At 40.1% G+C, this 40,832-nt stretch carries 27 protein-coding genes; 6 read left to right on the forward strand and 21 right to left on the reverse strand.

Annotated features, from left to right (window positions below; translation table 11 throughout):
• The 4 genes from B2V92_RS08215 to B2V92_RS08230 all read right to left on the reverse strand — a co-directional run.
• Nucleotides 1-976 (reverse strand): glycosyl hydrolase family 18 protein (locus B2V92_RS08215; protein ID WP_293306715.1); only part of this gene is annotated, 976 nt, incomplete at its 3' end.
• An 80-nt stretch (nt 977-1,056) separates the two neighbouring features.
• Nucleotides 1,057-2,685, reverse strand: coding sequence for a RagB/SusD family nutrient uptake outer membrane protein (locus B2V92_RS08220; protein ID WP_293306717.1), 1,629 nt, complete (start codon nt 2,683-2,685; stop codon nt 1,057-1,059).
• A gap of 30 nt (nt 2,686-2,715) precedes the next feature.
• Nucleotides 2,716-5,817, reverse strand: a complete 3,102-nt coding sequence (locus B2V92_RS08225; RefSeq protein WP_293306719.1) for a SusC/RagA family TonB-linked outer membrane protein — start codon at nt 5,815-5,817, stop codon at nt 2,716-2,718.
• 579 nt (nt 5,818-6,396) lie between these two features.
• Nucleotides 6,397-9,543: a GH92 family glycosyl hydrolase gene (locus tag B2V92_RS08230; RefSeq protein ID WP_293306721.1), complete on the reverse strand. Its 3,147-nt coding sequence runs from the start codon at nt 9,541-9,543 to the stop codon at nt 6,397-6,399.
• Between the two features lie 361 nt (nt 9,544-9,904).
• Between B2V92_RS08230 and B2V92_RS08235 the strand changes: the two genes are divergently transcribed.
• The gene (locus B2V92_RS08235; protein WP_293306723.1) at nt 9,905-11,197 is read left to right on the forward strand and encodes a GH36-type glycosyl hydrolase domain-containing protein; all 1,293 of its coding nucleotides are present in this window, start codon (nt 9,905-9,907) and stop codon (nt 11,195-11,197) included.
• Between the two features lie 119 nt (nt 11,198-11,316).
• On the opposite strand, the gene B2V92_RS08240 is transcribed toward B2V92_RS08235, so the two are convergent.
• On the reverse strand, nt 11,317-12,339 hold the full coding sequence (locus B2V92_RS08240; RefSeq protein ID WP_293306725.1) for an IS110 family transposase: 1,023 nt from the start codon (nt 12,337-12,339) through the stop codon (nt 11,317-11,319).
• A gap of 413 nt (nt 12,340-12,752) precedes the next feature.
• Here B2V92_RS08240 and B2V92_RS08245 point away from each other — a divergent pair, with 413 nt between their 5' ends.
• Genes B2V92_RS08245 through B2V92_RS08255 form a run of 3 tightly spaced genes read left to right on the forward strand, consistent with a single transcriptional unit; the run spans nt 12,753 to nt 13,956 of the window.
• Complete coding sequence (locus tag B2V92_RS08245) at nt 12,753-13,385, forward strand: peroxiredoxin (RefSeq protein WP_025141704.1); 633 nt, start codon at nt 12,753-12,755, stop codon at nt 13,383-13,385.
• Between the two features lie 14 nt (nt 13,386-13,399).
• On the forward strand, nt 13,400-13,708 hold the full coding sequence (locus B2V92_RS08250; RefSeq protein WP_293306740.1) for a thioredoxin family protein: 309 nt from the start codon (nt 13,400-13,402) through the stop codon (nt 13,706-13,708).
• Nucleotides 13,708-13,956 carry a DUF6952 family protein gene (locus B2V92_RS08255; RefSeq protein WP_010599336.1) on the forward strand — a complete coding sequence of 83 codons (249 nt, stop codon included), beginning with the start codon at nt 13,708-13,710 and terminating at the stop codon, nt 13,954-13,956. The genes B2V92_RS08250 and B2V92_RS08255 overlap by 1 nt, the downstream gene beginning before the upstream one ends.
• A gap of 633 nt (nt 13,957-14,589) precedes the next feature.
• On the opposite strand, the gene B2V92_RS08260 is transcribed toward B2V92_RS08255, so the two are convergent.
• The 5 genes from B2V92_RS08260 to B2V92_RS08280 all read right to left on the reverse strand — a co-directional run bounded on the left by B2V92_RS08260 (nt 14,590) and on the right by B2V92_RS08280 (nt 22,025).
• Nucleotides 14,590-17,175: a phosphoenolpyruvate carboxylase gene (locus B2V92_RS08260; protein WP_293306753.1), complete on the reverse strand. Its 2,586-nt coding sequence runs from the start codon at nt 17,173-17,175 to the stop codon at nt 14,590-14,592.
• A gap of 262 nt (nt 17,176-17,437) precedes the next feature.
• A complete protein-coding gene (locus B2V92_RS08265; RefSeq protein ID WP_293306755.1) occupies nt 17,438-18,985 on the reverse strand; it encodes a DHA2 family efflux MFS transporter permease subunit in 1,548 nt (515 codons plus the stop codon).
• Between the two features lie 9 nt (nt 18,986-18,994).
• On the reverse strand, nt 18,995-20,074 hold the full coding sequence (locus B2V92_RS08270; protein ID WP_293306757.1) for an HlyD family secretion protein: 1,080 nt from the start codon (nt 20,072-20,074) through the stop codon (nt 18,995-18,997).
• A gap of 8 nt (nt 20,075-20,082) precedes the next feature.
• Entirely contained in the window at nt 20,083-21,402 is a 1,320-nt protein-coding gene (locus B2V92_RS08275; RefSeq protein ID WP_293306759.1) for a TolC family protein, read from the reverse strand.
• The gene (locus B2V92_RS08280) at nt 21,399-22,025 is read right to left on the reverse strand and encodes a TetR/AcrR family transcriptional regulator (RefSeq protein ID WP_293306761.1); all 627 of its coding nucleotides are present in this window, start codon (nt 22,023-22,025) and stop codon (nt 21,399-21,401) included. Before B2V92_RS08280 ends, B2V92_RS08275 begins: the two co-directional genes overlap by 4 nt.
• A 338-nt stretch (nt 22,026-22,363) precedes the next feature.
• On the opposite strand from B2V92_RS08280, the gene B2V92_RS08285 reads away from it, so the two are divergent.
• Nucleotides 22,364-22,549 (forward strand): hypothetical protein, encoded by a 186-nt coding sequence (locus tag B2V92_RS08285; protein WP_293306763.1) that lies wholly within the window; start codon nt 22,364-22,366, stop codon nt 22,547-22,549.
• Nucleotides 22,550-22,662: 113 nt separating this feature from the next.
• On the forward strand, nt 22,663-23,232 hold the full coding sequence (locus B2V92_RS08290; protein WP_293306765.1) for a DUF2911 domain-containing protein: 570 nt from the start codon (nt 22,663-22,665) through the stop codon (nt 23,230-23,232).
• A gap of 51 nt (nt 23,233-23,283) precedes the next feature.
• Here B2V92_RS08290 and B2V92_RS08295 read toward each other — a convergent pair whose 3' ends face one another.
• From B2V92_RS08295 to B2V92_RS08345, 11 genes are all read right to left on the reverse strand, one after another.
• Nucleotides 23,284-23,754 (reverse strand): nuclear transport factor 2 family protein, encoded by a 471-nt coding sequence (locus tag B2V92_RS08295; RefSeq protein WP_293306767.1) that lies wholly within the window; start codon nt 23,752-23,754, stop codon nt 23,284-23,286.
• A 164-nt stretch (nt 23,755-23,918) separates the two neighbouring features.
• The gene (locus B2V92_RS08300; RefSeq protein WP_293306769.1) at nt 23,919-25,430 is read right to left on the reverse strand and encodes a RagB/SusD family nutrient uptake outer membrane protein; all 1,512 of its coding nucleotides are present in this window, start codon (nt 25,428-25,430) and stop codon (nt 23,919-23,921) included.
• A 10-nt stretch (nt 25,431-25,440) separates the two neighbouring features.
• Complete coding sequence (locus B2V92_RS08305; RefSeq protein WP_293306771.1) at nt 25,441-28,620, reverse strand: SusC/RagA family TonB-linked outer membrane protein; 3,180 nt, start codon at nt 28,618-28,620, stop codon at nt 25,441-25,443.
• A gap of 287 nt (nt 28,621-28,907) precedes the next feature.
• Entirely contained in the window at nt 28,908-29,774 is an 867-nt protein-coding gene (locus B2V92_RS08310) for a helix-turn-helix transcriptional regulator (RefSeq protein WP_293306773.1), read from the reverse strand.
• A 2-nt stretch (nt 29,775-29,776) separates the two neighbouring features.
• Entirely contained in the window at nt 29,777-30,109 is a 333-nt protein-coding gene (locus B2V92_RS08315; protein ID WP_293306775.1) for a VOC family protein, read from the reverse strand.
• Nucleotides 30,110-30,247: 138 nt separating this feature from the next.
• Nucleotides 30,248-30,874 carry a response regulator transcription factor gene (locus tag B2V92_RS08320; RefSeq protein ID WP_293306777.1) on the reverse strand — a complete coding sequence of 209 codons (627 nt, stop codon included), beginning with the start codon at nt 30,872-30,874 and terminating at the stop codon, nt 30,248-30,250.
• A 37-nt stretch (nt 30,875-30,911) separates the two neighbouring features.
• Nucleotides 30,912-33,782: a ligand-binding sensor domain-containing protein gene (locus tag B2V92_RS08325; protein WP_293306779.1), complete on the reverse strand. Its 2,871-nt coding sequence runs from the start codon at nt 33,780-33,782 to the stop codon at nt 30,912-30,914.
• A gap of 109 nt (nt 33,783-33,891) precedes the next feature.
• Entirely contained in the window at nt 33,892-36,261 is a 2,370-nt protein-coding gene (locus tag B2V92_RS08330) for a phosphocholine-specific phospholipase C (protein WP_293306781.1), read from the reverse strand.
• 514 nt (nt 36,262-36,775) lie between these two features.
• On the reverse strand, nt 36,776-38,281 hold the full coding sequence (locus tag B2V92_RS08335) for a glycerophosphodiester phosphodiesterase family protein (RefSeq protein ID WP_293306783.1): 1,506 nt from the start codon (nt 38,279-38,281) through the stop codon (nt 36,776-36,778).
• Between the two features lie 222 nt (nt 38,282-38,503).
• On the reverse strand, nt 38,504-39,628 hold the full coding sequence (locus tag B2V92_RS08340) for a thioredoxin family protein (RefSeq protein ID WP_293306785.1): 1,125 nt from the start codon (nt 39,626-39,628) through the stop codon (nt 38,504-38,506).
• 5 nt (nt 39,629-39,633) lie between these two features.
• On the reverse strand, nt 39,634-40,832 hold a 1,199-nt coding region (locus B2V92_RS08345; RefSeq protein WP_293306787.1), incomplete at its 5' end, for a retropepsin-like aspartic protease.

Below are 40,832 nucleotides of genomic sequence, written 5' to 3' on the forward strand. Positions count from 1 at the left end.
AGCGGTTTCCGGCAGGAGTTACGGTACCACCATTACCATCAATACAGTTTGGTTTTACGGCAGTGGCAGATCCATACAGTACGGTAGAAATATCAGACAGCTTACTTTGCGAATTGTTGGCTACATTATATACCATCGCACTAGCCAAGCCGTTGTTTTTTACATAATTGGCTACTGCAACCTGATCGTTATTTCCCAGATCGAAACCTAAACCTAATTTGCTTTTTGGTACACCAGCATTAATGTATGGTTGTAAACGGCCTGCGTAATTAGAAGAAAAGTAGGTTTGCTCAAATACATAGTCTAAAATATCACCTAATTTTTGATTGTTATAGGTCGAATTAAAATAATTTGCCTGATTAAAAGCTGCCATGGTAATCAATTTATCAGTACCCAACCTCGCCCTTAAAGCAGCTGCTGCGAGTACAAGCGAGCCATCGTTTGCTGTACAGGAAGAATATTCATCATCGATATCGATTCCATCCAAACCATATTGCTGTACTGCATTGGCACATTGAATAGCAAAGGCATCAGCTTGTGCGTAAGAGGTAAAACAGCCCCAACCTGCATTCTGATGGTTGCCCAAAACATCTAGCACCACTTTTATTCCCAACGATTTTAGGTAAGCTACTTTGCCAGAATTTAAGGTTTCCTGTACCTGTGGATTGAAAGAAAGGGTTGGGGTGCCATTTACAGAATTGATATTTGCCGCAAAAATTACAGAAACGCCAAATAACTGGGTTGCGGAAGCACCATAGGTGTAACAGCCAGGATTAACAAAATTGTTGCTGTTTACCTCTACATAGGCTGTCATAAATGGGCCTGTTAAGGCTAATGCAGAAGCGTTGGTAACGGCCCTTGCACTGCCTATGGTAGCTGATAAGTTGTTTTCTTTTTCGGAATTGGCTTTTTTACAAGCGTACAACAAGGCGAAAGCTGTTAACAGCAATACGCCGAAAACGGTTAGTTTTCTCATAGTTTAAATTTTGGTTAGAAATTGGTTAGATATAAAAAAGGTAGGATAACCTGCGCTATCCTACCTGGGGTATTTGTGTGTTAGAAATTTGCTTTATCTAAATCCCACCATAATCTGGTACCTCCGTTGTCTGGTCCTGATAACAATGAAACTGCTTTTTGTACTTCAGTACGGTTGGTGCTATATTCGTTCTGAGAAAATGGCAATCTCCTAATCTGAACCGTAGTTGAAATAGAACCTCCACTGTTATTTTTAACAACAGGCAATAATTTAGGATATCCTGTTCTGCGGAATTCACTCCATGCCTCTTGTCCTTCCGGGAAATTTGCTATCCATTTTTGGGTAATAATGCGTTCCAGTTTTTGTTCATTGCCTGCACTCTCGTCCCACTTAACAGTAATTGTTGATGGTACAGGTGCATTATTTGCAGCGTTTAAAGGGTCAACATAAGCCGCAGGTGTACTTGTTGCATCTGCCAAATATGCAGTTGCATTAACACCCCATTGTGCAAATGATGTTTGTACACCTTGCTCATAAAGGGCTTGAGCGGTACCATTCGTATTATTCCAGCCCCTTAACGCAGCTTCCGAACGTAAAAAATATACTTCGGCAGCAGTCATTAATACCGGCGCAGTTTTTAAAGTATACGATGGTGTTCCATCTTTAAAGTTAAGTGTAGAATATTTTTCATATTTGAAAGCACCCACATCAGATCCGATACGGATACCTTTATATTGACCGTTGGAAGCGTCATCAGTTGATTTATCCATGTATTTTGAAATGCGTGGATCGTTATACCCGCTCATGTAAGTTTGGATAGATGCACCGATGCAGATATTGGCCCAGTTTTGTGAGATAAAAACCAAAGGATTACTGAAGTTGCCATTTGGTACACTTACCCTAACAATTTGGTTATTATCGGTAATTACACCACCATTTGCCGGATCTAAAGCTTTTTCTCCCTGTGATTTAGCCAAGGCAGGATCTACTTTTACGATCCTTAAGGCTAATCTTAAACGAAGGGAATTTGCAAAACGTAGCCAGTTTTCGAATTCTGTACCTTTGTTCGTGCCATATACAAGATCCATTTTTGAAAAATCGAAAGGTAAAGATTTACCACCTGCTATAAATGTTTTTAGTGCTGCAGTGGCAGCATCTAAATCAGCAAAAAAGTTATTGTATACATCTTTTTGGCTATCGTAAGGTACACCGGTTGCACCATCTGTTAACGGACCAACTTTAGTGTATGGGATAGGGCCATAAATATCCGTTACACGGTGCATGCCCTCTACTTTTAAAATCTGCGCAATTGCCCAAATTCCAGGGTACTTGGTATTAACCTCTTGTCCCTTAAGAATATCAACATATCGCATAATATCCAGATAGCCCACTTTAAAAGGTTCAGTATTCCAACCTGATACTAAAGCATAATTTAAATTATTGTTACCGCTTGCAAAATTGATCTGGCTCATAAAATAGCCTGAATAGCAATCGGAGTTTAAATTTTGTTGCAATTGATAAGAATTGGGGTCGCCGCCACCAGAGAAATTGTAAACCCCCATTTGTATATGTTTAAATGTGGTTTCCATGTTGATATCTACAGCTAAATTGCTGGTGTTGTATTCTTCAAAATTCTTTTTACAGGAAGTAGCAAAAAGAATAAGCATCCCTGACAAGATATATTTGGATATGAAATTAATACGTTTCATGATTATTATTATGTTATGGTTAAAACCTGATTAAAAATTAGCGTTTAAGCTGATTCCGTAACTGCGTGTTGCCGGTGGCATAAATATATCTACACCCGAAAGGCCATTTCCTGTAGACATGGTCAACTCAGGATCATAAGGAGCTTTCTTGTAGAAATAAATTAGGTTTCTGCCTGTTAATGAAAGTTTCAGTGCACGTAAAAAACTATTTTTAATATCGAAAGTATAACCTAATGCAACTTCTCTTAAACGTACTGTTGTTGCACTGTACATATATTCGCCCGATACACCTTCTCTACCGCCTACAGTTTGATACCATTTATCCGCAGCAACAGTACTAACAGGTGTACCTGTAGGGCTCACACCGTTAACACTAACACCTCCAGCCAAACGGGCATCGCCACTGGCTTTCGAGACACCATAAGAATCTAACATCGATTCAGTTACCGACATTACTTTTCCACCAAATTTTCCATCAACTAAAAAAGATAGGTTTATTTGTTTATAGGTGAAATTGTTGTTCCAGCCCAATTGCCATTTTGGATTTGGATTTCCTAAGAACGTAAAGTCGCCACCCTGAACAATTGGTTTTCCATCAGCATCAATCATAATCCGGCCCTGAGCATCGCGCTGTAGCGTTTTACCATAAATATCACCAAATGATCCACCTACACTGGCAACTGATTGGTAGTTAGCACCCGATGCACCTGATAAAATTGCTTTATTTACAGTTGGCGACAATTCGATTACCTTATTTCTGTTCATTGCAAAGTTTACCGATGAATTCCATTTAAGGTTTTCACTATTAAGTATATTGTTTAGGCTAGCCACAAATTCGATACCCTGATTTTGGATATTTCCGGCATTTAAGTAGGCTGTACCATAAAATGAAGCTTCTGGCGCAGCGATCAGTAAGGTTTGATTATGTGTATTGGTTTTGTAGTAGGTAAAATCTAACCCTAATTTATTACCGAAAAATCTCCATTCTGTACCGATTTCGATAGATTTTGTTCTCTCAGGAGCTAAATCTGAGTATGGAGAAACCGATCCAAGCGGTGTTAAGCCCCCGGCTCCGATAGTTGCCAAAGGTTGTCTGCTTTGATAAGCCAGCGGTGCATTACCCACCTCAGCATATGAAGCACGTATTTTTGCAAAACTGATCGATTTTGGTAATTTGAATAATTGGCTAAGTATAGCATTTGCACCAACAGAAGGATAAAAATACGATACCCCTTTTTTAGTGAAGGCTAAAGGTGATGCCCAATCGTTTCTGGCAGTTACATCTAGATATAAGGCTTCGTTATATGCAAGGTTTGCACTGGCAAATATAGATTGGAATTGTGTATGGTTTTCTTCAAGATCTCCGGTTGAAGAAGGGTCGGTAATTAAGTTTTGAAGGGTAAAAACATTTGGATAAATTAGGCCGACATCACCTGATGAAGCAAAACGATTTCCCTCTGTTTTAGTATCTCTGATACTTGTACCAATTACTCCGGTTATTTTAAATTTTTCGCTGATAGATCCGTTAAAATTCGCCAATAAATCTGCGTATTTCTGAACATTTACACTATTCGAATAAGAATAACCGCCATTTGCCTTGGCAAGATACTGTGAAGTTCCGGCATACAATTTCTGATCGTAGATATCATTTATTCTATCAATACTTCCTCTTGCCTGAATATTAAACCATGAATTTACTTCGTATTTTAAATTTCCGTTTAATAAAATCCTATTTCTATTTAGGGTATTCAGGTTGCGGTTAACAATCCACCATGGATTTTGCTGTGTATCTTCGCTAAAGCTTTGAACACCGTTTGCACGACTCGTTGCAATCCAGTTTTGCTCGTTTAATAGCGTTAACGGATTTAAAGATTCGTATCCATTTTTGTACGGAGTAATATCTACACCTCTTGGAAATAGATACAAGCCGGTAAGTGGGTTAAAATAAAAACCTGCAAGCGGAGAATTTTCTATTTTCTGCGTTACATAATTTACACTTGCATCAGCCGTAAGTTTGTTATTGAAAAAATGACCGACTTCTTTAAAATTTAAATTATTACGGGTTAAATTATTATTCGGCTGAATACCACGCGCAGTAGTATTTGCATAAGAAATGTAAGTTTGTGCTAATTTTGAACCTGCAGACAAACTAATTGAATTTGTGTAATTTGTTCCGGTTTGGAAAAAACTCTTCAGGTTATCATTCGATCCTGTTGTTGCAGCACCCCAGCTTTTGTACTGATCTGAAACACCATAAGAATTTTGAAACTCGGGTTTAAAAGCAGCCTCATCAAATGAAGCACCCGACGAAAAATTAATTTCTGTTTTGCCTTCTTTCCCACTTTTTGTAGTTACAATAATAACCCCATTAGCTCCCTGACTACCGTAAAGTGCCGCAGCCGAAGCACCTTTTAATATCGAAATATTTTCGATATCGTCGGGATTGAGGTTAGAAATCGGATCACCACCATCATAAGAGTTGGTGCCTCCATATGCACTTCCCGGCTGATTGGTTACTGTATTATTCATTGGCACGCCATCAATTACGTATAATGCCTGATTGCTTCCAACCAATGATTTTGAACCCCTTAAAATTACTTTCGCCGAACCACCCACGCCTGAAGAACTGGAAGAAATGGTTAAACCGGCAACTTTACCGTTTAATGAGTTTGCAAGGTTTGTACTTTTAACTTTTGTTAATTCCTCTCCTTTTAATTGTTGCGTAGAATAAGTAACAGATTTTTCTGATCTTTTAATACCCAAAGCCGTTACTACAACAGTTTCCAGGTTTTTAGAATCAGTACCTAAAGTTACATCGAGTGTAGTTTGTGTACCAACTGTTACTTCCTTACTCTGGTAACCGATAAACGAAAACACCAAAACATCACCGGTTTTAGCTGCAATGCTGTATTGACCCGAATTATTGGATTGTGTTCCACCCTGGGCACCTTTTATGGTAATGGTTACGCCGGGAAGGGGGGCACCGGTTTCGTCTTTTACCGTTCCTTTAATCACATCCTGATAAACCGAATGGTAAGAAACTGCCCGTTTAAAATGATCTACTGGAGTAGCTGCATACAGACCTGCTGATGCGTAAAGCAATAAGCATGTGAGCTGTAGAGATTTTTTCATATTCATTATGAATAATTTTGAATAAGTATTTGGTTAATTGTTTGCCAACCTTTGGGATTTCCATCCATTAGGTTTATTGTTAAGAGTATTTTGCTTACAGAAATTGCCTACAAGGAAATTGAATTATTTTTATTTTTTTTTCATTGCGGTGTATAGAATCACGCAAAGGCAGAAAATGGCTTTTTTTTTAGCCACGGAGGCACGGAAAACAGTAGTATTTTTTATATGAAAGTTGTTATGCTGAGCGTAGCAAAGCATCTGTTAGTGATGAACCACTAGCACTGACAAAATGAGAATCCGTGACTAAACTTGTCAAAAGATCCTTCACTGCGTTCAGGATGACAGCATAAAAATTAATGGAATTAACTTAGATGCTCTCAGGTGGCTTAGGTGGTCAAAACAAAAATGAAAACTGAATTGTGTTCAGCTTAGAACAGTGTCAGATGGGAACATCTGACACCACGTAAGAACTTTTTTAAGCACAACTCGGCCTACGGCTTTTGGCCTTGGCACTAAGACTTGCGTTAGAGTATGTATTTTAATATTAGACGTCGGACGGGACATCTGACACCACAAAAACTAATTAACACCCCAGTTATAATTCGGTTCGCTTCCCATCACCAGGCTAAGTTTACCACCTTTTAACAATTCTGAACTTGGGAAAGAAAAAGTATTTAACGTTTTACCGTTTAATGTTGCACTTTGGATATATTTATTTGCCCTTGAGGCATTTTTAGCTTCGATGGTGAATGATTTTCCTCTGCCATATTGATTACCGAGATCGATAACGACCTTGCTGAATAAAGGACTTCCGATTTCATACTGTGGATTGGTACTGCAACCGCCATCGGTTTGGAAAAGTCCTAACGATACCATGATAAACCAGGCACTCATCTGTCCCTGATCTTCATCGCCGAGGTAGGCATTGGCAATATCAAAACCATAATACCTGTCGATAATTGCCCTGCTCCATTTTTGGGTGAGCCAAGGTTTTTGTACGAAGTTGAAAAGGAACGCAAAGTGCATCGATTGCTGGTTGCCCTGCATAATCGGATAATCCCAATAAGCATCGTTGGGGGCATTAAAACGCCATTTATAACTTTCGTTAAAACCCCAGTTTAATCTGTCGACAAATTTATCTTTTCCGATTATTCTGGCTAGCCCCTGTACATCCTGAGGAACAAAAAAGGTAAGCTGCCAGGCATTTCCCTCTACATAATGCTCGTTCGCACCAGATTTAAAAGGATCGAAATCCGGGAACCATGAACCATCTGATTTTCTCATACGGGCGAAACCCGAAACGGTATCGATCACGTTTTTCCACCAGTTGCCGCGATCTGAAAACTCGGTGTATTCTTTGTTTTTTCCAAGCGATTTGGCAAACTGGCCCACCGTCCAGTCATCGTAGGCATATTCTAAACTGTTGCTAAATCGCCCCTGATCATAAGGTACATACTTATGTTTCAGATAAGGTAACAGATCTTCATTACCGGCACGGCCGTTGCCAACTGTTGCTGCAGGTTGGGTCTGCATTTTGTAAACGGCCGAAAAAGCTTTCTGGGCATCATAATCACGGATTCCCATCTGATAAGCCCCAACAATAAGCGGGATTTCGTGCTCGGCAACCATTACCGGGATATATTCCATACCTGCCGGTCCTTTTGCCAGGTAACCATTGGCATCGTACATGGCCAATTGCGATTTAACCCATCTCGACGACCATTCAGGCGTTACCAGATTCCAGAACTGGTTTAAATTCCAAAAGGTGTTCCAAAAGGCATCACAGCCCAAAGCCACATCGTTAGCATTGGCAAATTTCCTTTTTTGCTCTGTTGCATCAATCCACGAGCCATCAGTATCGCTCCAGGTGTTCCGGCTGCATAAAGCACGGTACATATTATTGTAAAACCTGGTTTTTTCGCGGCTATCATCTGATGAAACAGCCACTCTATCCATTAATTTGTTCCAGGTAGCCACATGTGCAGCACGTACGGCTTCAAATTTCCAGCCGAAAGGTTTTTCTACCTCTTCGTTAAGGTTGCGCGATGCACCTTCAATACTCACCAACGAAATCCCTGAGCGTGCCTGTACTACATTATTCGTCCGTGTATCAAATTCTGCGTACATGCCGGCACCATCAACTGCTGTACCTGTTAGGTTGGTTCCGGTTACAGGTTTCCCATTAATCCATCCACCTATTTTTTTGATATCCTGATCAAATTCGATCACAAAATTGACGGTATAATCCTGATCTACGCCTCCAGACCATGCGTTGGCTGTATGCTGTACGCTATAACCTTCTATGCGGCGCTTGCTCACCTGGTTAATCTGAAAGCTTTTGATCTTATAGTCGTACTCTGCCGGAACTTTTAAATCGATCATTACCCTGCCATCTTTTGACCGTGGAAATGTATAACGCTGAAAGCCACACCTGGTTGTTGAAGTTAGTTCAGCCTTGATGCCATATTTTTTGAGCATCACTTTATAATATCCAACAGGTGCTTCCTCAGTACTTTTATCAATATCGGAGCGGTAGCCATCGTTTTGATTTTCCTGCGATCCGATCTGATATTTAATATCACCATTTACAGGCATCATGCCCAGGCCTGCCATCGTCCATTCGTGGATATGGCTAAAAGTACCTATGCTTTCAATTGTTGGGTCGTAACCGGCCATCCATCCGGGGTTTTGGTTATCGGGACTTAATTTAACCATGCTAAAAGGCATCCACGGACCAGGGGCAATCATCCATCTTGAGTGCGCTGTGCCGATTTTGGTATCAGCATATCCTGCACTTGTTTTCAGGGGTTGATCCGAAGCCATAGCCGTACCCTCAGCAATGATTTTACCTACAGATATTACCTGCCAGGCCATTTTTTTAGGCTGTTTGGCTACAGGCATAGGTGCTTCCAGTACATAACGACCGGTATCAATCTGGCTCGTAAGTACAGTTTTTCCATTGATTTTTATCGAAATGGAAGGTTTATTGTCCAGATGTTCAATATCCACCAATAAAGGCTGTATTTTATTACCATTTTTGGATAAGGTGTAATTGGCTGCTTTTACATTTCTAACATATAAATCCTGTGAGGCCAATGGATGTAATTCTGCTTTTCCCTCCAGTCTCACATCATCAAATACCAGCCACGAACCTTCCAGTATGGTTAATGTAATGGTATTGCCGCCCTGGTGTAACAAACCTTCCGGAATATCGATTTTATACACTTCTGCCTTTAAATCATTGGTATCTCCATAAATTCCCTTGTCTTTTTCGTTTGCTGGAAGGTGGAATTTAAAATCTTTTCCATTGATGATAACCTTAAATAAGGGTGGCTTTTTTCCATTGTATGCCAATATATCGGTAATGAACCGGAACTTCTCTGTAGGTTTAAATGGTTTTAGATCAAACAGTATATTGAGCTGGTGCGAGCGTATGCCCGAAGTAGGGCCGGTTCCGCCCCAGCCATCTGCCGTACCGGGCAGTACGTAAGGCCAATCGGTAGCAGGTTTTGATTTCCCTACCAGATAGTAACGGTCTTCCCAGCCAAAATCCTTTGCTAAAAACTGCTGATAATTTCCTGGTGCCAAAGCGAAGCCATCCGTTTTATTGTCTTTGTCGCCTATTTTCCATACCAGGTTATTTTGTGCGATGCTTAAAGCGGGAAAACTGATGGTGGCAAATACGGCGAATAAAAGCTTGGCAAAACGGACTTTAAATTTATTCATACTAATGGGGGATGATATCATGGGTTACGCTATAAAACGATTTAATATGTACAAACATATAAAGTGAAAAATTATAATCAAAATTAAAAACGTTAAAATGTATTTAAGCTGCTTTTATTCACTAATTTGACTGATAAATAGTTGATTTGTCAGACCATATGTACTAAATAAATTTTTTGTTACAGCTATTTGTAATTTAAATAAATGTGTATATGTTTGTACATATAAACTAGCCAATATTTTTCATCCTAGGGATACCATCTCACATGCCAGCACTTTATGCCCGGTTGCGCATGATAAATTTCGAACAGATAAAAAACAGCTATAAAACCAAATGATTAGATTTAATAATATCATCCATATGAAAAAAAATATTGCATTGGCAACGTTATTAGGACTTGCACTGCCCGGTATATCTTTTGCGCAGGAAAACCCTGGTACACAAAAGCAGGAAGTAAACATACAACCAGCGGTAATGGATAAAGTAAAAACCATGGCCGAAGAACTGATTAAAAGGGGTTTTACAGCAGGCGATGGCTATGGTGAGGTTTGGATCAGGGATTTAAATACCTTTATCGAACTGAGCTGTAAGGTGAACGATAAATCGCAGATCAGAAAACACCTGATTACATTTTTTCAGTTTCAGCAACCTGATGGGGCTATTTTGGACGGTTACATCCCTACAAGTAAAGCCACTATATACGGTAAGTTTTATAAATCTGAGTTGACAGATGAGTATCTCGGGCATAAAAATACTGTAGAAACTGATCAGGAGACTTCTTTAGTCCAGGCTGTTGCAAAGTACATTCGCAGTACGGGCGATAAAAGTATTTTAACCGATAAAGTTGCAGGTTTAACCGTCAAAAACCAGATGGGGCGTGCACTCGATTTCCTGTTGAAAAACAGGTTTGATGAAAAACACGGCTTACTTTGGGGTGCAACAACTGTTGATTGGGGCGATGTACAGCCTGAACATAGCTGGGGCGTTGTAATAGATGAAAATACGCATCGGGCAATCGACATTTATGATAATGCCATGTTTTTGATCGCTATAAAAGATTTTATTGCCATTGCTGATTTAAATGCCAGTGAAGCAGGTAAATGGAAGAAAGTGTACAATAACATCCGACAGAATATCAACAAATATTTATGGGATGAAAAAGCACAGCAGTACATCCCGCATATTTATTTAAACGGATCACCTTTTCCGGCATCGTTCGATGAATCAAAAATTTATTATCATGGCGGTACAGCTGTTGCCATCGAAGCTGGTTTGTTAACCAAAAAACAGGTGAAAGAAGCTTACCAGCGGATGCAAAAAAACGTGGCTGATGCCCATGCTGCAACAATTGGTCTTACCATTTATCCGGTTTATCCTTTGGGTACGTTCGAAAATAAGGGAATGGGACCGTATTCTTACCAAAATGGGGGCGATTGGACCTGGTTTGGAGGACGTATGGTTAGCCAGCTAATCCGCTATAACCTGCTGGCAGAAGCCAAAGAAGCTTTAACACCAATGTTGGATAGGGTAGTTAAAAACAATGGATTTTATGAGTGGTATACGCCAGATAATAAACCAATGGGTTCTTCGAGCTTCAGGGGAGAAGCCGGCGTATTGTGGACGGCGATAACAGAATTGGAGAAAAAGAAGTAGGTTATCCAAGTTCTCGTCATTTCGAGCGAAGTGCAACGCAGTCGAGAAATCTGTCTCGAGATAGATCTCTCCGTTTCGCTGCGCTTCAGTCGAGATGATTGTTATGATAAAAACAAATTTTAAGCAGCAATATTATAGTTGTTTTTATAGCTTTCTTGGTTTTTAATAACTGCTGCAATTCTGAGTGCTATTTTGTTCCTAATTGCATTAATTATGCTCATGCTATGCTTCCCTTCAGCTTTTTTTCTATCATAATATGCTCTGAATTCCTGATTGTGCTGTATCAATGATAATGCACACATATGGAGTAGCCTTTTGAGTTCTTTATTGGCCATGCGGTGCACCCTAGGTCTACCTTTAATACTTATACCACTGGTCTGTTCAAATGGAGCAACCCCTGCATAACATGCCAGTTCTTTTCCGCTAGGCTGCCCAACAAAATTCCCCGTACAGCCAATCAAATACACCGCTGTAACATGCCCTATACCGGGAATACTGATCAACAGTTTATAATTCTGCTTGAAATACTGATTTCCGTTAATGATTTTTTTGATCTGATCTTCGAGGTTTTTGATTGACTTGACTATACCATCAATTGCATTTTTAAGTGCTTTCTCAATTAGTCTCTGATGCTCTTTCCCATTAACATTACCCAGTTCCTTTACCGAGATGCTAATACCAGACTTTTGTTTTAGCAGTTTTGTCCTCGCTGATATGAGATCTTTCAACAGGATCAGCTCGGGATCCAAGGCCGCTGTAGCTCTTAGTTCATCCGCCTCCTTAAACGCATAATTGCATAAACGGATACTATCTATCTTATCGTTTTTGCCCCTGGCTATCCCAAAACTCCATTTGATATGGGCGGCATTGCCGATGTGAATGGGCAGGTTCCTACTACTGCAGAAAGTCCATAGCAAACGGTGATAGATCCCGGTATTTTCCATCACAACCAGACAATCCTCATTGAATGTAAGCCTGTGCGATTTCAGCCACTTCTCAAACAGTGTTATTCCTGATGCTGTGTTGTCAAAGCGTGCAGTTTCCATCTCCTGTTTCACATGGTTTACAACGGCCATCAATGCAACATCGAAGTGGGGTTTGGAAACATCGATCCCGATAAAAAATTTTGTAACGACAATCATCCTGTTATTTTTTATGTTTGCAATAGTTACCTAAATTTTTACCCCATCGATCCTAGTCCTTAATAATGGGAAATACCCTAATTGTTATCTGGTCACTAAGGGAAAAAACGGTAGCGGATTGCATCATCTCTTAGGCATAAAACCTTGACGACATTTTAATGTGCCGCTACCGATTTAGGTAATCTGATTAATAATTAAGCAAAATAAATAGTTATAATCCTTGAATAAAAGATCAAGACAAATCTAAAGGACGACCTTTTTATAAAAAATAGAACCCCGCTATATCTCATCCAAACAATATAGTTTTCATCTATATCGTTATCAATAAATACAATTAACAATTAGTGGATCGGGGTTGATTGACTCCTCTTTTAGCCTTACCTTTGTGCCAACAAAATTAAAGACAAAAAATTATGGCAATAGTAGGTAAAAAATTCCCAAGTGTTAGTATTGATGCAATGTCAGACATGGGTGATGACTTGAAAATCAATGTATTTGAAGAGGCTGTAAACAAAAATAGCAAAGTGTTATTGTTCTGGTATCCAAAAGATTTTACTTTCGTTTGCCCTACAGAATTACACGCTTTCCAAGCTGCTTTACCTGAATTCGAAAAAAGAAATACTATCGTAATCGGTGCATCTTGCGATACCAACGAAGTTCACTTCGCATGGTTAAATACACCAAAAGATAATGGCGGTATTGAAGGTGTTACTTATCCAATCTTAGCTGATACCCACAGACAATTATCTGGTATCCTTGATATTTTAGATCAGGAAGTTAACTACGATGAAGAAGGAAACGAGTCTTTCTCAGGTTCTAACGTGTCTTTCAGAGCGACTTATTTAATCGACGAAACTGGTAAGGTTTTCCACGAAAGTGTTAACGACATGCCGTTAGGTAGAAACGTTAAAGAATATTTACGTTTAATCGATGCTTATGCTCACGTTCAGAAACACGGCGAAGTTTGCCCTGCAAACTGGGAAGAAGGAAAAGAAGCAATGAACGCAAACAGAACTGGTGTAGCTGAATATTTAGCTGCTAACTAATAAAACAAAACGTTATGTTTTTAGAATTAACAGAAGATAATCTTCAACAATACCTGGCCGATAACTCGAAGGTGATGGTTCAGTACGCTGCGTCGTGGTGCGGAAACTGCAGGATCATGAAACCTAAGTTTAAAAAACTGGCTTCGGAAAATGGAGATGTAGCTTTCTTAATTGTTGATGCCGAAAAACTTCCAAACTCACGCAAATTTGCAAACGTTGATAATTTACCAACTTTCGCAGCTTTTGAAGGTGGCAGCTTGGTAGATCAGGTGCAAACCAACAAAGCAGAAGGTTTAATTGAACTATTTAACAAGATAAAGTAATGAAGATTCCGGTTATAAGACAATTGTTTCAAAATACCACTCCGGCACAACTGGAGACAACTTTAGAGGTGTTAGAAGCTTTCTGCGAATTTAGAGGCGTTAGCGAGCACGAAGTTGATGTGGCTGGCGAAATGATTACCAATATCTGCGGTGCCTTAGAAGTACACCAGATGGTAAGCGAGGGTGCTGCCGAAAAAGATGCATTAAATGCTTTCGGCCAAAAAGTGATGGGTTCGATTGATCGATAACTGTTTGAAGCTTTAATCCCGCTTTTTCGAAATATAGAATTCCCTGTAGATGAAAATCTGCAGGGAATTTTTTGTTTATAAACCATCTTTTTCGACTACTCGTCATGCTGTCCCGAAGATTCGGGATCAGCATCTTTCATGCAATTAAGATATAGTGTCTATTAATACCTCTGAATCATTTTTTTTGGAAAGCAAGGTTCGGTTTTCTATCGGCACCTGCAATCCTGCTTTACCTGCTGCCGATAGAAGAAATCGGCATTCGTTCAATCAGGTTTAGTTGGCAGGGCTTTGTCATTCTGAACGCAGTAAAAATCCATAAAAGAAAACCCTTCGTTTCTCGGCTGCGCTACGCTCGAATTGACGAGACTGCTGGTCGGGATTTTCAATCCCGTCCTCTGAGCTGTGGATTTAGAATCCACTCATAAGGATTCCAAATCCTTTACTCTTAAATCGGGATTGCAAATCCCGACTAACAAAAAAAGGTCTGTGCGGACACAGACCTTGAATAGATTATTTTAAACCTTCGCTAACGCTCCTTTCTAACGAGCGTTGAATAGTTTCTCGTTTACAAACGATAGAATCGTATTGCTATTTATGCACTCGTTTGGAAACGAGCGCAAACGTTTTTCGAGATTATGCCAAATTCCTTCCGGCGTTTACAATTCCGAATACCGTTCTTACCGCAAGTTTTTCTAAAGCATGCTGATCTTTTTCGTTCTGATCGTGCTGTAGTTTTTCTAAAGCGAAATGCTGGATCAATACCAAAGGCAGAATGATTTTCTCGCGGGTGGCGATCGATTTTTTATCTACCGGATAATTGGCCATTAAAGTTGGCTGTCCTGATAGTTTTAAAAGCATCTCTTTGGTTAATTTAAACTCATTGTGTAGTTGGGTCCAAAATGCTCCAAACTCTTTATCGTTAGCTAAATGGGCCGTAATTACAAAGTCCGATTTGCTCATACTCATCATACAGTTATCAACGATGGTTTTCAGGTAATCAGAATCTTCATAAACCTTAACCACTTTAGCCCAGTTGCCAGCCTTTTCCTGACTACTTAATGCTGTTCCCATGCCATAAAAACCAGGTACATTCTGTTTAAGCATGCTCCAGGCGGTTACAAAACTAATGGCTCTTAAATCTTCGAGTTTCATTTCGCCACCACCGTTTCTTTTTACCGGACGGCTACTGATATTGGCCTGCGATAATAATTTTAATGGAGATAGTTTCTCTAAATAACTTACAAATAATGGGTGTTCGCGCAGATCGACGAAAGCTTTATAACTTTCTTCGGCCATTTCATCAAGTACGGCTTTATTTTCAGGATCCAGAAGTACGTTATGTTTTTCTTTCAATCCGGAGGTTAAACCGGCGTTGATCAATTGTTCGATATTAAATTCGGCACTTTCTACCGAACCATATTGCGAACTGATGGTTTGCCCCTGAACGGTTAACTGCATGTTTTTATTGGCAATTTCTTTACCCATTGAGGCATAAAAACGGTGGGTTTTACCACCACCACGTGCAGGCGGACCGCCACGGCCATCGAAAAATGCCAATTGGATATTGTGTTTGGCCGAAACAGCAGAAAGTGACGTTTTACCGTTAAAAATAGACCAGTTTGCCATTAAATAACCACCATCTTTAGTACTATCAGAATAACCGAGCATAATATCCTGTTTATTACCACGGCTGGCCAAATGTGCTTTATAGAACGGATTACTATACAAAGTGTCCATAATCTCTGCAGCACCTTTTAAATCGTTAACGGTTTCGAAAAGTGGTACAAAATCAATGGTAAGCGAATCCTTGCTCCAACCGTTCCAAAGGAAAAGTTCGATCAGCTGTAAAATATCACTTGCCTGCTGGCAGTTACTGATAATAAAACGGTGACAGGCTTTTTCGCCATTGCGTTTCTGTATGCCTTTAATTTCTTTAATTACCTCAATGGTATCTTTTGTTAAGGCATCGGCCTCGCTTGCGTAAACAATTGTGGCTTCTTTAAACGAAATCAGTTTCAGTTTTTCAGCTTCCGATAGTTTGTCGTAATCAGCAGGGTATAATGAAGAAATAGGTTTATTTTCGCGGCAATAAGCATGTACATTTCTTAACACGCGGCTATCCTGACGGATATCCAGTGACGCAAAGTAATTGCCGTATAAATCTATCTTGCGGATCAGGTTGTTCACCAGATCAACAAACAAACCATCGTGTTCTGCCAATAAAGTATCTTTGATCCTGTTCAGGTTATCCCTTAATTCGTCAGAAATATCGTGCGGTTCGCAGGTCTGGTCAAAGGCATTCTGATAAAGCACATCGTGCAGTTTCGCAATATTTTCTTCAACACCCCTAAAGGTAATGCGGCGTTTAATTACCCTAAAATCGCGATAGTAGCAGCGGAAAAGGATCTGGCGCAGCATTTTAGAAACCTCCAAAGTGGTATCGGCGTGGATATTCGGGTTACCATCCCTATCGCCGCCCGGCCAGAAACCGAGCTCTAAAATTTTCTTGGTCTCCAGGTTATATTCGTCTAAATTCTGATCGATCTCTTCCTGGATGTTTGCCGCAGCAAAATAAAAGGTATTTTCGAGGAACCAGGCCAGGTTTAAGGCCTCATCAACCGGTGTTGGCGATTTTTTATTAAAAAACGGCGTTTTACCCAACTGCTGCAAAAGCGAGTTCATCGAAATAATATCATTATCCCTAATGGCTTTGGTTAAATCGGTAATAATGGCCAGTACGCTGCCCGGATAAAACTGGGTTGGGTGCGCCGTTAAAACCAAACGGAGCGAAAGTTCGTCGATCAGTTTCTCAATTTTGGCCAGTACCGGTTTATTATCAGCATTTTTCTTTAAAATAAATGCCAATGTACTCTGCTCATCAGTGGTATTTAATTTGGTAAACGAAGCATCTTCAACGGCATCAAAAAGTACCACCTGGCGTTCGATATACTGGATAAAGCGGAAAAGCAGGTCTACAATATCCTTTCTATCGGTATAGCTGGTATACTTGGCAAAAAATTGCTCGATAATCTGCGCAGGTTTCTCCCCGTTTGCAATACCTTCTTCACAGCTTTTAAAAAATAAGGGGAGCAAAGTTCCTGTATCCTTAATCTTATAAAAAGGCAAGGTGAGAAATAAGCTGTTAAATAGTTCGAATTTTGAGATTACCTCATTATTGAAAATAGATTCTCGTTGCGTAGTTAGACGAAGTTTGGGCATAGCTTATGCAATAGTTTTGTATACCGTAATACTACAAAAAATGCATAAGGTATTAAAATTCTAAGGCTTACAATTTGGAAAATTGTAGAATAAATTTTAATTTTAGAATCTTATTTGGCTACGATGTAGTGAAGTAAGAACATTTGCAATGTTTAAGGGCATTGCATTGATTGTTAATTTTTTGGGTTAAAACAGCCGATGTAATAAAATACACCGGCTGTTTTTGTTTTTTGCCATTATTTAGGCTATTTCTTTGCAAATTTTAATGCACATCTGTCGGAATGTTTGCGTTTTTCTTAAACTTTTGAAGATAAAGTAACGGAATTGAGAACAACATAATCAATCCGGCAACCCAATAAGCATCGTCATAAGTAAGTAACATTGTTTGTCGGGTCACAATTCCTTCCATCGCTTTTGCAGCCATAATTTTGGCATCGAACAAACTCTGTCCTTTTGCCATAAATCCTCGGATCAAACCATTAAATCGATCAACGAACGATTGATTGTAATCATTCAGATTGGTTAACAGGTTGCTTCTGTGGAAACCTGAACGGATGTGGATCAACGTTGTTAAAGCTGCAATACCGAACGATCCGCCCAACTGGCGCATCATGTTATTTAAACCCGAACCCTGACCGATTTCAGGTCCTTTTAAATCCTGGATGGCCAATGTGGTTAAAGGCACAAACAATAAGGCCATACCCACACCCCTGATTACCAATGGTAAAAAGAAATCACCGGTACCCGATTGAAGCGTTGATTTACTCAGCATCCAACAGAAAATAAAGAACGCCAGCATACCAAAAGTGGCCATAAACTGCGCTGGGATACCTTTTTTAAGCATAATACCGATAAAAGGCATCATTACAATGGTACATAAACCACCGGGGAATAATAACTCTCCGGTTTGCAGTGCCGAAAAGCCCAGTAAATTCTGACAGAATACCGGAAAGATAAACACCGAGCCGTATAAACCAAATCCTAAAATAAAGGAAGTAAACATACCTACGGCAAAACTTCTGTGCCGCATAATTTTAAAGTTTACAATGGGGTGGTCGGTACTCATTTCTCTCCAGATGAAAAGCAATAAGCCAAATACCGATGCCGCAGCCAAAGCTGTGATATAAGGTGTGGCGAACCAATCTTCGCTCTCTCCTTTTTCGAGCAATGTTTGTAAACTACCTACTGCAATAGCCAATAACGCGATACCCCACCAATCGACAGGTTGACCCTGCCCTTCTTTCGGGGTGGCCCGCACAAAGGAATATGTACAGTAGGCCGCGAGTATTCCGACGGGAATATTCACATAAAAAATCCACGGCCACGAACTGATATCAAGGATATATCCACCTATGGTTGGCCCAACAGTTGGCCCCACTACTGCACCCAAACCAAATAAGGCTGTTGCAATACCCACATCTTCACGTGGCCAGGTTTCGATAAGGATAGCCTGTGCTGTTGATATTAAACCACCACCGGCCAATCCCTGTATGATCCTGAATAAAATAAGTTCATTCAATGAGGTGGCATTTCCGCATAAAAAGGAAACAAGAGTAAAAACGATGATGGAGGTAAGAAAGTAATTTTTCCTGCCAAACCGGTTACCCAACCAGCCCGACATTGGCAATACGATAACGTTTGCTACCGCATAGCCGGTGGAAAGCCAGGCCACATCCTCCAGGGTGGCGCCCAGGTTTCCCTGTATCTGTGGTATTGCCACGTTTACGATAGTTGTATCAATCAGCTCCAACAAAGAAGCTGTGATTACCGTAAACGTAATAATCCACTTTTTTAAACCTACTTCGGCCATTTTTATTTATTATTTAGTAGATACTGAAGCTTTAACGCTCATACCGGGACGTAATTTAGCCAACAGTTCTTTTGATGGATGGATTTTAATTTTTACCGGAACACGTTGAACAACTTTAACGAAGTTACCAGTAGCATTATCAGGAGGCAATAAAGATCCTTTTGCACCAGTAATTGGAGAGAAATTATACACTTCGCCTTCAATTTTTTCGCCAGGATAAGCATCAACTTCGATCTCTACTTTAGAACCTTCTTTGATTTTTTCCAACTGGGTTTCTTTAAAGTTTGCAGTTACATAAATGCTTCCGTCGTTTACGATTGAGAATAAAGACTGACCAGCCTGAACCAATTGTCCTTTTTGAACATTCTTTTTAGAAACAATACCTGTAGCCGGAGCTTTGATATCGGTATACGATAACTGAAGTTTAGCAAAATCGATATCACTTTGGCGCTGGCTGATTACATTGCTGCTTACGGCCAATTGCGATTGTGTGGTACCTACCTGTTTAACCGCAGCATTGTATTGATCCTGCGCAGCCTGATATGCTGCGATAGCCGATTGCCTTGCTGCTTCTGCTGATTCTTTATTCGCCTTTGCCTGGTCGAAAGCCTGTTGTGTAATCGAACCGTCTTTTACCAGGTTCTCGTAACGGTTATAATCTTTCTGTGCTAAATTTACTTTAACATTAGCGGCCTGAACATTTGATTTTGCAGCATCAACGTTTGCTTTTGCTGTACCGGTATTGGCCTGTGTAGCGGCAATTTGCGATTCTGCAACACCTACACCAGCGTTTGCGCCTTTTTGGCCAGATTGTGCCAGCTCTAATTTCACTTTGTAATCGTTATCATCAAGTTTAACCAAAACCTGACCTTCGCTTACACGTGTATTTTCTTCAAAATTAATATCCTTAACATAACCGCCAACACGGGCAACAACAGGACTGATATCTCCATCAATCTGAGCATCATCCGTATCTACGTGTTTGCTATAATAATTCCATTCAGTAATCCCGAAGATTATACCTATTACTAGTAAAACACCTAAAATGATGGGTACTACTATGTTCTTTTTTTTCTTTTCAGTTGTCATTGCTGTATTTATTGCGTTATTTTTCCTGTTGATTTTAATAGTGTATAGTAAGCCAAACCTGCATCTGCCTTTGCTATCTCTAAGTTTATTTTTGCCTGGTATAATAAGGTTTCTGCATCGATGCGGTCGGTAACCGAAGCCACGTTGTTTTTGTATTTCGATGCCAGTAACTTATCATTCTCTGTTGCCTGGGCGATTGAAGTTTCCAGCACCTGGATTTTATTCATCGCCACCTGGTAACTTTGGAAGTTTTTGTTGATATCGGTTTTTACCTGATCAGACAGGATATCTTTCTGAATGGTAATCTCGCTCTGCTCGATTTTTGCCTGGCTTACCTTATGCTTGTTTGTCCAAAGGTTTCCGAAATTCCACGAAACGGTTGCACCTAAAGTAATCGGCATCAGATATTGATTTGCCGGTGGAATAAAATTACCGCTTGGGTTAATGTAATAAAGGTTTGCACCAATACCAACCGTTGGTAATGTATTTGCCTTTACGGTTTTGATGTTAAAATCGGCCACCCTGTTCTGTACATCAAGTTGTTTCAACTCCTGGCGGTTGGCCAAAGCCTGTCCGATGTACTCGTTTAACGAACCCGGTGTTTTTAAACCCAGTGTTGGATCGGTAATTTTAACCTCTGTATCTTCTGGTAAACCCAAAAGAATATCCAGGTTATAGTTGATTACTTTACGGTTGCTCTCGATATCCATCTGCGTTAGCGTAACATTTGCCTGTTGCAATTGGAAGCGCAACACATCGTTTTTGGTTACAATGCCCTGTTCGAAGAAACGTTGTGCCTGTTTAATCTGGGCAGCGATCGACTCTAAATTCTGATCAACCACTTTTCTGCTCTGCAAAACCTTATATAAAGAATAATAGGTATTGATTACGGCATAGGTAACTTCCTCTTTGTTTTTGTCGCCATCTAAACGGGCAACCTCGGCCAATAGTTTGGTCGATTCTTTTGCATATTTTAATTTACCACCGCCATATACCAGTTCCTGCACTGCTGCCGTTCCTACAAAAGCATCGGCTCTTTTCGGTAGGCGGAAAGACGATTCGCTACCTGGTAATGCAAAAGTTGTTGTTGGGATTTCGGCGTGGTTGTACATAAAGCTCGCGTTTCCGGTAGGTAAAGCGTTATCTTTAACAACCGCCAGCTGTGCAACTGCCTGATCGATTTTGTTCTGCGAGAGTTTTAAATTTTTACTATTGGCTATACCAAGTTCTATTGCTTGATTAATGTTTAATTCCTTACTGCTCTGTGCAAATAAAGCCGCCGGAACTAATGATGCCACAAGCATTAACCTAATTGATTTGGGTATCATTTTTTTGATGTTAAGTAAACTGTTGTTAGATCTTGTAAGTGGGTTATGGCCCGCTCTTTAATAATTTTTTTGTCTTTTGGATCACTCAGATCGAAGTTGGAGCATGACATTACTTTGTGTGGGGCAATAACAATATGGGATATGGTGCCCATAATGGTGGCGATAACCATCCTTACATCTACCTGCTTAAAACTGCCATCCTCAATACCGCCCGTAATAATCCGGTCGATAAGCTGCATGTTCTGGCTCATGGCATCCTTAATCTTATCGTACATTTCGGGCCTTTGGGTTAACGAAAGTTCCCTGTGCATCATTTTATGGAAAGCCGTGTTGTTCATGATCCTGTTTACATAACCTTCGATAACCTTATGCAATTTTTCCAATGCCGAAATTTTATCTTCGTTGATGATTTTTAACTGAGATGCAAAGCCTGCAATACGCTCGTTCATGATCTCCACAAAAACCCCCTCTTTCGAGCCGAAATAATAATTTATCATGGCCATATTCGCCCCCGATTCCTTGGCAATCTGACGGGTAGAAGTTCCCTCGTAGCCTGTTTCGCAGAACAGCTTTTCAGCTGCATCCAAAATGGCCTGTCTTTTATCTACTTTTTCTGTTTTCATTTCTTTTTGACAGCACAAAATTAATCAATCGTTTGATTAATTTCCAAATGTTTGCATGCTTCTTTTACATTATCTTGATAAAAGGTATCTTTTATTTATTCCAAACGTCATGCTGAATTTATTTAAGCATCTTTAGCACGATGGAGCCTGAAATAAATTCAGGGTGACGACCACTGAAACTAAAGCGAATTAAATATCTCAAATGAAAACCAATTAGCGAACTCAGATTAATATCCATTACAAATTAGCCTTACTTGGATAATTAATTGCATTATTGGGGCGATTGACAAATTAAAATTTAAAATAAATATTAACTTTGCCTCCAAATAACAAAAAACATGAGTGTACAAGAAAACAGCAGCAATAATTTCAACTGGTTATATTATGCTTTAGGTTTATTCTTCGGAGTTTTAACCGGAGCAATTATTACGCAAAACTATATTTTCGCTTTATTAGGTGGTGTTTTTGGTTTGCTAACTGCAGGCTTATTTTTAAATGCTATTGTAAAAGGAAGAAAATACTAGTTCCTTTTAGCTTTCTACCTATTTAATTCCATAGCGCATGAAATATTGTGATTCCTGCCGATTAGGCAATAGGATCATGGTTAATCGTCGCCAAAGAAAACAAAAAACTATAAATGAAAAATATCTTCATTATTGTTTTCGCTCTTTTTTGCTTTAATGCCAAGGCTCAACAGCCCGTTGCTGCAGAAGTAAAATTTCCTGTTGCCGACCCAAGTCCGGCTGATATTGTTTATTTTCCACTTAATGCCCCCAAGGCTAAAGCCGGAGACCCAACAAAACCGGTTATAAAAATCGTTTATTCACGTCCACAGAAAAAAGGCCGTGATATTTTTGGTGTATTAGAGCAATACGGAACGGTTTGGCGCTTTGGCGCAAACGAAAGTACAGAAGTACATTTCTTTAAAAAAGTAAACATTGGTGGCAAAAAAATTAAGGCCGGCACCTACAGCCTGTTTGCCATCCCCAATAAGGATACCTGGACGATTATTGTAAACAGCGAAACCGATAAATGGGGTGCTTTTACCTATAATCAATCAAAAGATATTGTAAGGGTAAATGTTCCGGTGAAAACATTGGTTAAACCGATCGAATATTTCTCGTTAACCTTTACTCCGCTTAACGAAGGTGCAAACCTGATAATTGGCTGGGATAAAACGCAGGTAGAATTACCGATAGTTTTTTAAGAAAAAACATAGAAAAATAAAAAGTCCCGGTTTTGGCCAGGACTTTTTTGTTTAACGGGAAGTTGCAACCAGCTTTTTGACCTCGCTTTCGTTTGAAAGAAATACTTTGTAAACATTGGTGATTTTCCAATCGCCATCGTTATTTTTTTCGATCACTACAAAGTTCTGCTGAGCGCCATCAAACAATTCGTAATTAATATCTACACGTGCAATTACCAGGGCATCGGTTTCCGAAATAATGGTAGAACTGATGTTACAATCGCGCTGTACTACACCCTCATTCTTTTTCAATTGGCTCAGTATCTCACTTGCCTTATGCTTAATTACCCTTACATCTCTGTTCGAGGTAAAAATGGCATCATCACTTAAAACAGCTTTTAATTTCTTGTAATCAGAATTCATATAGCTGTCTATATAATAATTGATCACTGATTTATGGCTTGCTGTTGGTTTTTCTGCAGCCATGGCATAATTGGTGATTGTAATACCTAGTAATAAAATCACTAAAGCTTTTAGTTTCATAATTGTCGGTGTTTTTTTATCAAAGTTCGGCCGGATTACAGAATAATAATATGCCGATAACACCTTAATTGCGAGGTAACTAAAATGTGATAAAACTAAAAAATGATGTAGCTGCCTTAGCCTTTTAAGTAACAGCTAAAGCAACCACATCATCTCCATTTATATTATGGGTTTTGTTGTCCGGTTATGCCAGAGTTGGCTTCCATCTCTGCCCTAGGGATTAAGAACTGCCACTTCACATCTCCTGCCGGTATGGTTAAAGTACCTGCAACCGAGCCCGAAACGTAGTTAGGAACAACCGTTCTATCAAGTGGTAAATTTAACCGCTTTAAATCAAGCCACCTGTGGCCCTCGCCCCAAAGTTCAATTCTTCTATTGAAAAGAACTTCATCAATTAAGGCCTGTCCGCTGTTTACCGAAATTACTGCCGCGGGGTCTCTTTGCTTAACCAGGTTGAACAATACTGTTCTGGCTGCAGCTTCGCTACCAGGGGTTTTCGCATAGGCTTCGGCCAAAATGAGGTACATTTCTGCAGTACGCATCAATGGTACATCACCCAAAGATGGTCCGCCAACCTCTTTAACAGAGAATTTACGGCTCATGTATGGCTGACGGGAGAAATTTGTAGCCGGTAGCGGGAAATTTGCGGTTGTTGGTGCCGGTTCCCACATCTTTTTCCTTACATCGGTAGCAGCGATCTGACCGTATAGTGCCGAATTGATCCGTTTTGGATTTGCACGCATAAAACTGGTATTCGCATTATAGGCAATCTGCGCAAAATACGATCCAAAGGTATCTCCCTGATCGAGTGTTGGCATAGAAGCCCAGATAAACTCGCCTAATCCATTGGCATCATTAAATCCTTTCTGATAATCAGTAACCGACAATAAGGGATACTGATTGGCATCCACAATTTCCTTGGCATATTTAATTGCATTGGGATAATCCTGCATTACCAAAGCAACCCTCGCCCTAATTCCTTTTGCTACTGTAACTCCTGCATGGCTTTTATTAGAAGCTGTTGCATTAAGCGAGATGGCAGTTTCAAGATCCTTAACAACTGCTGCATAAACGTTTTCTACGCTTTCTCTTGGTTTATTGGTATCGGTAGAAGTTAGTAAAAGCGGTACGCCTAACTGATTGTTGGGTTTGGCAGCGGCATCATACCGCTTGCCGAAAAGCTGTACCAAACCAAAATAAGCATAGGCCCTCAAAGTAAGTGCCTCAGCTTTAACCGTATTCTTATCCGCAGCAGCGCCAGAGGCCTGATCAATGTTATCGATAATGTAATTTACATTACCAATAATGCGGTAATACGTTCGGTACATATACTCTAGCATGGTGCTGTTATCAGTACGGTGACTGATCCACGAACCACCGTCGGAAGTATACCAGTTTGATGATGATATCCCCAGATCTTCGCCCATAAAATCCATGTAAAGCATAATTCCGCCCACACCCGGTTTGTTCTGTGCCGCTGTAGAAACTACGGTTGTAGTGCGTTCGTACATATATCTGTACACCCCGTTTAAAGCATTTTTTGCATTTGCGGCAGAAGTAAACAGCGCAGAATTATCAACCTGGTCTGTCGGTTTCGTATCAAGATAGTCTTTTTTACAGGCGCTAATGCCCAGTATACTGAAACCCGCAAAAAGTAAATATTTTTTATAGTTCATGATAGTAATTTTAAAGTGAAACATTAACGCCAAAACTGATCATTCTCGAAGGCACGTAATTGGTTGTATTTAAACCTGTAAATGATTCTGTTGGGTCCATCCCCTTGCGTTTAGATATTAAACCCAGGTTTTCGCCTACAGCAAACACCCTTACATTACTTAATGTAGCCCCTCTTAACCAGCGCTGTGGCAAAGTGTATGATAGGTTTACATTACGGAAAGCGATATACGATGCATCAATCAGCCAACGGCTCGATGTTCCATTAAACTGGCTCGAACGGCCAATATCCAAACGTGGGATATCGGTAACCTGGCCAGGGGTCATCCACGAATTCAATGCATCAGCATGCAATGCTGATCCATAAGTAGTGGCCATCAACGATTGGTAGTTCTGATCGTAGAATTTACCTCCTATCTGATAACTGATCAGGAATGATAGACCAAAGTTTTTATATCTAAATGTATTGGTAACCGATCCGTAGAGGTCTGGGATGGCCGAACCGGAGTAGTCAGAACGGGCATTGTTGATGTTGGTGGTTAACACACGACCGTTTACCGTACGCAGATCGGTTGTTACGCCAGCATTAGGTTCAAAAAGCGCCGAACCGTCTGTTGGGTCAACACCTGCCCACTGACGAAGGTAATAAGCATAAATATCACGCCCAACTTCAAGCCTTTTGGTACCGCTGGTTACAGTAGGTGTTTCAGCAGGCATTTTGGTGATCTTATTTTTTAACCACGACCAGTTGCTCAATAAATTCCAGTTAAAATTGTCGGATCTTACAATATCGCCGCTTAACTGCAGGTCGATACCGGTATTGTACATCGAACCGATGTTACGGCGGATGGATGTAATTGGATCGGAAAGTGGTTGTGGCACAGCAAATAATAAATTTGATGAACCACGTTTAAAATACTCTACCTCTCCTTTTAATCGGTTATTAAATAAACTAAAAGCTACACCTGTGTTAAAGGTATTTACCGATTCCCATTTCAGGTTGGGTGTTGCTGCCGTGGCCAGAAGCAAACCCGGTTCGCTGCCATTATTCCAACCCAACTCATAAAAGGCCTGATAATTATAATAAAGGCTATTGTGCTCTACCAGTGTTGCATCAATCAGATTATCGTTTCCAACCTCACCATAAGAAGCTTTCAATCTTAAATCGTTAATCCAGGATGCATCTTTAAGGAAATCTTCCTTGTTGATTGCCCATGAGGCACCGGCAGAGAAAAACGTTCCCCATCTCGATTGTTTTGATAAACGGGAAGTACCATCACGGCGGATAGAGGCATCAACAAAATATTTTTCAAGGTAGTTGTATCCCACTTTACCAAAATACGATTCGATGCGGTAGGTATCTTTATATCCACCGGCATCACTCGGAGTAACAAAATTAGGAAACTCCGTATTGCCATCTAAAATCTGGCTTTGTTTTGTTGCACTTAACCTGCGCCAGTCGTAATCATAGTTTTCATGTCCGGCCAAAGCACTTACATTATGGCTTCCGAACGATTTATTGTATGATAGCACCTGGTTAAAGGTATAACTCTGTGTTGGCGTGCTACGTTTGGTTGATGAGCCTCCAACCGTACTGCCATCGCCCACAATCGGGTTGCGGTATTCGCTACTGTAAGAATTGATAAAATCGATACTGATACTCGGCCTGAAAGTAAAATCTTTTAAAAATTTAATTTCGGCAAAGGCACGCCCGTTTAAGGCAAGTCTGCGGCTGGTTACGTCGTTTAACAGGGTTTCATAAATTACATTTCGGCCGGCCGATGCGCCCTGCGGACGGTTAACAGCTCCCGGATGGCCACCGTAATCGTACCATTGCTCGCCCGTAGTGGTATAAATCGGATTACCACTGGCATCATACGCATGTACCGGATAAATTGGGCCAATACCCCTTGCAAAATTGAAAACATTTACAAAAGCCGAGGCGTTACCGGTTGAGGCATCCTGTGCCAGATTTCCATTTGATAAGCTCCCCGAAAGGTTCGCCCCTGTTTTTAGCCACGGTCTTACCTGGGTATTTACATTAATACGGGCATTAAACCGCTCAAAATCGGTTTTAATTAAATAACCGTTATCCTTTAAATAACCCATTGAGAAATAATAATCGGTTTTACCGTTGCTGGCGCTCGAATTAACATTAAATTCGGTACGTTTTCCTACCCGCGAAGCCTGTTTAAACCAATCAAAATCGTTATAAAGCAATTGTGCATTGGGATTTAACTTACCATCTACTCCTACAATCTGGTTGTTGGGCACATTAAACGGATTATACACCAACTGGCCCTGTATCGTATTTGATGCCTGTGCAGCCGCAGCAGCTTCACTTATTCCGGTGCCAACAGTTGTTGGGTATACCAGACTGTTTTTTAAGGCCTGCCACATTAAAGGGTAGTAATCTAATGTGCCTACCCTATTGTATTCGGGAATGCCCCTTTTGGAAAAACCCTGACTAAAGCTTGCATTAAAGGTTGGCTCGCCCGATTTACCTTTTTTGGTGGTAATAATAACCACACCGTTGGCAGCACGCGATCCGTAAAGTGCAGAAGATGAAGCGTCTTTTAACAACGAAATGCTTTCGATATCGCTTGGATTGATATCGCCCAGTTCGCCATCATACACGGATCCATCCAATACAAACAGCGGACTGTTTGATGCAGATATAGAACCAAAACCACGGATACGGATTGCCGAACTGCTACCTGGCTGACCATTTCCAGAGGTAGTTACCACACCAGGGGCAACACCAGATAAAACATTGGTAACGTTTGTGATAATACGGTTATCCAATTGTTTGGCACTTAATGTTGCAACCGAACCCGTAATGGCTTCCTTCTTACTTGTTCCGTAGGCAACAACAATCACATCCTGAAGGTTTTTAGAGGATGATACCAAACGTATATTTAACTTTTCGCCCGTTATTCTTACCTCCTGCTCGGTATAGCCAACATAGCTTAGCACTAAAGTTTGTGCATTTGCAGGCACAGAAATTGAAAAATCTCCCTGCCCTGTGGTTTGGGTTAACTGGGTGGTGCCTTTTACTTTTATCGATACTCCAGGTAATGGTAAACCATCGTCTGCATCAACCACCTTTCCGGTTATTGTTTTATTCTGCGCAAGGGCATTAAAATAAGACAAAACCGTCACCATTAAAATCAATAGTAATTTTTGTTTCATGTTTTGTAAATAAATAGTTAGTAATTAGTTTGCTCTTTAGTTTTCATGCTGGGATGCATGAAACCAAATCAATAAGCAATTTAGGTGGTATAAAAACCTGAAAATGTGCAAAAAGCACCATTTTGAGGGATGGGCCATAAAACAAAAAAGCAAACTCCAATCCTGGCAGTTTGCTTTTTTAATCATTATTAACCTAAACAGGAAAAAACTTCTACAAATTGTCCTGCAAGAGCTTCAAAAATAGTTTCATCCCCATATAGAAAATATGCAGAAATCACTATTTATATTTAATTCAACTTACTCTTCCTATACTTTAAAGGGGTAATATTGAATGTGTTTTTAAATAACCTGATGAATGAACTTGGGCATTCAAAACCCACCAAACCCACAATTTCGTTTAACGAATAGCTGGTGGTCTGTAACAATCCTTTGGCCCGGTTTAACCTCAGCTGCATCAAAAACTGGTAAGGACTGGTTTCATAAGCCTCCTTAAATGTCCTCAGCAGGTGGTTAACCGATAAGCAGGCCTGCTCGGCAATATCTTCCAGTGTGATATTCTGATCGTAATTACTACAGATATACTCTTTGGCCAATGTTAACCTTTTTAAAACCTCTTCGCGGGTTTTGGTTTTGATAAAGCTGAGCCTATCCAGTTTCTGTACCACTTCCCTATCATAAATTTTATAATAGTTTAAAAGGCAGTGGTACATATATTCGTTGATGAGCATTTCATCTTTTAAGCCCTTATCGAGCTGTTTTTTAAGGTGCAGCACATTAAAACGCATATCGCCGGTAAAAGGATATAGCGATTCGATAAATGCCGGTGCTTCCTTAACTTCTTTTCCATCCAATAAACTTTCGTTGCTGCTGGAGAAGGTATGGTGAAAATCCTTTATAAAATTTTCGCCAAAGGAAACGGCAAGCGTATTTACAGGATTTATCGAATCTATCTTGCTGCAAAAATTGGTTCCGGCGTTTACCACGGCAAAAGTATCGGGGTAAATGCAGAACCTGCGTTTGTTTATTTCGCAATCTTCGGCGCCGTTAAAAACAAATTTGATGGTATACGCGTCGTTCTGCTGTTCGTAAAGCGCTTCGCAAGTGTGTTCGCTTATAATTTTGTTCCTGTTGCTCAATTCTTTTACGTACCTCATGTTCAATCCTCATTATAGTTACGTTGTTCCAGAATGATAAAATTGTTACCATAAGGATCAGAAAATTCGACACTTAAACCTTCGCTTAAATAAGATGGCGTTTTTTTAAAAATAACCCCTCTCGATCTCAGCCTGCAATAATCTTCTAAACAATCATCGCTGTTCAATACAATTTTATTGGTTTGGTTATGGTGCTTACGTTCCGAAAGAAAAATATTGGTTTCGCCATCGGCCTTAACCAATATTCCTTTCTCCTGATCAGCGATCATGGTTTTCTCGGTAAGCATACCTAAACAATTGGTATAGAAGGCGTCTGCATCATTTAGTTGCTTCACTTGCACATAAAATAATTTTGCAGACTGGTTCATTACCGCGTTTAATTGTATGATGTAAAATTAAACCGAAATTGAACGGGGAGGATCACCCAAAAAGGGTGATTTTAGCATTGTTTTTTCGAAAGGTATTGTTATGGCTTAAATAAACCGCTTTTCTTTTGCTGTTTTAATGGCATCGGCCTTCGAGTTTACATCGAGTTTGATGTAGATATTTTTTACATGGCTCCTAACCGTTTCCTGATCGATAAAGAGATCGTTGGCAATCTGCGGTTTTGTTTGTCCGTTGGCAATCCTATCCAATATTTCGGTTTCCCTTTTGGTAAGGGGCGAATTGAGGTTTTTTTGGAAGGAATGCATCACTATCCTGGCCACATTGGTACTCATGGCGCCACCCCCGGTACTCACTTCCCTAACAGCATCTATAATTTTTGCGGCACTCGAGTTTTTGGTAAGGTAACCACCAGCGCCCATGGTTAAAGCTTCGAAAACCAGTTCGGGAGAATCGAAAACGGTTAAAATAATAATATTGGTACTTGGAAGGGCTTTTTTAATAATGGGCAGCGCCTGTAAACCATTCGTACCCGGCATCTGGATATCAAGCAAAATTACATCCGGATTATCGGTTTCTAAATGTTTTTTGGCCAGATCGTAAGATGCATAAGCATTTACAACATTAAAATCATCTACATCGTTTAGCAACGATTGGTAGCCCATCCTGATAATATCGTCATCTTCTATTAAAACGATTCGTAAAATTTGATTCATTGCGTGGGGTATATTTAGTGGTTAGATGGCATTTATTTCATTTTGTAACAGGAATACGCGTAGAAATTGTAGTGGTAGTGCCTTTTCCCTTAACAGAAGAGATCTGAAAAGTAGATTTTATCCGTTTACAGCGGGTTTGGATATTGTTTAAACCCCGCCCCCTTTCTACCGATTCGAGATCGAAACCCTTACCATCATCGGTAGTTAAAATATTAATGGTATTATGATCGGTTTCGATCACCATAATCAGTACCTGTGTGGCATGGGCGTGTTTTAATACATTATTCAGCATCTCCTTAAAAATAAGGGTAAGGTTACGGTTAAACTCCATTGATAGGTGCAACTTTTCGTATTTGGCCAGCACACCTTCCATTTTAAAATCCACACCTGTGTTCTGGAATAAATCTATCCCGAAATTTTTAATGTGCACCAAAATTTCAAAAAGGTTGTCGCTATGCGGATCAAGTGCCCAAAGGATATCTTTTGTTCCGGTATACAGCAGGCCTGCGTTCTCCCTGATTAAACGGATTAATTCCTTCTGCTCTTTCTCCGAACCATCCACTTTTTTATCTAAAATCTCCGATAAAACATTAATCCGGGTTAATTTATTCCCGATATCATCATGAAAATCTTCGGCGGTCTGCTTCCTGATTTTTTCCTGCTCTTTCTGCTTCAGTTTTTCAAACTGGTGTTTTTTCCGTTCACGCGTTTTAAAAATCAGGTAAAAAATAAGCCATATCAAAAATATCAGTACCAGAAAAGCACCAATCTTAAATAAAACGGTATCGTAAATTGGCGGTACAATGGTAAAACTGAACTGCTCGATATTGGATTGCTGACCATTTGCTATGGCATAAACCTGAAAAGTATAACTACCGGGCTTAATGGCCGAGTATTCGATCTCGGTATTGGGCACAGGTTTGCTAAAATCGTTATCTATGCCAACCAGTTTGTAGCGGTACTGTACACTTAACGGATTGGTAAGATAAACCCCTTTAAAGCTGATGGCAATGTGGTTCTGGCTATAATCCAATTTATAAAACCCCTCCTTTTTCCGGTTTAAATCGATACAAAGATCTTTTGAACGGTCGTTTTTGTGGAATACATTAATGCACTGGATATGGATAAACGGACTTTTTCTGTTTTCGGCCGGTAGCGATGTTTCGCACCTGACCAATCCGTTGATGGTACCTACCAAGATATTGTTTTTGTAATTTATAATGGCATTTTGGTTGCACTCCACAACCAGCGGCTGATCCCTGAAAACCTCGTAACGTTGTTCCGCTTTGTTATAGGTTAACTTATTTATCCCGCGGCCGGTACCCGCCCATAAATTATTTTTATCATCTGTGGCAAGGCTATAAATATCGTTCGAGTTCAATCCATTGGCAACCACATAACGTTTACTTACTTTTGTTTTTAGATCCCAGGTGATGATACCATCGCCAAGTGTGGCAAAAACCAGGTTATTGCCGTGTTTAATGATGGTAAGCACATAAGCATTCTGAAGGGATTTGATCCGAAAGGTTTTATCCAACTTTTTGCTTCTGATGAGCATAACACCGTTCGATGTACCCAGCAGCACACTGTCCTTACTTAGTGGAAAAGGAAAAATACAGGACGAATATCCCTCAAAACCGGTTATTTTTTCAACTTTACCATCCTTTAAATAGGTCGAAGATTTTAATCCATTGATCCAGATCCCACCTTCACTATCTTCGGCGATCGAACTGTTATCATAACGCTCGGGCTTTAATATCTGCGAAAATTTATTTCCATCATATTTCCATACCCCATTTCCATAAGTCGAGATCCAGATATTTTTCGCTTTATCCGCATACACAAAGTAAATTTTGTTATTCTTAAATGCGGGGTGGTTAATGTTGGTTACGTTATTTCCGTCGTATTTAAAAATCCCTTTATTGTAAGTGCCGAACCAGAGGTTGTTATTTTTATCGGCAGCGATGCCGCTGATGGGATAGGCAATGTTCTGCCCTTTAAATTTATTGTAACGGATAAAGGAATCGCCCTCGTATTTATAAATGCCATCACTAAAGCATGATATCCAGATGTTGTTTTCTGCATCGCTGAAAATTTCATTTACCTGGTTATCACTCAATCCATTGTCGGCATTGAAATAGATAAACAAACCGTTTTCGCAAACAAGGTAGGCCCCTTTTTCCGATCCGATCCAGATATTTCCCTTGCTATCCTGCGCTATGGCGTAATAGGTATCGATGGATTTATTGTTGAAAAATGGTTTTACCGTTCCGTTCTCAACCACATAAATACCACTGCGGTAAGTAAGCAGGTAAAATTTATTCTTTATCTTTCTATCGAAAAGGACTTTCCTGATCGACAAGGCATTTAGTGCGCCCGGTAACTCCTGATAAATTACCCAGTTATTGTTTTTAAGTTGGTAAATCCCTTTTTCTGCAACAATTGCATAAAGGTTTCCATCCTGATCGGCACTTATGGCATTGATGTATTTATCGGCGATGGAATGAAAAACCGGCTTTCCTTTTTCTATTCTAAAGAGTTTACGTTCACTTACTCCCCAAATATTCCCTTGTTTATCTTTAAACAGATGGCTTACACTCTTACCGGAAAATATGGTGCTTATTTTTCTCTTCTTAAGTATATTGATACCCGATTCTGTACCGAAATAAAGCTGATTCTGATTATCTTCAACAATGCTGTTTATTGAATTCGAACCCAAACCGTCGGCTTTGCTGTAAGAGGTAAATTCCTTCCCGTCGAAATTGCTTACACCACCGAATGTTCCCAGCCAAAGTGTTCTATCTTGAGCCTGATAAATGGCCATTACCTGCGATTGGGGCAAACCGTCTTTTAAACTGTAATTGGTAAAGTTATAGCTTTGGGCCGCTAGCCGGAGACTAAAAGCCAAAATGAAAGAAATTATAACATTTATCTTTACTATAGACAGTTTACTGCACATATAATACAAAATAAGTATAATTTCTTTCAAATGCTATCCCCCAGAAAGGGGGATATTTTTATGCGTTACCCATATATGGATCGGTTTGGGTAATTTCCCCGGTTTCTACCTTACCGGCATAACGTTGCTTAAAAACAGTATTACCGGTTTGTACAATGCTGAAATCGTACCAGTTGGCGTTTTTAGCCAGATTAAGTACGGTATTAGCTGTCGATTTTGGTTTTATGCTTACCGTTTTAATACCGGTTTTGTATTTGTTATCGATAATCTGTAGTGTTATTAAAGCGGTACTTTTGTTCTCGATGGCAAAAACCAGATTTCCGTTAAGTTTTTTACTTACCAAACCACTTTGTTCGGGATAGGTTTTTATCGAAACGGCAGGATTCTTTTTACTTCCGGCAAAATACCTGTAAAAACCATTCGGCCCACTGATGGCCAGATCGTAAGCTTCACTATCAAAATCATCTATTTTGATGTTATCTTTTACAACATCTCCGGCTTTTACAGCATAGGCCCATGTTTTTCCGGCCACGCCTTTAAATATGGAAATGGTATTCATGTTAAATGGTGCACCAATGCTTTCTGTTTCGCTGCCAAATAAAGTTTTAGCCGATTGGAAGGTAAGTTCGATTTCGTTGTTTACCAGGTTAGCATCAACCATTAAATGGTAAGGCAGTGCACAGGCATGTTTGGTCCCGTTTTCCTGCTTTGGTGCGTGTACCGATGTTTCACGTGAAAATGCTTCGAATTTATTGATTTTCGCCACTTCGGTTTTATTCAAAGCGGTTGGGCCAACCTGCGCCGGTTTATTTTTGGCATTGCCGATATTGGTTACTACCACATCACGTTTTAACGGCTCCGGAGATTTAATTTCTTCACCATTATAAGGCCTGAACACAGATGTTAAATCGCCACAGATGTTTCTGCGCCAATCGCTGATGTTGTTGCTTTTAATCGCTTTGCCTGTTTTTTTGGCCAGCCATTTTTCCATAAACATCAATGAAGAGGTATGGTCAAAAACCTGGGAGTTTACAAAACCGCCCTTGCTCCATGGCGAAGCAATAACCAAAGGTACACGGTAGCCCAAACCAATCGAACTTCCCTTTCTGGCCTCGAAATCGGTAGCATAATTGATTCCGCTAGACACTTTTCCGCTGGTCGGATCATCAGGGTTCGGAACCACAAAAGGTGGCTGATGATCGAAATAACCATCATTTTCATCGTAGGTTAAAACAAAAATGGTTTTTTTCCAAACCTCCGGATTTTTGGTTAAAATATCTAAAGCTTCGCTTACATACCAGGTTCCGTACAAAGGCGAGCTGGTATGGTCAGAAAAACGTTGTGGTGCCACCAACCACGAAACGGCCGGCAGTTTTCCGCTATCCACATCTTTTCTAAACTGGTGAAAAATATCACCTTTCGGAACGTTTATGGTTTCAGACTGACCCTGATCGTTTTTAAAGGTAAAAGGCTCCAATTCCAAATAATCTTTTTGTGAAATATTGGTGGTGAAGGCTTTGTCGATCAGATTTTTCTCTTTTTGCGACAATTTATCGTATTTCTCCTGAACTTCTTTGGCTGTTAAAGCTGGTTTAACGGTATTATCGCCATTTTTTCTGAAATAAGCCGATAATTTAACATTATGCCTGCTGATGTATTCAACAGGGTTATCGCCGTAATTTCCTAACCAATCATCTATTTCTCCCTCAGGAAGTCTCGATGTCCAGAGTTCGTTCTGGTAAATACGCCAGTCGATTCCGTTATCTTCCAATGTTTCCTGGAAGGTTGGCCAATCTACAAATACATTGTTCTGCGATTCGGCCTGATCGTTATTCACCACAGCTACGCGGTTGGCGCTTTTTTCTCCACGAACGGTTCCGGTAAAGAAGAAAAGGCGGTTTGGTGTTGTACCGGTTAGCGACGAACAAAAATGCTGATCGCAAATGGTAAATGCATCGGCCATGGCGTAATAAAAAGGAATGTCGTTCCGATCATAATAGGCCAAAGTCATCGGTGTTTTAACCGGCAGCCATTTGTCATAACGGCCTCCGTTACGAGCGGCAACCTGATCGTTCCATGAATGCGGTAAACCACCCTGCCAGGTAATTTTTGTTTTGTTAATGTCGACATGAAAAGGTGCATAGGTATAACCCTGACCATCTTTTTGCAACCAAACTTTGTTCCCATCGGGCTGGATGTGCGGATGTGGATCGTTAAATCCGCGTACGCCTTTCATTTTACCGAACATGTGATCGAAAGATCTGTTTTCCTGCATCAGAAAAACAATGTGCTCTGCATCATAAAACGTGCTGCCCGGCGCTGGGTTGATGGCCATGGCTTTTAGCACTGAACTGGGCAAAGTGTTGGCCATGCCCGTGGCCCCGGCAAACAAGGCCGCTTTTTTTAAAAATTCTCTACGTGAGTCCATAAATTATACAATATAGCTTAGATACCGCAAGTTATGATTTTTAGGCCAAAGTCCTAAGTCTGCAGTCCTAAGTCAGGCGAGCTATATATCCAACAATTCCGCAATACAAAAATTTATAATCAATTACCAATAATCAAATCACAATGTTCAAAATACAGCGATCGAAAATCAATTTACAGTTAGCCAACTTTAGTCCAAAGTCCTTAGTCTAGCGTCCACAGTCTCACAAGCGATTCATCCCAACAATATAACAATCGAGCAATGTGGCAATTCTCAGTTGGCAGTTTGCAATTCTCAGTTAACCGATTTAAACAATTAACCAGTTAACCCCAACAATATAACAATCAAGCAATGTGGCAATTCTCAGTTGGCAGTTTGCAATTCTCAGTTAACCGATTTAAACAATTAACCAGTTAACCCCAACAATGAAACAATCAAGCAATGTGGCAATTCTCAGTTGGCAGTTTGCAATTACCAAATGGCTAATGAACTATTGAACTAAAACCATCTTACATTATTTCTGGAATACCCTTACATAATCAACTTTCATGGTTGCAGGAAAAATGGCATCATCAACACCTTTTTTTCCGCCCCAACCGCCACCAACGGCTACATTTAAAATCACATGGAAATTCTGATCGAAAGGCCAATCTCCCGATCCTTTTTTGGTATTGTTAAAAGTGAGGTACTTTTGATCGTCGATAAAGAAGTCGATACGGTCGGCAAACCATTCTATTGCATACACATGGTATTCGGTATAAGGATTTTCTACCTTTAAAGCCTTACCTACCTGGGTTTTGATGACGTGGTTAAATTTTTCGGTATGCACGGTTCCATGCACACTATCCGGATCGTAACCTACGTGCTCCATAATATCAATTTCGCCACTTTTTGGCCAGCCGCCATATTTCCAATTGGTTGGCAAAGCCCATATTGCAGGCCACAAGCCCCTTCCTTTTGGCAAAATGGCACGAACTTCTACCCTGCCATATTTAAAATCGAATTTATTTTTGGTTACCAACCTCGCCGAAGTATAATGATTGGCATCTTTATCGGCTTTTATAACCGTAATATTCAGATTTCCTTTTTTTACCACGGCATTTGCGCTATCACCATCAGTATAATATTGAAGCTCTTTGTTGCCCCAGCCTTTACCGCCCACATCGTAACTCCAGTTTTTGGTTAATGGCAACCCGGCATCATCAAATTCATCGGCCCATTTTAATTTCCAACCCTGTGCTACAGGTGTTTTTTTAATTTCTTCGAAAAGCAGTTCGGGTTCGTTAGTGGTAATGTAATCTACCTTATGCGCCAAAAGCCATTGCATTTCGGGTACAGTATTTACCGTCCAGGCGTTTACGGTTAAACCCAGTTTTTGTGCATTTTCTATCCAGTTATCTTTTTGGTAAACGCTGTAATGGTAATCAACACCCGTTAATTTATCCGTTTTCAGCTGTTCGGCACTAATTTCGCCCCTTAAGTAAGCCACTTTTGCTTTTGGCAATAAAGCTAAAACGCGTTTACAGTAATCATAATCAAAACTGATGTATTCTACCCAATCGGTTACTTTTAATTTCTGCACCATATCCACGCACTTATTGGTTACTTCGATACCGCGTTCCTTACTGATCAATGATGGTTTAATTTCCAAAATCAGTTTGGTACTTTTTTGTTTTTTACCTTCCAAAAGGTAGGCTTCCAAGGTTGGTATTTTCTCTCCGTTAGTCATGGTTTTCGTTAACAATTCGTTATAACTGACCTTCTCGATGGTTAAACCCTGAAATTCAGGATCGTGGTTAATCACCAAAACCCCATCGGCCGTCATCCATACATCGAATTCCGAACCATAACAGCCCAGTTTTACAGCCTCGTTTAAAGAAGCTATCGAATTTTGGGGGAAATTATTTTTCTTCCAGGCCCCACGGTGCGCAATTACCTGGTTTTTGTTCCAGTTAAATTTTTGGGCAAAAGAAGCAGTAAAAATGAACAACATCAGTGCAGAAATAAGTACTCGTTTCATGTTTTGGTTTATTTAAAGAGCTGTTATTCTATATGGGAAATCCATAAGGTTATGCCAGCTTTGTTATCCGGACGAAAGACCAAAAGTAGATTTTTAGCCCGAAAACAAAATAAAGTTAATGTAACCATTATATGAACAAAAACAAAAAGCTTATCCATCCGGATAAGCTATTTTGGTTATTAACTACTCAACATTCCACCCTTCTACGAGGTGTAAATTTTATTATTTTGATTGCGAAATTATATTTTCTGTAGGCATCTGATATTTACGCGCATAAGTGTTCGCCATGGCTACAAAACGCTTGTAACCGGCTTCATTTTTGGCCTGCTGTTGTATCGAAGCGGCTATTTTCATCAGTTCGAGGCTACTGTTTTCGGTAATAATGGCATCTGCCCATTTGCAGAAAAGCTGTAAACGATCTGGTGTTAAACTTTTTTTAGCCAACATAGCGTTATAAAGCGCGCTAAAATGATATTGGTATAGCACCGGATTTTTTATCGCAAAATTTAAATAAGCTGTTGTATCTTTTTTTATACCCAGATAATACCTACTTCCGAGCGTTTGAAGGCACACTTTCCATGTTTTTTCAGGGAAATATTTTTTCTCGTTTGCCAAAAAGCTTTCAAAAGCATTGTCATTCAGGTTATTTTTGAGTTGGAGGCCCAATTTTTGGGTTAAACCATGATCAATAACCGGTTGAAGAACCTCTTCGCCATAAAGTGCAGCGAAAGTTTTATACTCCGCAAAAATTGTCCGAATGGCTTTTTCATCGGCCGATCTCGAAACGAGATATGGCAATAAAGCATTTACAGCCTTGAAATTTTTCAGGGTATCGCTATAAGCCGCCAAAGTACCTGCAGTTATTCCTTTACGAGTTTTGCAGAATTCTACATAAAACGGCGGATAATTCTTTGAGTCGTAATCTGTAGCATAACCGGATAAAAACTGACGCTGAGCTGCCTTTTTACGCGCATCGGTAAATAAGTTCAACAGGTTGCCCGGATCTTTAAATCCCGAAGACGAACTGATTAATTTTCCATCGCCATTTAAAACCAGAAAAGTTGGAAAACCATTTAAAATATGCTGCACTTTTAAGGTATCTCCCAGTTTATCTTTAAAAATATCAACTTTGAGTATAAGGAAGTTTTTTTCGATTTCTGCTTTTACCGCAGCATTCGGAAAAACATCTTTATCCATTTCTGCACAGGGAATGCAACCTGTAAAATAGCAATCAACAAACACCAGTTTGTTCTCTTTTTTTGCCTGCTTTAATACCTCTTTTAAGTTTTGGGCAAAACCGCTTAACGATAGCAGCAATAGGGTGGTTATGGTGATTAATTTTTTCATGTTTTTTATTTTTTGATAATGGAAGTGCTTTGCACAGCACCATTTAATTGGTAAGTAATTTTAATGCTGCTGCCCGAAGCCAGGCCTAAAACCTGAGCCATTTTTTTGGGATCTTTCAGTAGCGTTTCGCTTGTGATTGCGTTAATGCTGTCTATTATCTGCGTAATTTTTAAAGTAGGATTTTCCTCGGCGGCAATCAGGCTAAGAACCTTTAATTTGCCGTCCTGACCGAAGCCGAAAAGGTAACTGCCCAGAACAAAATCGTGCGGAAAATTTAAGGTACGGTTGGGAGAAAAATGGATTTCCTTTTTCTGCATGTTGATGGTAAAATTGTACCGGCTAATGGTGCGGATGCCGATTGATCCATCAAAACCGGGATTCCAGTTTTCGCTTTGTCCACCGCCGGCCATTAAAGTAACCGGGAAATCTGTCTGTTTGGGCATATTGGCGAAAGAAAATGCCACCGCTTTTCCGCTGTAGGTTGGTGTGCTCATGCCCATACTGGTGGTTGTACCATTGTATTCGGGCTTAAAACCGCTTACCAGCAGCTTATTTTTTTTAACAAATGGCCTAAAGCAGATCAGGTTGTACGATGCGCCGGTATCAAACACAAATTCGCCTGCATTTACCTGCCCTGGCGTAACACTTACTTCCCCTGGAATAATAAACAGACCGGCAGGCATTTTAACCGGAACGGATGTACCTTTATCTTCGTATTGGTAATCGCCAAAATTATAAAGGCATAGTTCTTTCTTATCAAAATCGACCTTGGTAATGTAACTTTTGGCGATGCTGTTCCCGATAATGCCATCATTGCCTTTATGCATTTCGGGAAAAAGGGCAAAACTCTGGTTTTTCAGTACAAAAGTATCCAGCTGGATGGTGTTGCCTTCAGAGACTGAAATCTGCATATTTCCGCCCACCACCGAAGTATTTTGCTGTCGGGTAGCTTTAATCCCTACCGAATCGGCAAGTGCCTTTGTAATTGCCATTCCATCGGCACCGGTATCAAAAAGTAATTTTAGCGGTCTTTTATGGTCATTTACCTTAACCGTTAAAATAATCGATCCGTCCTGCACTTCGAAGGGGATTTTAGCCACCAATACCGATTTTTTATAGCGGTTCATGCCATAAAGCTGGTCGAATAAATCGGCGTAGCGCAATTTGTAATCCCCATCTACATAAACCCCACTCTCTTTCCCTG

Origin of the sequence: Pedobacter sp. UBA5917 (genome assembly GCF_002432345.1) — a bacterium.
Taxonomy (GTDB): Bacteria; Bacteroidota; Bacteroidia; order Sphingobacteriales; family Sphingobacteriaceae; genus Pedobacter.

Coding starts and splice junctions, on each gene's coding strand:
- B2V92_RS08245 (WP_025141704.1), top strand. CDS start 12,753: ATGGCAATAGTAGGTAAAAAATTCCCAAGTGTTAGTATTGATGCAATG.
- B2V92_RS08280 (WP_293306761.1), bottom strand. CDS start 22,025: ATGAAAACAGAAAAAGTAGATAAAAGACAGGCCATTTTGGATGCAGCT.
- B2V92_RS08235 (WP_293306723.1), top strand. CDS start 9,905: ATGAAAAAAAATATTGCATTGGCAACGTTATTAGGACTTGCACTGCCC.
- B2V92_RS08340 (WP_293306785.1), bottom strand. CDS start 39,628: ATGAAAAAATTAATCACCATAACCACCCTATTGCTGCTATCGTTAAGC.
- B2V92_RS08330 (WP_293306781.1), bottom strand. CDS start 36,261: ATGGACTCACGTAGAGAATTTTTAAAAAAAGCGGCCTTGTTTGCCGGG.
- B2V92_RS08250 (WP_293306740.1), top strand. CDS start 13,400: ATGTTTTTAGAATTAACAGAAGATAATCTTCAACAATACCTGGCCGAT.
- B2V92_RS08260 (WP_293306753.1), bottom strand. CDS start 17,175: ATGCCCAAACTTCGTCTAACTACGCAACGAGAATCTATTTTCAATAAT.
- B2V92_RS08300 (WP_293306769.1), bottom strand. CDS start 25,430: ATGAACTATAAAAAATATTTACTTTTTGCGGGTTTCAGTATACTGGGC.
- B2V92_RS08255 (WP_010599336.1), top strand. CDS start 13,708: ATGAAGATTCCGGTTATAAGACAATTGTTTCAAAATACCACTCCGGCA.
- B2V92_RS08295 (WP_293306767.1), bottom strand. CDS start 23,754: ATGAAACTAAAAGCTTTAGTGATTTTATTACTAGGTATTACAATCACC.
- B2V92_RS08265 (WP_293306755.1), bottom strand. CDS start 18,985: ATGGCCGAAGTAGGTTTAAAAAAGTGGATTATTACGTTTACGGTAATC.
- B2V92_RS08270 (WP_293306757.1), bottom strand. CDS start 20,074: ATGACAACTGAAAAGAAAAAAAAGAACATAGTAGTACCCATCATTTTA.
- B2V92_RS08240 (WP_293306725.1), bottom strand. CDS start 12,339: ATGATTGTCGTTACAAAATTTTTTATCGGGATCGATGTTTCCAAACCC.
- B2V92_RS08220 (WP_293306717.1), bottom strand. CDS start 2,685: ATGAAACGTATTAATTTCATATCCAAATATATCTTGTCAGGGATGCTT.
- B2V92_RS08290 (WP_293306765.1), top strand. CDS start 22,663: ATGAAAAATATCTTCATTATTGTTTTCGCTCTTTTTTGCTTTAATGCC.
- B2V92_RS08230 (WP_293306721.1), bottom strand. CDS start 9,543: ATGAATAAATTTAAAGTCCGTTTTGCCAAGCTTTTATTCGCCGTATTT.
- B2V92_RS08335 (WP_293306783.1), bottom strand. CDS start 38,281: ATGAAACGAGTACTTATTTCTGCACTGATGTTGTTCATTTTTACTGCT.
- B2V92_RS08305 (WP_293306771.1), bottom strand. CDS start 28,620: ATGAAACAAAAATTACTATTGATTTTAATGGTGACGGTTTTGTCTTAT.
- B2V92_RS08285 (WP_293306763.1), top strand. CDS start 22,364: ATGAGTGTACAAGAAAACAGCAGCAATAATTTCAACTGGTTATATTAT.
- B2V92_RS08275 (WP_293306759.1), bottom strand. CDS start 21,402: ATGATACCCAAATCAATTAGGTTAATGCTTGTGGCATCATTAGTTCCG.
- B2V92_RS08310 (WP_293306773.1), bottom strand. CDS start 29,774: ATGAGGTACGTAAAAGAATTGAGCAACAGGAACAAAATTATAAGCGAA.
- B2V92_RS08225 (WP_293306719.1), bottom strand. CDS start 5,817: ATGAAAAAATCTCTACAGCTCACATGCTTATTGCTTTACGCATCAGCA.
- B2V92_RS08320 (WP_293306777.1), bottom strand. CDS start 30,874: ATGAATCAAATTTTACGAATCGTTTTAATAGAAGATGACGATATTATC.